Source organism: Variovorax beijingensis (genome assembly GCF_007828835.1).
GTDB lineage: Bacteria > Pseudomonadota > Gammaproteobacteria > Burkholderiales > Burkholderiaceae_C > Variovorax > Variovorax beijingensis_A.
In genome coordinates, this window is record NZ_VIVL01000009.1 from 221,250 (window position 1) to 277,493 (window position 56,244).

The following is a 56,244-nucleotide window of genomic DNA, read 5'->3' on the forward strand; positions in this document are numbered from 1 at the left end:
GGCCCTGCGGCTGCGCACGAATCAAGCTGCGCGATAAAGCCCGCGGATGCCAGGGGCCAGCTGAACCTGGCCTGACTCGATGCCTCGCCATAATTGCTGCTCTTTAAAGGAGTAAGCGTGGACATCGTTTTGCTGGTGAAGGCCGCCATCATGGGCATCGTCGAGGGGCTGACCGAGTTTCTGCCCATCTCGTCGACGGGACATCTGATTCTTGCAGGCTCGCTGCTCGGCTTCGACGACGACAAGGCGAAGGTGTTCGACATTGCCATCCAGACCGGTGCGATCTTCGCGGTGATCCTGGTGTACTGGCAGAAGATCCATTCCACCGTGGTGGCGCTGCCGAGGCAGCCCAAGGCAAGGCGCCTCGCGCTCAACGTGGTCATCGGATTTCTCCCCGCCGTGGTGCTTGGGCTGGTGTTCGGCAAGATGATCAAGGCGCACCTCTTCACCCCGGTGGTCGTGGCCAGCACCTTCATCATCGGCGGCTTCATCATCCTGTGGGCCGAGAAGCGGCCGCCAGGCTCGGTGCGCATCGAGCATGTCGACGACATGACGATGTGGGACGCGCTCAAGGTCGGCCTGGTGCAGTGCTTCGCGATGATTCCGGGCACCAGCCGCAGCGGCTCGACCATCATCGGCGGCATGCTGCTCGGCCTGTCGCGCCAGGCGGCCACCGACTTTTCGTTCTTCCTGGCCATCCCGACGCTGATCGGCGCCGGTGCCTACAGCCTCTACAAGGAACGCGCGCTGCTGTCGGTGGCCGACATTCCGCTGTTCGCCGTGGGGCTGGTGTTTTCCTTCATCAGCGCCTGGCTCTGCGTGCGCTGGCTGCTGAAGTACATCAGCACGCACGACTTCATTCCCTTTGCCTGGTACCGCATCGCCTTCGGCATCGTGGTGCTGGCCACGGCCTGGACCGGCACGGTGGTCTGGGCGGAATAGGAACAGGCGCAGCGGCTGTCCCGGCGCTCAGGCGCCGTTCCCGTGCCCCAGGATGGCGCTTGCGGCGCGGGCCTCCTGGCGCACCGCGGCAGCGATCGGGCCGTCGATGGCGGGGTCGAAGCCGCCTGTCGCCCCCAAGGCCGTCAGCACGGCGCACACGCGGCCCGCATAGTCGTAGACCGGCGCCGCCACGGCGCTGATGCCGCGCAGGTAGGTGTCTCTCACGCTCGCGCAGCGCGCCTTCTGCACGTCGCGCCGCAGCTGGCCGATGGGGTCCTTCGCGTCCAGCGTGGCCCGCATGTCTTCCGGTGACTCCGCCAGTTCCTGCTCGGCCAGCGCCAGCACCCGCGACTCGTCGAGCAGGCCCAGGAACGCGCGGCCGGTGGCCGACCAGAGCATCGACATCACCGAGCCCGCGCGCACGTTCACCGTGACCGGCAGGCCCGGTTCCTCGAAGCGTACGATGGTCGGCCCCTTGTTGCCCATGACCGCGACGAAGCAGGTCACTTCGAGCGATTCGCGCAGCCGGACCAGGCTGGGCTCGGCCGCGCGGATCGGGTCGGCCTGGCGCATGGCGGCCAGGCCGATCTGGATGGCTTCCGTGCCCAGGTAGTAGTGCTGCGAGACGGCGTCCTGCAGCACCAGCCCTTCCTCCATCAGGCTGGCAAGGTAGCGGTGCACCTTGGCCGGGCTTTCGCCGACGTGGGCCGACAGGGCGGTGAGGCTGCTGCGGCCGCCCAGGTGGGCCAGCCCCTTGAGCACCGCCATGCCGGTTTCGGCCGATTGCACGCGCTGGCGGCGTTCGCGGGTCGCGGGGGAGAGCGCGGGGAGTTCCGGGGCTTGGGTCATGTGGGCTTCATGTTAGGTGCTGGAACCGGGCGCCGAGCGGCCGCCCGGGTTCAGGGTTGTCCCTTGAACCATGATTACGCAATGCGTATGATACTTACGCAATACGAAATCATGTCGGAGACATCCATGAAAAACCGCCTTGCTCGGTGCCTTGCCGTTCTTTCCCTTGCTGCCGCGGCAAGCGCCAGCGCCCAGACCTTTCCCGCCAAGCCGATCCGCTGGCTCGTTCCGTACGCGGCGGGCGGCGGCTCCGACTTCCTGGCGCGCACGGTCGCGCAGACGCTCTCCGCCCAGGTGGGGCAGCCGGTGCTGGTGGACAACAAGCCCGGCGGCAATACCGCGCTGGCCGCGGCCGAGACGGCGCGCGCGCCGGCCGACGGCTACACGGTGCTGTCGGCCGACAACGGCACGCTGGTGTTCAACCCCGCGCTCTACAAGGCGCTGTCTTACAGCCCGACCAAGGACCTGGCACCCGTCACGCTGATGGGCAAGTTTCCGATGATCCTGGTGGTCGGCGCCAATTCCGGCATTGCCACGGCCAAGGATTTCATCGCCAGGGCCAAGGCCAAGCCTGGCGACCTGAGCTACGCCTCGGCCGGCGCGGGCAGCCCGCATCACCTGGCGATGGAACTGCTCAAGGTGGAGGCCGGCCTCTTCATGGTCCACGTGCCGTACCGCGGCGCGGCGCCTGCGCTGGCCGATGTGGTGGGCGGGCAGCTGCCGGCCATGATGGTCGACCTGGCGGCCGGCGCGGGCTTCATCAAGGGCGGCAAGGTCCGCGCTCTGGCGGTGGCCAACCCGACGCGGCTGCCGCAGCTGCCCGACGTGCCCACTTTCGCCGAGCTCGGCTACAGGAACGTCGAGGCCGCCGCGCTGGTCGGCGTGGTGGTGCCCTCGGCCACGCCGCCGGAGGTGGTGAACACGCTCAACCGCCAGCTGGTGGCCGCGATCAACGAACCCTCGGTGCGCACGCGCATGACCGACTTCGGCGTGGAGCCCGTGGGCAGCACGCCCGCGCAGTACGCCGCGCTGCTCAAGAGCGAGACCGTGCGCTGGCACAAGCTCATCCGGGACCTGAAGATCACCCTCGACTGAGCCCGCCGCCATGTCCGCCGACACCGCCTTGCCTCCACGCACCTCCGGCTGTCCCGTCGCGCACGGGCCGCTGTCTTCCGAGCGCACGCCCACCGGCTGTCCCGTCAGCGCGCGCGCGGCCGAGTTCGACCCCTTCGAGGACGGCTACCAGCAGGACCCGCCCGAATACGTGCGCTGGGCGCGCGAGAAGGAGCCGATCTTCTTCAGCCCCAGGCTCGGCTACTGGGTGATCACGCGCTACGACGACATCAAGGCGGTGTTCCGCGACAACATCACTTTCAGCCCCTCGAACGCGCTGGAGAAGATCACGCCCACGAGCGACGAGGCCAATGCCGTGCTCGCCTCCTACGGCTTTGCTTTGAACCGCACGCTGGTGAACGAGGACGAGCCCGCCCACATGCCGCGCCGCCGCGTGCTGATGGACCCGTTCACGCCCGAGGCGCTCAGGCACCACGAGCCGATGGTGCGCGAGCTGGCGCGCAGCTATGTCGACCGCTTCATCGACGACGGCCGCGCCGATCTCGTCGACCAGATGCTGTGGGAAATTCCGCTGACCGTGGCGCTGCACTTCCTTGGCGTGCCCGAGGAAGACATGGACACGCTGCGCAAGTATTCGATTGCGCACACCGTCAACACCTGGGGCCGGCCGAAGCCCGAAGAGCAGGTGGCCGTGGCGCATGCGGTGGGCAACTTCTGGCAGTACGCCGGCAAGGTGCTCGAGAAGATGCGCCAGGACCCCGACGCGCCCGGCTGGATGCAGTACGGCATCCGCAAGCAGAAGCTGCACCCCGAGGTGGTGACCGATTCGTACCTGCACTCGATGATGATGGCCGGCATCGTGGCCGCGCACGAGACCACCGCCAACGCCACCGCCAACGCGGTCAAGCTGCTGCTGCAACATCCGCAGGTGTGGCGGGAACTCTGCGAAGACCCGGGTCTCATTCCCAACGCGGTGGAAGAGTGCCTGCGCCACAACGGCTCGGTGGCCGCCTGGCGGCGCCTCGTCACCAGGGACACGCAGGTGGGCGGCGTCGATTTGCCGGCCGGCTCGCGGCTCCTGATCGTCACCTCGTCGGCCAACCATGACGAGGCGCATTTCGCGGATGCCGACCTGTTCGACATTCGCCGCGACAACGCCAGCGACCACCTGACCTTCGGCTATGGCTCGCACCAGTGCATGGGCAAGAACCTCGCGCGCATGGAGATGCAGATCTTCCTCGAGGAGTTCACGCGGCGGCTGCCGCACATGCGCCTTGCCGAGCAGCGCTTCAGCTACGTGCCGAACACCTCGTTCCGCGGGCCCGAGCACCTGTGGGTCGAATGGGACCCTGCGGCCAATCCGGAGCGCACGAACCCCGCGCTGCGCGAGGTGCAGGTGCCGGTGCGCATCGGCGAGCCCTCGCGGCACGCGATCGCGCGGCCGGTGGTGGTGGAGCGCGTGACGCCGGTGGCCGAGGGTATCGTGAAGCTGCGGCTCGTGTCCCCCGATGGCAAGCCACTGCCGCGCTGGACCGCGGGTTCGCACATCGACGTGGAATGCGGCTCGCCCGAGCTGTCGCGCCAGTATTCGCTGTGCGGCGATCCCGACGAAGCCGGCGTGCTGGAGATCGCGGTGCTGCACGAGCCCGGGGGGCGCGGCGGCTCGGCCTGGGTGCACACGCAGGTGCAGGCCGGCGACCGGCTGCGCATCCGCGGGCCGCGCAACCACTTCCGGCTTGACGAGTCGCTCCGGAAGGCGATCTTCATTGCGGGCGGCATCGGCATCACGCCCGTGAGCGCCATGGCGCGCCGCGCGAAGGCGCTGGGCATGGACTACGAACTGCACTACAGCGGCCGCAGCCGCAGGCGCATGGCCTTTCTGGACGAGCTCGCGGCGCTGCACGGCGAGCGGCTGCATGTCCATGCGAGCGACGAAGGACGGCGCTGCGATCTGCGCGCGCTGCTCGTCGAGCCGGTGGCCGGTGCGCAGGTCTATGCCTGCGGCCCGCTGCGCATGCTCGAGGCGCTCGAAGACTGCTGCGCCGCCTGGCCCGAGGGTGCCTTGCGCGTGGAGCATTTCGAGTCGACGCTCGCCACGCTCGATCCGTCGAAGGAGCATGCGTTCGAAGTCGAGCTGAAGGATTCCGGCCTGGTGGTCACCGTGCCGCCCGACCAGACCCTGCTGTCGGCGTTGCGCGCCGCCAACGTCGATGTGCAGAGCGATTGCGAAGAGGGCCTGTGCGGCTCGTGCGAGGTGCGGGTGCTGTCCGGCAAGGTCGATCACCGCGACGTGGTGCTGACCCGCCCGGAACGCGAGGCCCACAACAAGATGATGGCCTGCTGCTCGCGCGCCTGCGAAGGCCGGCTGGTGCTCGAACTCTAGGGTTGGTCAGCGCGCCTAGGCGTGCCCGCCGGCCATGTGCGCCGTCTCGGCGCGCGAGCCGAGTGCCAGCTTTCTGTAGATGCCCTTGATGCGGCATTCCACCGCCAGCCGGGGCATCGCCAGCGCTTCGGCGACGTCGCGGTGGCCGAGCCCCTGCACCACGAGTTCAAGCGTCTTGCGCTCCTGCGGCGTCAGCGCCGCCTCAGGCATCGACCCCGGATCGGCCGCGTGCCCCGCATGCCAGGCAAGCACGCGCCGCGCAATGGCCGGATCGATGGTGGCGCCGCCCTGCTCGATGCTGCGCAGGCCGATGCTCAGTTCGAGGTCGTCGCGCTCCTTCAGGAGATAGGCCACCGCGCCGGCGCGAAGCGCGGAAAAAATGGCTTCTTCGCTGCGGGAGGCGGAAATGGCCACGGCCGGCACCTGCGGATGGTGAGCCTGCAGCCACTCGACGAGCTCGACCGTTTCGTCGCCGGGCAGGCCGATGTCCACCAGCACCACGCCGAAGCTCGGCTTTTCCAGCAGATGCATGGCCATCTCGGCATCGTCGGCCCAGATGATCTGCGGCTCGTCGCATCCGAGCGTAGGCAGGATGTAGCGCAGACGTTCTTGCATCGCCGTGTCGTCTTCGACCACGAGCACCGAGCTCAGCGAGACGGTTTCGACGGCTTCCGAGGAGAACATTTGGGCGGCATTCCGGGGCTGTGGCCGAAAAACTGGGACGTTTCGACTTATTTTCCATGAATGTTGCCTTAGTTCACATTTGTGGCGCCTCGTTTGTCCATGCGGTGGTCAGGGCTTTGCGACAGCGAGTGCTGAGGCCGACGCCGCCGGTGCGCGGTTCGAAGGCAAGGCTGCGGTCGAGGCTTCTTCATCTACCAGTTCTCCGGGATGGTCTTGCCGAAAACAAAAAGACACACTTTCCACGTTTTGTTCTAACTGTTCACGGGGAAAAGTCTATGGCCAACCAGACGACGGCAAAACAGCAGCAGTTCGCACGCAGGCTCGGACGGCTGCTGCCGATGACCCTGCTTCTTGCGGGAAGCGCACACGCTGCCGGTTATGCAGCCGGCGATGCGGGCAACCCAGGCCCTATTCGGCCAGGCTGGTCATCGAGCAGCGGCGGCAGCGCGGCCGTGGCCACCGCAGACGGCGCCACCGCAATCGGTGCGGGTGGAGATGGCAGCAACGGAACTGCCGGCGGCATCGGCGGAACCGGCGGCGCGGGAGCCAGCGCAACCGCCAATGGCTCGACGGCCATTGGAGGCGGTGGAACCGCTGGGCAGGGCTTTGCAGGAGGCACCGGCGGAGCTGGCGGCAGCGGCGCCCGGGCTTCGGCAAGCGGGGCTATCGCGCTGGGGGCGGGAGGCGCGGGCCCGGAAGGCTGCTGCGGCTACCCCGGCCATGCAGGTGGCAGCGGCGCGCAGGCCACGGGCAACGCGGCGGTCGCCATCGGAAGCGCCTCGGGCACCCAGCAGGGCGCCGTGGCGTCCGGCAGCGGCAGCACGGCGATCGGTGGCGCCAACGATGGCGTCTCGGGCGCGGCGGCGCTTGCAACGGGCAGCGTGGCCATCGGCTCTGGCAGCCAGGTCGCAGGCGGCGCGACCGGAAGCGTGGCCATCGGCGCGAACTCCTCTGCCACGGCGCCCAACACGGTCTCTTTCGGATCGACCGGCCAGACGCGCGGCCTGGTCAACGTCAGCGCCGGATCAGTGACCGCCACGAGCACCGATGTCGTCAACGGCAGCCAGCTGTACACCGTGCAGCAAGCCGCCAATGCGGCTTCCAACGCAGCGGACACCGCGCAGGCCACCGCCAGTGCCGCAACGGGCACGGCGGTTCTTGCCCAGACTGCGGCGGCGGCGGCCCAGGGCACGGCGAGCACCGCGCTTGCCAATGCGGCCACGGCACAGGCCACGGCCAATGGCGTCCAGAGTACGGCGAACACTGCCCTTGCCAATGCAGCCACTGCGCAAACCACGGCCAACGGCGCCCAAACCGCGGCAGCGGCTGCCCAGGGCACGGCCAACACCGCCTTGGGCGTGGCGAACAATTCGGTCCAGTACGGTCCGGGTGGCACGACTGTCAGCCTGAATGCCAACGGCGGCGCGGGAACCACGCTTGGCAACGTCCGGGCCGGCACGGCCGCGACGGATGCCGCTAACGTCGGTCAGGTCCAGCAGGCGGAGCAGGGTGCCGTCGCGGCCTCCAACAGCTTCACGGTGCAGCAGGTGACGGCCTTGCAGAGCGTGATGAACCAGGCCCTTGCCAACGGCCTGTGCAGCTTCAGCGGGGGCAGCGTGACCTGCGGCACGGGCAGCAAGGCCACCGGTGCGGGTGCCACGGCGCTGGGCGCCAATGCCACGGCCAATGGCGACAGCACCACCGCGGTGGGCAGCGGCGCCGAGGCCCGCCATGCCGGCTCGGTGGCCATCGGCGCCGGCGCCAGGGCCCTGGCCGATCCCACCACCGCCGTGGGCAACAACGCGGTGGCCACCGGCAACAACGGGGTGGCGCTGGGTGCCAACACGCTGGCCGCGGGCAGCAATGCGGTCGCGCTGGGCCAGGGCTCGGTGGCGGATCGCGACAACACCGTGTCGGTGGGTAACGCGGCCACCGGACAGCTGCGCGGCATTGCGAACGTCGCGCCTGGGTTGCTGGGCACCGATGCGGTCAACGTGAACCAACTGCAGCAGGCGGTGAGCAACGCGACCAGCCAGGCGAACGCCTTTGCCGCAAAGGGCGTGGCATCGGCATTGGCCATGCCGTCGATGCCGACCCTGCCGGCGGGCAAGAAATGGATGGGGGCGGCCGTGGGCGGCTACGCCGGCGCATCAGCCATCGGCTTTGCTTTCGGCTATCAGGTCAGCGACAACCTGAACCTGGGGCTGGGGGTCTCCACCGCCACCAGCAGCGGCAGCAGCAACCGCATTGCCGCCCGCGTGCAGGCCGGCTATTCCTGGTGAGGTGCGCTGCGAAGACCAGGCGCGCCTGTGTTGCCGCTGCCGATCAGCCCATCAGGTTGCGCAGCGCTGCCTCGACCGCCGCCGCTGTGGCCAGCGGCTTTTCCATGGGAAACAGGTGCGTGCCGTCGAGCATGGCGATGCGTCCCCTGGTGACCTTCTGGGTCATCGCCATGCCCACCTGCTTCATCTCCGCGGACTGGCGCCCGCCGATGAAGGCCGCCTTGCACTTGAGCGGATGGCGGCGCAGCAGCGCGCCCAGGTTGTGGGGCAGGGTGTTGTAGATGGCCGTTTCCACGTCGCGGTCGAAACTCAGTTCGCGCATGTCTTCGCTCGCGAAGGTGCCGTGGTCGATGTAGTCGTGCAGCACCTGCTCGTCCCACCTGGCAAAGGCCTTCTTGCTGCGGAAGTGCTCGAACACCGCTTCGCGGTGCGCCCAGCTGTTCCTGCGCTTGCGGCTGATGGCGCCGGGCGAAATGCTCTTCATGAGCGGTGTGCGCTTGACGACATTGAGCGTGTTCGCGCGCCAGCCGCTGAGAACCGGCGAGTCGAGCAGCACCACGCCGCAAGCGAGCGCCGGATGCAGCGCCGCGCACATCAGGCTCAGGATTCCGCCCAGCGAATGGCCGACCAGGAACACCGGGCCGCCGGCGCGGTCGGCGCGCTGCTGTGCGAAGTCGGCCAGCTGCTGCACCAGGTGCGGCCAGTTGTCGGTGACGGGGTACTTCGGGTCGTGCCCGAATTTCTCGATGGCATCGACCTCGAAGCCGCGGCTGCGCAGGCTGTCGAGGACGACGCGGTAGGTGCTCGCAGGAAAGCTGTTGCCGTGCGAGAACACGACGGGAGGCATCGGCATGGCCGCGGTCGGCTTCAGATCAGTTTTTCGTCGGGCGTCGAGATCTTGCGCAGCGGGCTGTGCCGCGTGGCCGGCATCTTCAGCGGATGCTCGGTGGCGGAGTCGTCCCACACCGGATCCTCGATGCTGTCGAACACCTCGCGCAGCTTCTGGCCCCAGCTGTTGTGCATCATGCGGTAGTAGGGGTTGTCGGCGTCGATGCAGATCACGCGGTCGGTCTCGAGCTTGTTGGCCTCGTACACCACCAAGTCGAGCGGCAGGCCCACCGACAGGTTCGACTTCATGGTCGAGTCCATCGACACCAGGGCGCACTTGGCGGCTTCGTCGAGCGGGGTCTCGGGCGTGAGCACGCGGTCGAGCACCGGCTTGCCGTACTTGGATTCGCCCACCTGGAAGTAGGGCGTCTCGGTGGTGGCCTCGATGAAGTTGCCGGCCGCATAGACCAGGAACAGGCGCATGCCTTCGCCCTTGACCTGGCCGCCGAAGATGAAGGACACGTTGAAGTCCAGCCCCGCATGCTTGAGCGCCTCGGCGTCGCGGTCATACACGTGGCGCACCGCCGAGCCGAGCACGCGCGCGGCGTCGAACATGCTCTTGGCGTTCCAGATGGTGATGGGGTCGCCCTGCGAGCCGTCTTCGCGCGTTTCGCGCAGCTCCTCGATCTGCAGGATTTCGCGCACCGACTGCGAGATGCTCAGGTTGCCCGAGGACAGCAGCACCATGACGCGGTCGCCCGGCTGCTCGTAGACGATCATCTTGCGGAAGGTGCTGATGTGATCCACGCCCGCATTGGTGCGCGAGTCGGAAAGAAACACCAGGCCGGCGTTGAGTTTGATGCCTACGCAATAAGTCATTTTTTCATCTCGCACGAAGGATGCCCGCTACGCAGCGCTGCGTTCGCGCGTGTTCAGTTTTTGTAAGGCATAGAGCGCGTCGAGCGCCTCCCGTGGCGTCATCGCATCGGGGTCGAGCGCGGCCAGGGCGGATTCTACGGCGCTGGCCATGGGCGTTTCGGCCGACGGGGGCGGGGCGAACAGGTCGACCTGCGCCCGCGTCTGGGCATGCTGCGACTCCAGCGCCTCGAGCGCCTGCCGCGCATGGTTGACCACCGCGGCCGGCATGCCCGCGAGCCGCGCCACCTGGATGCCGTAGCTCTTGCTGGCCGGACCGGGCTGCATTTCGTGCAAAAACACGATGTCGCGCCCCGCCTCGGTGGCGCTCACGTGCATGTTCACGGCGCAGTGGTGCGTGGCCGGGAATTCGGTCAGCTCGAAGTAATGGGTGGCAAACAGCGTGAAGGCCTTGCTGCGGTCGTGCAGCTGGGCCGCGATGCCCGCGGCCAGCGCCAGCCCGTCGAAGGTGCTGGTGCCGCGGCCGATCTCGTCCATCAGCACCAGCGATTGGGCGGTGGCGCTGTGCAAGATTTGCGCGGCCTCGGTCATCTCGAGCATGAAGGTCGACTGCGCGTTGGCCAGGTCGTCCGCGGCGCCGATGCGGGTGTGGATGGCGTCGATCGGCCCGAGCCGGCAGGCCGCCGCCGGCACGTGCGAGCCGATGGACGCCAGCAGCACGATGATCGCCACCTGCCGCATGTAGGTCGACTTGCCGCCCATGTTGGGGCCGGTGATCACCTGCATGCGCTGCTGCGGCCCGAGCTGGGTGTCGTTGGCGATGAAGCCGCCCGACGATTTTTCGGCCAGCCGCGCCTCCACTACGGGATGGCGGCCCTGCTGGATCTCGATGCAGGGGTGCGAGACGAAGCTCGGCGCGCGCCAGTGCAGCGTGTGCGAGCGCTCGGCCAGCGCGCACAGCGCGTCGAGCGTGGCAATGGCGCCGGCCAGCTGCGTGAGCGCCGGCACCGAGGGCTGCAGCGCATCGAGCAATTGCTCGTAGAGCCACTTCTCGCGGGCGAGGGCCCGGTCCTGCGCGCTCAGTGCCTTGTCCTCGAAGGCCTTGAGTTCGGGCGTGATGAAGCGCTCGGCGTTCTTCAGCGTCTGGCGGCGACGGTAGTTGTCGGGCACCTTCGAGAGCGCGCTTTGCGTGACCTCGATGTAGAAGCCGTGCACGCGGTTGAACTGCACGCGCAGGTTGGCAATGCCGGTGCGCTCGCGTTCGCTGACTTCGAGCTTCAGCAAAAAATCGTCGCAGTTCTCGCTGATGGCGCGCAGCTCGTCGAGCTCGGCGTCGTGGCCGGTGGCGATCACGCCGCCGTCGCGCACCAGCGCCGACGGGTCGGGCTTGATCGCGCTCGCCAGCAGGTCGGCACAGCCCGGCGGCGGCGCGAGCCGTTCGATGATGCGGCCCAGCAGCTCGCCAGAGGCCGGAAGCGCCGGTGCCAGCTGCTCGGCCTTCGCGAGCGCGAGGCGCAGCGCGAGCAACTCGCGCGGACGCACCTGCCGGAGCGCGATGCGCGCCGCGATGCGTTCCACGTCGCTGGTGTTCTTGAGCTGCTCGCGCAGGGTGCGCCAGGGCGCGGCCGTGCCGCCCAGCACGGTGGACTGGAGCGCGGCAATGGCTTCGAGCCGGGCCTGCGCCTCGCTGCGGTCGCGCCGCGGCGACAGCAGCCAGCGCTTGAGCAGCCGGCTGCCCATGCCCGTCATGCAGGTGTCGAGCAGCGAGAACAGCGTGGGTGCGTCTTCGCCTCGCAGCGTTTGAACCAGCTCCAGGTTGCGCCGCGTGGTGGGCGGCAGTTCGATCAGGTCGCCATCGCGTTCCACCGACAGGCGTTGAACGTGCGAGAGCGCGCGGCCCTGCGTGTGCTCGGCATAGCCCAGCAGCGCAGCCGCGGCGGCATGCGCATTGGCGAGCGATTCGGCATTCCAGGCCGCGAGGCTGTTGCTGCCCATCTGCTCGCTGAGCTTGCGTTCGCCCAGGCCGCCGTCGAACTGCCATGCGGGCCGGATCGAGAGCGTGAAGGGCGTGGACGCACGCGCGGCCTTCAGGCGCTGCTCGAAGGCCGGCGTCACCTCGGCGCTGTAGAGCAGTTCGCTCGGCGCGATGCGCGCGATCCAGGCTTCGAGCGCATCGGCCGGGCATTCGGCCAGCCGCAACTCGGCGCCGGTCACGCTGAGCCAGGCCAGGCCGCAGAAGTTGCGTGTGCCCGCATGCACCGCGAGCAGCAGCGATTCGCTCTTGTCGTTCAGCAGTTCCGAATCGGTCAGCGTGCCGGGCGTGACCACCCGCACCACCTTGCGCTCGACCGGCCCCTTGCTGGCGCCGACTTCGCCCACCTGCTCGCAGATGGCCACCGATTCGCCCAGCTTGATGAGCCGCGCAAGATAGGTGTCGACCGCATGGAAGGGCACGCCGCACATCACCACCGGCTGGCCGGCCGACTGGCCGCGCTGGGTGAGCGTGATATCGAGCAGGCGGGCGGCCTTTTCGGCGTCGGCCCAGAACAGTTCGTAGAAATCGCCCATCCGGTAGAACAGCAGTGTGTCCGGATGGTTCGCCTTGAGGCCCAGGTACTGCGCCATCATGGGCGTGTGCCCGGAGAAGTCGCTGGTGGAGGGGGAGGGTTGCGCGGTCGTCGTTTTCACTCGGACGATTATCGGGGACGGCGAACGGTCCGGCCGGGCCGGCAGCCCACCTTTAAAATCCGCCGGCGCGAACCCCGCGTGAAGAAACAAGGCGCCCATGGTCCACCCGGATGAATTCAAAGGCCCTGAAGCGGACGCGCTGCCCGACACCGCCACCGTGCCGGCAGAACTCGCTGCGCTGTACCTCTGCATGACGCCAGCACAGCTCGCCGACCTGCGCAAATCGAAACGGCCCGACGGGCGGGCAGGCCATGGCGCGTCCATCATCAGGCCGGTGGAAGGCGGCGCTGCAGCCGGGCCGAAAGACGCGGTGCTCTATCAGCTCGGCACCTTGCGCGGCTTTGCGAAGGCGCACACCGCCCCAACGGCCTTCGACACCGCGTCGGACTCCGGGTTGCCGGGCTGGCTGTCCGCCAGGCTGCCTTTCTTTGCCGAGCGCGAACCGCGCATCAAGCGCGGGCGGCGCGTGCTCATCGGCGGCGCCTGGGACCGGGCGGACCCGCTGCGCGAGAAACGCTTCGCCGAGCTGGCGAAGGGCCGCATCCGATTCACATCATTGACATGCGCCGAAGCCGCCGCGAGCCTGTGGGCCGACGTGGCAAGCCATCGCGCATTCGCCGAAAAGGGCCTCGCGCTGCTCAGGAGCGAGACGCAGGCCATCGAGGCCGCGCTGGCCGACACCGGCCTGCTGCCGGCCGCGGCTTCGAATCCGGAGACGGTGGCCTGACCCGCCTCCTTCAAGACCGACCATGGACGAGTACCGATGCTGATCAACTGCGTGGCCTACGAGAACGGCGCCAAGCTCGCCGACATTCCGGTCGAGGACATCAGCGAGTACATCTCCCGGCCCGGCTGCTTCGTCTGGGTGGCGCTGAGCGACGCCACGCCGGAGGAACTGGCCCAGATGCAGGATGAATTCAACCTGCATCCGCTGGCGGTGGAAGATGCCCACCACGGCCACCAGCGGCCCAAGGTCGAGGAATACGGCGATTCGCTCTTCGTCGTGATGCACCTGGTCGAGCCTTCTGCCGAGGGCGAGCACTGCGTGAACGTGGGCGAGGTCGACGTGTTCGTGGGGAAGAACTACGTGCTCTCGGTGCGCAACCGCAGCCAGCAGGGCTTCCTGGGCGTGCGTGAGCGCTGCGAGCGCGAGCCCGAGCTGCTGCGCAACGGCGCGGGCTTTGTGCTGTATGCGCTGATGGATGCGGTGGTCGACCGCTACTTTCCCGTCATCGACGCGCTCGAGGTGGAACTCGAATCCATCGAGCAGCAGATCTTCGCGCAGGGCGGCGCGGCGCGCGACAAGATCAAGCAGCTGTACGACCTGAAGCGCCGCAGCATGATCCTCAAGCGCGCCGTGGCGCCGCTGGTCGAGGCGGCGGGCAAGCTGTACGGCGGGCGGGTGCCGCAGATCTGCGTGACCTCGCAGGAATACTTTCGCGACGTGGCCGACCACCTGGGCCGCATCAACGGCTCGATCGACGCGATGCGCGACACCATCGGCACGGCCATTTCGGTGAACCTCTCGATGGTCACCATCGAGGAGAGCGAAGTCACGAAGCGGCTGGCGGCCTGGGCCAGCATCTTTGCGGTGTGCACCGCGTTCGCGGGCATCTGGGGCATGAACTTCGAGCACATGCCGGAGCTGAAATTCCGCTACGGCTATGCGGTGGCGCTGGCGCTGATTGCGGCCACCTGCAGCTATCTCTACTACCGGTTCAGGCGCGCCGGCTGGCTCTGAGGGGCCGGGTCACTCGTCGTGCGTATCGTGCGTGGCCGCCGCGCCGCGCCGCCAGTAGCCGGAGGCGCGCGTCCACTTGGGGTTGGCGCCGCGTTCGCCCACGAGATGCGCGCGCAGCGCCTTCGCAATCGCCGATTCGCAGCCCACCCAGGCGTGGAAGTCGCCGGCCGGCAGTTCCATGGCCTTGAGCGTATCGAGCAGCACCGGGCTCAGGCCCGGTTCCGCGCCGTTGCGGTGCACCCACTTCAATGTGAGCTCCGCCTGCGTTTCGAACGGAACCTGGTCGGCCTCGCTGTCGACCTCGGCCAGCACCACCACGCGTGCACCGGCCGGCAGCTCGGCCAGGCGCCGCGCAATGGCGGGCAGGGCGGTGTCGTCGCCGATCAGCAGGTGCCAGTCGAACGCTGTCGGCACGATGAACGAGCCGCGCGGGCCGCCCACGCCGAGCACGTCGCCGGGCCTGGCCCGCTCGGCCCATTGCGTGGCGGGGCCGGCCTCGTGCAGCGCGAAGTCGAGTTCCAGCGTGTTGGCGCGGGCGTCGTGGCGGCGCGGCGTGTAGTCGCGCATGGCGGGCCGGCCGCCCGCGGGCCACACCGGGCCGTCCGGCCCCATGGTCGGGAGCGCGAGCTGGCCGGCCGCGTCGGGGAAAAAGATCTTTGCGTGGTCGTCGAAGCCCGGGCTCGCGAAGCCTTCGAGGTCGTCGCCCGCGAGCGTGATGCGGATCAGGTGCGGCGTCAGGCGCTGCACGGTCTGGACCGCGAGCCGGCGAAAGCGAAGCTCGTGGCGCACGCGGCGCGGCGTGCGGTCGGGCGTGATGGAGGCAGAAGTGGTTGTGAAGTCGGTCATTTCAAAGAAAGAAGTTCAGATGCGCTCTAGCTGTTGAGCGGCGCTGTCGAGCACCGCGGCGAAATCGTGGGCTTGTTGTTCGGTGAGGGGGGCGCCAGAGAGGCGCATGCGCATCGCGAGCTTCAGGTTCTCGATGGCGCGCGTGACCTGTGGCGGGCGGCCGCCGCGCGGGCCGGCGCCGTCGACGCCGCCGTTCATGCGGGCCATCATGGCGTCGGCCGTGTCGCGGTTGGCGGCCAGGAATTCCCGGCCGCTCGCGGTGATGCTGTAGCGCTTGCGCCCGCCGGTGTCGGCCGTTTCCACGCTCAGGTAGCCCATCTCCTCGAGCAGCGTGAGGGTGGGGTAGACCACGCCGGGGCTCGGCGCGTAGCTGCCGCCCAGGCGGTCCTCGATGGCCTTGATGAGTTCGTAGCCGTGGGCAGGCTTGTCGGCGATGAGTTGCAGCAGCACGAAGCGCAGCCCGCCATGGCCGAACACCCGGCTGCCGCCGCGTCCGCCGCGGCCTCCGCCGCCTCCGTGCATGCGCTCGTCGCCGCCGTGGCGTCCGCGGCCGCCCGAGAGACCGTCTTCGTGTTCGCCGCGCGGAGAGTGGCAGTGGTGATGGTGGTGGTGGCCGAAATGGAAGTGCCGCATATCGATGTCCTCTTGAGGTATATCTAAATTATTTTCGATATATCTAAAAAAGTCAAACAGCTCTGCCTTTCGCATCAATGCGGCGCATCCATGGGCGGGTAAGGCAGTGGGGCCGAGGCCCCGGCAAACGGGCGGGCGGCGCCCGTCCGGTGATCAGGCGATCATCGATTCCAGGTCGGACGCCAGTTCGCGCGGTGCCGGCATGTCCTGCATCACGTCCTCGGAGAGGCCGATCGCGTCGGCAGGCTGGGCTGGCCATACGTGTTGCGCGTCGCCGATGCGGAGCCCTTCGCGCTCCAGGGCGACGCGCCAGACCGCCAGGTGCAGCACGCTGGCGAGCGGATCGACGTGTTCGGCCTCCATCGGGTTGGCGAAGGAGGAGAGGGCGCTGACGAACTCGGGTGCGAATTCCCAGCGGGCCGCCAGCCGCGCGCCGACCTGGCCGTAATGGAAGCCGAACTTCTGCCGCTCCACTTCGAGCCGTCCCATGCGGTCGAAGGGATGCACGGCGTTGAGTTCGGCCATCGGCTGCTTCATGGCGCCGGCCATGATCAGGTGGCCGATGGCGTGCATGCTGCCGACCGTGAAGGCCAGGCTCTGGTCCACGCGGCGCGTCTTACCCGCGAGGTAGCGGGCCACGGCGGCCACGCGCAGGCTGTGCGACCAGAAGGCCGGCAGGTGCACGCCCTCGACCTTGCGGAAGGTGCCCGTGAGGCCGGAGCTCACCACCAGGGAGCGGATCGAGGAGAAGCCCAGCAGCTGGATCGCGTCCTGGATCGAGAGGATCTTGCGGCGCAGCCCGAAGTACGGCGAATTCGCCATGCGCAGCACGCGGGCTGTCAGCACCTGGTCGAGCTCGATCTTGCGTGCCACCACGGAAACCGCGGCGTCCTCGTTGCGCAGGAGCTCGATGAGATCGAACACCACCTTGGGCACCGTGGGAAGCAAGTGGCTGTCGGTAAACAGTTCGTCCAGGGTCATGGCGATCTCGGGCTGTAGTTTTTTGCTGCCCGGGATTGTCCTGCAACCTTAGTGTTACATGTTGATGTCTTCGGAATCAGGCCCCCTCTCGCGGCCCGGTTGCAGACTTCCAGCAACACCGATGCGGTCGCGGCGCGCCAGGCACGGCTTTGCCTGGCTGCCGAGACAAATCGCGTGACGTTCTTGCACCGGCCCTATATATTGCGCCAACGATACAACCTGTTGCGTTCTCTGCCGTGCCGCGCTGCTGCACACGGAACCAACCGGCCTGCGTCGAGGACAGGATCAAATCCGATGTCATCGTCCGTCTGGATCAGGATTCGCTTGCCGCTGGTGATTTTCGCGGCTGGCACGGCGCTGTCGATCGTCCTGGGCGCTTCCGCCCGCCAGGAGATCGGGCGCAGTGCCCAAGCGCGCTTCGACGCAACCGCCCTCGACCTGGCGCGCAAGGTCGAAGCCCGCTTCGACGACTACATTGCCGTCCTGATCGGCCTGCGTGCGCGATTCAACACTTCCGAGACCGTGACCCGAAGCGATTTCAGGGACTATGTCGCGGGGCTGAACCTGGCGAGAGCCTACCCCGGTTTCCAGGCCGTCACCTATGCGCCCCGCGTTGCGGCCAACGACAAGCAGGCCTTCGAGGAACAGGTCCGCGGTGATGCCAGCCTCGACGCTGGCGTGGCCTCCCGCTTCGCCATCAAGCCGCCCGGTGAGCGGGACACCTACTACCCGCTGGTCTACATCGAACCGCAGGCCGGCAACGAGAGGCTGCTCGGCAATGACCTGGGCGCGATGCCCGACAGGGGAGATGCGCTCGAGCAGGGGCGCGACACCGGCGGCCTCGTCACGTCCGGCCGCAAGGTCCGCATCGCGGGCCGCGAGTCCGACATCGGATTGGCGATGCGGCTGCCGGTCTACCGGCCACGGCAGCCGCTCGATACGCTCGAGCAGCGGCGCAACGCCTATATCGGTTCGGTCGGCTCGGGCTTCAGCGTCGCAGGGATGCTGAGCGACGTGGTGGGGGCCGATGCCAGCAGGACGTTCCGGCTGCGCTTGATCGATGCCGGGCCGGGCCGTGGGGCGATCGGGACACGCGTCGAGACCAGGTTTGTCGCGGCGACCTCATTCAGCGAGCGGCAACTGCTGTTCGACAGCGCGGCCTTGGCCAAGCCCGCTGCGGCACCGGCGCGCAGTCTCGAACGCATGCTCGGCTTCGAGCTGGGCGGCCACTCCTGGCTTGTGGAAGTCGCTCAAGACGAAAACCAGGTCTTCGGTCCGCTCGACAAGGCCATTCCATGGTTCATCGTCTTCGGCGGCCTGGCCACCAGCATGCTGCTTGCCGGCATCGTCTTTTCGCTGACCACCGCACGCAGCCGAGCCCAGATCCTGGCGAACGAGATGACCCGCCACCTGCGCACCAGCGAACGGCAGCTGGAGGAAGCGCAGCACCTGGCAAGCCTGGGCAGCTGGATCCTCGATCCCGAAACCGGAACCCTGCAATGCTCCGACGAAGCTTTGCGCATCCTGGGCTTCGAGACGGGCCCTTTGCAGCCCGACCTGCCCACGCTGCTCCTGCGTGTTCCGGCCGCAGAACGCCCCGCGGTCGAACAGCAGCTCGCGCTGGCCTCCGGGTCCACGGAACGCAGCGAATTCGAGCATCGCCTGTGCCTGCCCGATGGCACCGAACGCTGGCTCCACGTCATCGCACAGTCGGCCGAAGAAGACGGAAAGACGATGGTGCGCGGTACCGTGCGCGACGCCACCCGGCCGCGCAAGGATGCATTGCGCCAGGGGCTCGAATACAGGATCGCTCGTCTGCTTGCCGGCGATGGCAGGGCCGAGACGGTGATCTCGCAGGCGCTGGAAGCCGTATGCACCGACCTGCGCTGGGACTGCGGCGCGTTGTGGAGCGTTGGCGAGGACGGCGTGGTTCGCTGTGCCGCCGCCTGGCATGCCGAGCACATTCCCCCGGCGGTGCGGCAATTCGCTTCCGACAGCCGGTCGTTCGAATACCAGGCCGACGAAGGCTCGCTGGGCCGCGCCTGGAAAACCGGCGGCATCGTGCAGATCAACCTGTTGGCGGCTCCGGGCCATTTCGCGCGCGATGCGATGGCCCGCGAGGCCGGGCTGGCCGTCGGCGTCGTCGTGCCGATGGCCGTTACCGATTCGATCACGGCGCTGGAGCTCCTTGGTTCCAACCCGTACGCCGTCGACGCCGAGACGCAGGAGTCGCTGCGTGTGATCGCCTTGCAGATCGCCCAGTACAAGCAGCGCAAGCTGGCTGAGAGAAGCCTTCGTTTCATGGCCAGCCACGACGGACTGACCGGCCTGTTCAACCGCGCCGCGCTGCAACACGAGCTTGCTCGCGCCATCAAGCGCAGCAACCGCCATCAGAAGCAGTTCGCGGTGATATTCGTCGACCTGGATCGCTTCAAGCACATCAACGACACGCTGGGCCACGGCGTGGGCGACGAGATGATCAAGATCTGCGGCGAGCGCCTCACGGCGCTGCTGCGCGAGACCGATATCGTGGCGCGCTTCGGTGGCGATGAGTTCGTGCTGCTGCTGGAGAACCTGTCCAGCGCGAACGATGCCGCGGGGCTCGCCGAAAAAGTGCTGGCCTGCTGCGCCGAGCCTTTCTTCCTCGCCGGACGCGAACTGCACGTCAGCGCCAGCGTCGGCGTGAGCATCTACCCGGACAACGGCGGCGACGCAGAAGCACTCCTGAAGAACGCCGACACCGCGATGTATCGGGCCAAGGAAAGAGGCCGCAACACCTTCCGGTTCTACGCCGCGAAGATGAATGCACAGAATACCGAACAGCTGATGCTCGAAAGCGCACTGCGCCATGCCTTGGAACGTGGCGAGCTCGAAATGCACTACCAGCCGAAGATGAATCTGCAGACCCAGCACATCGTCGGCGTCGAGGCGCTGATGCGCTGGCACCACCCTGTCCTGGGCATGATTCCGCCGGTGCAGTTCATTCCGATCGCCGAAGAGCTCGGCTTGATCGTGTCCTTGGGCAAATGGGCGCTGGAGAGGGCTTGCGCCGATGCGCGATCGTGGCAGAAATCCGGTTTGCCAAAGGTGCTGATGAGCGTCAATTTGTCGCCGCGCCAATTCGGAAGCCGCACGCTCATCGCTGACATACAGGCCGTCCTGGAAGCCTCGGGCCTGGAGCCGTCGCTGCTGGAGCTGGAAATCACCGAAGGCGCGGTGATGGCGAATCCCGAGCGTGCGGCGAAATTGCTCCGGACGATCCGGGACATGGGCGTCGGCCTCGCCATCGACGATTTCGGAACGGGCTATTCCTCGCTCTCCTACTTGAAGCACTTCCCGCTGTCGACGGTCAAGATCGACCGCTCCTTCATCAACGACCTTTCGCAGGACGCCGACGCGCGGGCGCTCATCGACGGCATCATCACGCTGGCCCACGGGTTGCGGATGAAGGTGGTCGCCGAAGGCATCGAGACCACGGCCCAGCTCGATTACCTGCGCAGCCACGGTTGCGACGAGGCACAGGGCTATTGGCTGTGCAAGCCCGTTCCTGCCGACGAGGCACGCAACTTCATGGCGCGTCACCTGCGCAACCAGTTTGCTCCATCGGAGGCCGCCTGACGGCCGAACTTTTGAAGCAATCGTCGCCGGGCACGTTCGCTCGGACCTTCCCCAACCTTCACAGGAGCATTCATGATCCATTCCACCCAGCGCAAGACACTGGAGCAGACGATCGCCGCCATCGAGGCGATCGACCTCACGCCGATCAAGTTCAAGGCTTGCCGCAAAGAGGATGGCTACGGCTGGTCGGCAGGCTACGCGGACCAGATGGAGGTGGCCTACAAGCGCTACTTGATACTGCACGCCAAGCACCCCGACCTGACGCTCGCTCCCGAGCAGGACGTCGACCGCTTCTGGCACATGCACATCCTCGACACGAGAAAGTACGCAGCGGATTGCGAAACCGCTTTCGGCTACTTCCTGCACCATTTTCCGTACCTCGGCCTGCGCGGCGAGGAAGACGCCAAGGCGCTGCAAGCGGCCTTTCTGGAGATGCAGCGCCTGACCGCCGAGGAATTCGGCGAGCCGGCGGCCGCAGCCCGGCACGAGCCGGGCAAGGACGCGGCGGCATGGTGCTCGCTCGAGGCGGGCAAACCCGCAGCGGCATGGTGTTCGCTTGAGGCAGGCAAACCCGCAGCGGCATGGTGTTCGCTCGAGGCGGACAAACCCGCGGCCGCGTGGTGCTCGCTCGAAGCGGACAAACCCGCAGCCGCGTGGTGCTCGCTGGAGGCGGGCGCTGCCTCCGCGGCAGACCCCTTGGCGATGGCCGGCGCCTCCGAGCTGGCCGCTTCCGCTCGCAGGTTCGAGCTTGGCGTGAACAGGTGAAGGATTGGCGAAGGGACGAGGCGGCGGAGCCGCTCGTTCCTTCGCCTGGGTTCAGCGCTGCGGCATGTCCTTGACCGAGTAGCCCAGGCTCACCGTCGCATCCTCCGGAATCGCGGGCATCGTGGCATTCCAGGCCAGCCAGTCTTCCCGCATGGCCGCGAGCCGCCCAGGCTCCTTCTTGCCCAGGTTCGCCCGCTCGCGCTCGTCGGCCGGAATGTTGAACAGGTATTCGTTGCCGTCCACCTTCAGGTACTTCCAGTCGCCATCGCGCATGGCCTGCTGGCCGCGATGGTTCATGCGCCAGTGCAGCGGGCGGCGGAAACTGTGCTTCGCGTCCTTCAGCACCGGCATCAGCGACACGCCATCGAGCGGGTAGTCCGCATCGGCCTTGACGCCGGCCGCGTCGAGCATGGTGGCGGACCAGTCCATGGTCATGCACAGTTGCCGGCTCTCGCCGCCCTTGGCAATCACCGCGGGCCAGTGCGCGATCCATGGCACGCGGATGCCGCCTTCGGTCAGGTCCATCTTGCCGCCGACCAGCGGCCAGTTGTCCGAAAAGCGCTCGCCGCCGTTGTCGCTGGTGAACACCACCAGCGTGTTGTCGGCCATGCCGTGCTTCTCGAGCGCGGCCATGATCCAGCCGATGCCTTCGTCCATGTGGTGGATCATGCGGCGGTACACATGGATGTTGCCGCCGGCCAGGTCGAACAGGTTGTCTTTCACGAGCGGCGCCTTCCCGGCGTCGTCGCGCGTTTCCCAGGGCCAGTGCGGCGCGGTGTAGTGCAGGCTCAGGAAGAAGGGCGCGTCCTGCTTCGACATGCGCTCCACGTAGTCGACGGCGCGCCTGGAGAGGATGTCGGTGAGGTAGCCCTCTTCCTTTCTGTCTTCCTCGCCGAACCACAGGTCGTGGCGGCCGGTGGAGTCGCAGTGCGTGAAGTAGTCGACGCCGCCCGACATCGGCCCGAAGAACTCGTCGTAGCCCGAGCGCAGCGGCCCGAAGGTGGGCGGGTAGCCCAGGTGCCACTTGCCGATGAGCGCGGTCTGGTAGCCGCCGGCCTTCAGCAGCGAAGGCAGCGTGGGGTGCTCGGTCGGCAGGCCGAGCGTGGTGCTGCCGCGGCTCTTGCTGTTGATGGGCTCCTCGGCCGCGCCGCGCAGGCGGTACTGGTAGCGCGCGGTGATCATCGCGAAGCGCGTGGGCGAGCACACGGGCGAGTTCGAATAGCCCTGCGTGAGCTTCAGCCCATTGGCCGCCAGGCCGTCGAGCACGGGCGACACGGGGCCGAATGCGGCATCGCGGCCGCCGTAGCAGCCGAGGTCGGCATAGCCGAGGTCGTCGGCCACGATGAAGATGATGTTGGGTCTGGTCATGAACAGTTCGCTGCTTTGAGAGATCAGAAAGTCTTTTCGTGAAACACCGCGGAACCGGCTTTGCCGGGCCGCTGGTGTTGCCCCCTGCAAGGGGGTTGGCGAAGCGACACGAAGTGCGCGAAGACTGGGGGTGTTCTAAGGTTGGTAGCCGGATTTCTGGACGACGGGGGCCCATTGCGCCTTGTAGGCCTTGAGCATCGCGGCGGTCTGTGCCTGTGTGCTCACCACCGGCGTCATGCCGGCATCCTTGAACTTGCGCTGCGTGTCGGCATCCTGCATGACTTCGTGGATGGTGCTGGCCAGGCGCTCGACCTTGGCCTTGGGCATGCTCGCGGGCGCGAAGAAGGTGTTCCAGCCGGTGGCGGCAAGGTCGAGCCCGGCCTCCTTGAAGGTCGGGATCTTCGGCGCGAAGGGCGAACGCTTTTCGCCCGAGAGCGCGAGGATGCGCAGCTTGCCGGTGTCGTGCAGCGGCAGCACCACGTCCTCGGTGTCGACCGAGATGGGCACCTGGCCGCCGATCAGGTCGTTCAGCAGCGGAGCCGAGCCGCGGTAGCCGATCACCTGCGTCTGCACCTTGGCCTTCTCGCCCACCATCAGGCCGAAGAAGTGCGGCAGGCTGCCGGTGGCCGGCACGCCCACGTTGGCCTGGCTGGGATTGGCGCGCATCCACGCCAGCAGGTGGTTGAGCTCGCGCACCGGCAGCGTGGGCGACACCGACAGCGCGAAGTTGTAGGTGTTGACGTGCGACACGGGCACGAAGTCGCGCTCGGCGTCGTAGTTGTTGTCCTTGAAGACGAGCGGCGCCACCACCATCACGGCCGGGTTGGCGAGCATCAGCACGTTCTGGCCGGCGGGTGTGAGCTTGACCTGCTGCGCGGCAAGGCGGCCGCCCGCGCCGGGCTTGTTGTCGACGATGACCGGCACGCCCAGTTTGGCGCCAAGCTTGTCGCCGACGATGCGCGCCACGCGGTCGGTGGCGCCGCCGGGCGCGTAGCCGACGACGATGCGCAGCGGGCTGTCGAGCGCCTGGGCGCCCGCGCTGGCGGGCAGGGCGGCGATGGACGCCATGAAGCCGGCCGCGGCAAGCAGCGCGGCAAGGCGGCGGGTGATGGGGATGGTCTTCGGCATGTGGGGGTTCCTCCTCGGTTCGGTCGTTCGTTCGGTTGTTCAGTCGGTGGCCTGGAAGTTCACGGCCTTCATGATGCCCGCCCAGCGCGCGGTGTCCTCGCGCATGGTCTTGAGCAGCGCCTCGCTGCCGTCGCCGACCGGGTACATGCCGTTCTGCAGCAGCAGCTGGCGCACCTCGCGCGCATTGACGGCCCGGGTGAATTCGGCGCGCAGCGTGTCGATGACGGGCTGCGGCGTCTTGAGCGGCGCATAGTAGGCAAACCACGCGGTGGCCACCACGTCCTTGTAGCCGGCCTCGACGAAGCAGGGCAGGTTGGGCATGAGCGGCGAGCGCTTCTCGCCGCTGGTGGCCAGCACCTTCGCGCGGCCCGTGGACAGCATCTGCTGCGCACCGCCGACGGTGTCGAAGTAGACAGGCACGGTGCCGCCCATCAGGTCCTGCCGCGCGGGCGTGGAGCCGCGGTAGGGCACGTGCACCATCTTCAGTCCGGCCGCGCGGTTGAGCATCTCGCCGAGAAAGTGCGAAGGCGTGCCTGCGCCATAGGAGCCGAAGCTCAGCTTGTCGCCCTGCGCCTTGGCCCAGGCGATGAACTCGGCCAGCGTGTTGGCAGGCACGTCCTTGTGCACGGTGAGGGCCAGCTCGAAGCGCGCCGCGTTGATGATCGGCACGAAATCCTTGATGGGGTCGTACGAGAGGCTGCGGTACGCGCTCGGGAACATGGTCATCATGCTGGCCGTGCCCAGCAGCAGGGTGTGGCCGTCCGGCGCGGCGGTCTTGACGGTTTCCGCCGCAATCCGGCCCGCCGCACCCGCGCGGTTGTCGATGATGAGCGGACCCAGCGTCTCGCGCACCTGCTGCGCGATGGCGCGCGTCAGCACGTCCTGCGTGCCGCCGGCGGGCACGCCGATCAGCACCTTGACCGGCTGGCCGGGCCTGAAGGCCTGCGCCCGCGCATCGAGGGCGAGCGGCGCCAGGGCGAGTCCGCCCAGCGCGGCGAGTGCGCGGCGGCGGTCGAAGCTGGAAGAAAGAAGAGGCGTGATGGGCATGGGGCGGTGTCTCCGGGATCTTCTGGGATTGGTTTTGTGGATCCCGAAGGACTTTAGAGACGCTACATTCGATTGATCTAATCAACCATCCCCCGGACTAACCCCCAATGACCGCGCCGCGCCGTTCGCTGGACGACCTGCTGCTGTACCGGCTTTCGCGGCTGGTCGGGGTGGCGGGCGGCATGGTGATCCGGCTGTGCGAGGGCCGCTTCGGCATCACGCGGCGCGAATGGCGGCTGATCGCGGTGCTCGCGAGCCGCGGTGAACTGGGCTCCTCCCAACTGGCCGAGCATGCCCAGCTCGACCGCGCCCGCACCTCGAAGGCGGTCGGCTCGCTGGTCGAAAAACAGCTGGTCTCGCGCGTGGCCCGCGCGGGCGACCGGCGGCAGGTGCTGCTGGGCCTGACCGAGAGCGGGCAGGCGCTGTACGGCGAGCTTTTTCCGCTGGTCACGAAGATCAACGCCGAGCTGATGGGGGCCCTGGGCGAGGAGGACGCCACGCGCCTCGACGAATCCCTGCGCCGCCTGCAGGCACAGGCCGAGCGCATGGTGCAAAAGGCCGTGCTGCCCAAGGCCGATCGCGGGCGCCGCGGCGCGGGCGGCATCAGTCCACCTTCATCCCGGTCGCCTTGACGATGCGGCCGTAGCGCGCCTGGCTGCCCGCCAGGCGCTCGGCCGCGGCGGCGCCGGTCTCGCCGAGCGCCACCATGTCGAGCGAGGCCAGGCGCGCCTTGACCTCCGGCAGCGCCAGCGCCTTCTGCAGCGACTGGCGCAGCACCTGCATCACGGGCTCGGGCGTGGCGGCCGGCACCATCGCGAGGTAGAGCACCTCGAATTCCAGGTCCTTCAGGCCGAGTTCGCCCACCGTGGGCACCTCGGGCAGCAGCGGCGAGCGCTGGCGGCCGGTTACGGCCAGCGCGCGCAGCTTGCCGGCCTGCACCTGCGGCAGCAGGCCCGGCGTGGCGAGGATGCCGGCCTGCACCTCGCCGCCCAGCAGCGCCATCACGGCCGGCGCGTTGCCCTTGTAGGGCACGTGGGTGATCTTGGCGCCGGTCGCGGTCGAGAAGATGCCGGCCGCAAGATGCCCCGGGCTGCCGTTGCCGGCCGAGCTGAAGGTGGCGGGCTCAGCCTTGGCCTGCGCGATGAATTCCGGCAGCGTCTTCGCCTTCACGGCGGGCCCGACGCCGAAGCTCAGGCCCGACGAGCTGAAGATCATCAGCGGCTTCAGGGCGTTTGCCGCGAAGGGCATCGACGCATACAGGTGCGGATTGATGGTGAAGGTGCTGTCGATGCTCAGCAGCACCGTGTAGCCGTCGGCCGGGCTCTTGGCCACGAGGTCGGCGCCGATGTTGCCGCCGGCGCCGGGCCGGTTGTCGACCACGAAGGGCTGCTTGAACTCTTTCTGCAGCACGTCGCCCAGCGCGCGGCCGAGAATGTCGAGCGGACCGCCGGCCGGGAAGTTGGTGATGAATTTCACCGGCTTGGCGGGGTAGGCCGCGTCGGCATGCGCGGCCGGGCTGCCGAGCGCAAGGCAAAGCGCCGCGCAGGCAGCCGCTGTGGCCAGGGCCAGGCAGCGCGATGCGCCCGGGGCGTTCTTCTTCGAGAAACCGGTGGTCATGTGTTTGCTTGTCTCCGTACAGCCGGCACTCTAGGAGGCAGAGGCGGCCCGCACAACTGAAAGCTCTTCTGCCAGCTATTCCAGCTGGTTATATTTGGATGGCCGCCTCACAGGGAAGCCTCCCATGTCAGCCATGAACAACTTTGCGCGCCTCAAGCTGCGCCACCTGCAATGCCTCGTGATGGTGGCGCAGGAGCGCAACCTCGTGCGCGCGGGCAAGGCCCTGTCGCTCACCCAGCCCGCGGTGTCCAAGACCATTGCCGAGCTCGAGGAGATCGTCGGGCGCCAGCTGCTGCTGCGCCGCCGCCGCGGCGTCGAGCTCACGCCGGCGGCCGAGGTGCTGGTGCGCCATGCCGTCTCCGCGCTGCGCGGGTTGCGCGAAGGCATGGGCCTGGCCATGGACCAGCCCGAAGCCGACCAGCTGCGCGTGGCCGTGGGCGCGCTGCCCAACATGGCGGCCAACCTGTTGCCCGAGGCCGTCGCGCAGCTGTATGCATCGCATCCGGCGCTGCGCGTGCGCGTGGTGAGCGGCACCAACGCGCAGCTGATGACGCAGCTGCGCCAGGGCGAGATCGATCTCGTGCTCGGCCGGCTCGCGCAGGCTTCGGCGATGGCCGACCTGGCGTTCGAACAGCTCTACAGCGAACCGCTGCTGCTGGTGGTGCGCCCGGGCCATCCGCTCGCGGCGCGGCGCAAGCCCAGGCTCGACGCCCTGGCCGCCCATCCGCTGGTGCTGCCCGTCTCGGGCACCCTGATCCGGCACACGGCCGATGCCTTCCTGATCGCGCAGGGCATGGCGCTGCCCAGCCGGCTGGTGGAGGCCACGGACACCAGCTTCGTGGTCGGGCTGCTGCAGCGCTGCGATGCGGTGTGGTTCGCGCCGCAGGGCGCCGTCGAGGGCTTGATTGCACAGGGCGCGTTGAAGCGCGTGGCCATCGACACCTCGGGCACCGAGGGGCCGGTGGGCTTTACCGTGCGGCGCGGCGGCGAAGCGGGCGAGGGCGCACGGCTGCTGGTCGAAGCGATCCGCGGCATCGTCGCGGCTGCGGCGGGCGGCAACCGGGGCAGTGCCGGCGTCAGGAAACCCGCATGAACACCGCCCCGAGCGAACGCCAGCAGATGGTCGATGCGCTGCGCGGCTTTGCGCTGCTGGGCATCCTGGTGGTCAACATCGCGAGCTTCGCGTCAACCTATTACGGCCTGGGCATTCCCGATCCGATGGCCGTCTCGCCGGCCGACCGCGGCGCTTCGTTCGTGCGGGCCCTTGTGTTCGAGAGCAAGTTCTATCTGCTGTTCTCGTTCCTGTTCGGCTACAGCTTCACGCTGCAGATGCGCGCGGCCGAGCGCGACGGCAAGCCCTTCGTGCCGCGCATGGTGCGGCGGCATGTCGGGCTGTGGGCCCTCGGCGTGGCGCATGCCGTGCTGCTCTACTACGGCGACATCCTCACCGCGTATGCCGTGCTGGGCGCCGTGCTGCTCGTGCTGCGGCGGCGCAGCGATGTGTTCCTGGCGTGCACGGCCATCGTGCTGGTGCTGCTCACTTCATTGCTGTGGGCCGCGGTCGGCCAGATGTACACGCACGCGGACATGCAGATGGCGGCGCAGGCGGCCTACGGCGAAGCCGCCGCGGCGCTGGCCGCCTACCGCGCCACGCCCGCCACGGTGGTGGTGCAGCATCTGCGCGACCTCTCGCAGACCTGGTGGATCACGGCGCTGGTGCAGGCGCCGGAGGCGCTGGCCATGTTCCTGGCGGGCTTCATCGCCGGCAAGCGCGGGCTCCTCGCACATGCCGAAGCGCATCGCACACTGTGGTGGCGCGTGTTCTGGTGGGGCCTTGCCATCGGCCTGCCGGGTGCGCTGGCCTACGCCTGGCCGACCTTGCGGCTGAGCGATCCGGTGCGCGACATCCAGGCCCTCGCGCTCACGCTGCTGACGGCGCCGTTCCTGTCGGCCGCGTATGCGGCCGGCATGCTGCTCGTGTTCCAGAGCGCTCGCGGCCGGTGGCTGGCGCGGCTGCTGGCGCCGGCGGGGCGCATGGCGCTGTCGAACTACCTGCTGCAATCGGCGGCTTGCGCGTGGATCTTTCTGGCCTACGGGCTGCGCTGGATCGGAACGGTCGGGCCGTTGGCGACATTCGCGGTCGCGTTCGCGATCTTCGCGGGCAACCTGGCGCTGAGCCACTGGTGGATGCAGCGCTTCGCCTACGGCCCGGCGGAGTGGCTGCTGCGGGCCTTCACGAACCTCCAGCGCCCGCCGCTGCGGCGGCGCCGGCATGTGGATCAGCGCGACAGCTGCGCCGAGAGCTGAAACACGGCAAAGCCCAGCAACAGCACGCCCGACAGCCGGTTGATGGACTGGAGCACCCGCGCACCGAGCTTGTGCCGCACCATCGACACCACGGTAGAGAGGCCCAGCCACCACATGGCCGACCCGAGGAAAACGCCCGTCACCATCGTCACGGCAGCGCTGCTGCTGCCGCTCGCATGCCCGGTGCCGATCGACGCGAACACCGCGACGAAGGACAGGATCGTCATCGGGTTCGCGAGGGTGAGCATGAACACCGACAGCACGGCTTTGAGCGGCGTGGCGGCGTCCTGAGCGGTGCGGGCCTGGGTGGCGGCCGGTGCGCGCAGCAGCTGCACACCCATCCACGCCAGGAAGGCCGCGCCGCCGATCGCCAGCGGCACGCGCGCCGCCACCATCGACGAGATGACCGCCGACACGCCAAACGCGCCGATCGCGCCGTAGCACGCATCCGCCAGCGCGGCCCCGAGGCCGCTGAGAAAACCGATGGCACGGCCGTGCGCGAGCGTGCGCTGGATGCAGAGCAGCCCGATGGGGCCCACGGGTGCGGCGATCGACAGCCCGATGACCAGGGCCTTGAGGAAAAGAGAAAAGTCCATGCCTGCAATTGTTCGGCGCAGGCTGGATAGCGAGAATGGCGAAATTCAGGCGTGCAGCCTGCCCAGCCTGAAATCGGAAGTGAAATTCCCAACTGCACCTTAGATTCATGGAAATCGACTCCAAGAACTGGCAAATCCTCGACGCGCTCCAGCAGGACGCGCGCACCTCGCTGACGGCGCTGGCGCGGCAGGTGGGCTTGTCCGTGCCCTCGACCTCGGAGCGCGTGAAGCGGCTCGAGGAGGCCGGCGTGATCGAGGGCTACCGCGCGGTGGTTCCGCCGCGCAAGGCGGGCTATACGGTGACGGCGCTGATCGGCATCACGACCGCGCAGCCCGACAAGGCCCGGCTGCTGAAGCTGCTCGATGGCCGGCGCGAGGTGCTCGAGTGCTTTCACGTCACCGGGCAGGACTCCTATGTGCTGAAGGTGGTCGCCCGGGACATCGAACATCTCGAGGCCTTCGTGAGCAGCATCAACCACCTGGGGGAGACGCGCACATCGATCGTCATGTCGGTGCCGATTCCGGCGCGCGCGGTGGCGGTGCCGGCGGGCGCCGTGCCCGGATGACGTGCGGCGGTGCGCCGCTTCAGGCCGCCGCCGCGCCCGGGAGCGGATCGGCCTCGATGCGCATCTTCGGCAGGAACTGCGGGTACTCGCGCTGCATGAAGTCGAGGAGGCCTTCGCGCACGGTGCAGCGCAGGTCGAAGGCCAGGCCCGAGGTGGCGGCGGTGCACAGCACCCGAACCTGCATGCTGCGCTCGGTCGCATCGGTGACGCGCATGTTGAAGAAGCGGCCGTCCCATTCGGGCGCCGCCTTCACGATGCGCTCGGCCGCTTCGCGCAGCGGCGCCAGCGGCATGCCGTAGTCCACGTAGATGAAGACCGAGCCGAGCAGCTGCGCCGAATGGCGCGTCCAGTTCTGGAACGGCTTCTCGATGAAGTAGCTGAGCGGCAGGATCAGGCGCCGGTCGTCCCAGATCTTGAGCACCACGAAGGTGCCCGTGATCTCCTCGACGCGGCCCCATTCGCCTTCGACCACCAGCACGTCGTCGATGCGGATCGGCTGGGCCAGCGCAATCTGCAGCCCGGCAATCAGGTTGCTGAACACCGGCTTGGCGGCCAGGCCGGCCACGATGCCGATCACGCCGGCGGAGGCCAGCAGGCTGGCGCCGACCTGGCGCGCGCCCGGAAAGGTCATGAGCATCATCGCGCCGCCGGCCACCAGAACCACCGACATGGCCGTGCGCGCAAGCACGCGCGTCTGCGTGAGCACGCGGCGCGCCTGCAGGTTGTCGGCGATGTCGGACGGATGCTGCGCGAGCACGCCGTCGGCAAAGCCGCTGATGGCCCTCACCGCGAGCCAGGTGGTCGCGGCAATCAGCAGCAGGCCGTTGAAATGCCGCACGCTGCCGAGAAAGCGCAGGTCCTCGGGTGCCGCCTGGAAGATGAGCAGCAGCGCCAACAGCGGCAGTACCAGCCGCGCCGGTGCGTTGCAGTTGATCACCATCGCGTGCACCGCGGGCGCGGGGCGGGTGATCCGTTTCAGCACGAGACCGCCGATGCGGTGGACCAGAAGAGCGAGCGGGACGGCGACGAGAACGGCAATCCAGGTGCCGAACCAGGGGTGGGCAAGTATCTCTTGGGTCATCAGGCGGGGGTCGTTGCTGCGTCTGTTGTCTCGTCCAGGTGTTGAAGAATGCGCGCCGCGTCGTCGCGCAGCTGCGTCGAAAGTGCCGTGGCCAGATCGAGCCGGCGCAGCAGCCAGGGGCTGATGTCGTTGTCGAACGGGTCGGGCAGGGGAATCGGGCCGCCCACGGTGGTGGAGCCGGTGCTTTCGGGCAGCGAGGGGCCGGTGGTCGGCGCGCTGCCGATGGCGGCCTCGATGCGCTGCGCGGTGCGCGCGAGCGGGCCTTCGATCTCGGCGGCCGTGAGCCGGTCGCGCCGCAGTACGAGCATCGACTTGACGGCGCTGAGCTGCGCAAGCAACTGGTAGCTGTGCGCCTGCAGGTGTTCGAGCGGCTCCAGTGGCGGCTGCACCGCGCGCGGCTCCGACAGCGAGCGCTGCGTCGCCTGCACCAGGGCCGAGAGGCTGTCGTAGGCCTCGCGGCGCGCGAGCCGCCATTCGAGCTCGGGGCTGCTGTCGATGGCCTGCAGCTGGCCCAGGCCGAGCGCCAGCCGCGCATGGCGCGCCTGCGCGGTGAGCGTGCGCGCCACCAGCGCCGGAATCTGCCCGCGCTCCCACGAGGGCAGCACATAGCAGAAGCCCCAGGCCAGCGCGGCGCCGATCAGCGTGTCGGCAATGCGCTCGAACAGCGCGAAGATGGGCGCGGCGCCGGTGTTGAGCATGTGCGCCTGCACCAGGCCCAGCACCGTGGCCGCCACCGCCGTGATCAGGTAGCGCCGCACCGCAAAGCTGTGGGCGATGGCCTGCGCCACCGTGAGGATGACCAGCAGCGCGAGCGGCGACGGATGCGCCGAGAGCAGGCCCACCGCGAGCACGCTGCCCAGCAGCGTACCGGCGACGCGGCTGTTGCGCCGCTCCAGCGTCTGCGAAAGGCTGCCGCGCAGCACCACCACGATGGTCAGCAGGATCCAGTAGTCGTGCGAACCCCAGGGCAGCGACACCGCAATGGCGTAGCCGGCCGCAATGGCCAGTGCCGCGCGAATGGCGTGGCGCAGCGGCGGCGCGTCCCAGCGCCACAGCGTGAGAAAGGGCCGCAGCGACCAGTCGGTCGGGCTCACGAACATCTGCCAGTTGGCGCGCACCACCGCAAGGTTGGGCTCGGCATCGCCGCGCGCCATGGCCGACAGGCGCAGCACCTCGTCGTTGATGTGGCCGATGCGGCTGGCCAGGCCGCGCGCGAGCATGGCGGCGTTCGGGCCCGGCAGGCCGTGGCTCGGCGCATGGTCCTCGCCCGGCAGATGGATCGACGCGAGCCGCGGCCGCCGGTCGGCCACCACTTCGGGCTCGCGGCCCATCAGCAGCGCGTCGCCGAGTGCCGTGGTGTCGTCGGCCAGTTCCTCGAGCACCCGGCGCATCTCGATGAGGGCCTGGGCATGCGCGGGATGGCTCTTGAGCGCGTCCAGGTCGAGCTCGCTCGCGAGCAGCTGGTCGCGCATCTCGAGCACGATCACCAGCATGGCGGCGAGCCGCTGACGGCGCGGCGTGCGCGGCGATTCGAGCACGATGTCGCGCGTGGCCTGCAGCTGGTCGGCCAGCGCGGCCTGTTCGCGCAGCAGCCGGCCCAGCAGGGGCGCGGGGGTTTCGCGGATGTCGCTGGTGTCGTCGCGCGGCGTGAACTGGCTGGCCTCGGTGCGCATCAGCGCGGCCAGCGAATACAGCACGTCCGAGACCGACTGCACGCGGAAGCGCGAATTCAGCGCATGGTTGGCGAGCGTGGCCCAGATCACGTAGAGCCCGGCGCCCAGCCCGAAGTGCCAGGTGCGCTCGAGCGCCTCGGCCATGCCGCTGGGTGCGGGCGTGGCCATCGAGAAGATCATCGAGAACATCACCGCGATGGCGATGGGAATGCCCCGCTTGCCCCATGCCATGGCCAGGAAGGCGACGAAGGTGGCGGGCACCAGCACCAGGCCCAGGCGGATCGGCGCGGCGTGCAGCAGCTGCACGAAGAAGAACAGCGGCAGCCCGATCAGCGGGGCCGGCAGCATCTGGAAGAACTTGCCGCGGCGCGGGCCGGGCAGGTCGGGCGGGGCCGTGACGATCACGCCCACCGCGGCAGTGGAGGCCGCGATGGCGCCGAGCCACAGGTGCACGCCAGCCGAGATGACGAGCAGGCCGAGCGCGACCGTGAGGCCGCTGGCGACGTACTGGCTCAGCGCAATGCGCAGCGCCGCACGGAACCGGAGGGCGGCACCTGGCCCCTGCATCACTTGGCGGAAGCGTCGCCTTCGGAGGAGCCGCCTGCAGGCGCGTCGCGGCGCACGCGCGTGAGCTTGCGCTGCACGGGCGCGGCCGGTGCGGCGGCGGGAGCGGGCGCCTCGCCGTCGAGCGGCGCGGCCGTCAGGTCGGTGACGGTGCTGCGGGCGTAGAGGTCGACCGATTCGTCGGCACCGGGCCGCGCGGCGGCCGACACGGCGCGCACGCGGTCGCTGGCGCGCATCTTGTCGTCGATGCCCGCGAACTTGGAGTACTTGGCGAGCAGCGGCACCAGCTGGCCGTAGATGCGCGGTGCGCCGGCCAGGCATTCGCGCTGTTCCAGGAAGTCGGGCTCGCCCGTGAAGTTGCCGATCAGGCCGCCGGCCTCGGTGACCAGCAGCGAACCCGCGGCCACGTCCCAGGGGTTCAGGCCGGTCTCGAAGAAGCCGTCGGTGAAGCCGGCCGCCACGTAGGCCAGGTCGAGCGCCGCGGCGCCGGGGCGGCGCAGGCCCGCCATGCGGGGCATCATGTCGGCCATGATGGCCAGGTACTGCTTGAAGTTGTCGCCGCTGCGGAACGGAAAGCCCGTGGACACCAGGCATTCGCTGAGCCGGGTGCGCTTGGACACGCGGATGCGGCGCTCGTTCATGTAGGCGCCACGGCCCTTGGTGGCGGTGAACAGGTCGTTGCGGCTCGGGTCGTAGATGACCGCCTGCTCGATCTTGCCGCGCACCGCGAGCGCGATGGACACGCAGTAGACCGGGAAGCCGTGGATGAAGTTGGTGGTGCCGTCGAGCGGATCGATGATCCAGACGTACTCGGAATCCTGGGCGCCATGCTGGGTGCCCGATTCCTCGGCCAGGATGCCGTGCCCCGGATACGCGCCAAGCAGCGTTTCGATGATGACCTGCTCGCTGGCGTGGTCGACTTCGGTGACGAAGTCGTTGACTTGCTTTTGCGAGATGCGCACGGCCTCGACGTCGAGGGCGGCGCGGTTGATGATGGCGCCGGCGGCGCGTGCGGCCTTGACGGCCACATTGAGCATGGGATGCAGGTTGGGGGACGACATTCTGGATTGTGAGAAGAACGGTGGGGTAGGTCCCCTAGAGGCGACCCTGCGGTCCGGCGATGCGGGCGGCGAGAATCAGGCATTTTACCGGCTCCGCCCGTTAGTGTCTCCCAACCCGCCATGCGCACCCGCTTCATCCTGATCCAGACCAGCCACGCCGGCAATGTGGGCGCCGCCGCCCGCGCCATGAAAACCATGGGTTTCGACGACCTGGTGCTGGTCGCGCCCCGATGGGCCAACGTGCTGCGGCGCGAGGAAACCATCCAGCGCGCGAGCGGCGCCCTCGACGTCCTGACCAACGCCCGCATCGTCGAGACGCTCGACGATGCGCTCGACGGCGTCACCCACCTGTGCGCCACCGCCATGATCCCGCGCGACTTCGGACCGCCCACCCGTACGCCCCGGGAGCACCTGGAGCCGCTCGCGAAGCAGGGGGAGCAGCACGTGGCCTTCCTGTTCGGCTCCGAGCGCTTCGGCATGCGCAACGAGGATGTCTACCGCTGCAACGTGGCGCTGAGCATTCCGACCGATCCGAAGTTCGGCTCGCTCAACCTCGGGGCCGCGATCCAGGTGGTGGCCTACGAATGGCGGCTTGCCCTGGGCGGCTACGAGGTGCGCGATGCCACGGCGCCCATCGAGGCGGCCGATGCCAAGGCCGTGGCCGGCATGCTCGACCACTGGGAGCGTTCGCTGGTGGAGATCGGCTTTCTGGACCCGGCGGCGCCCAAGAAGCTGATGCCGCGGCTGCAGCAGCTTTTCAACCGCGCCCAGCCCACGCCGGAAGAAATCCACATCCTGCGCGGCATCGCCAAGGCGATGGCCGATGCGGCCCGGACGCCCCGCAACGGCTAAAACCCCCATCGTTCGTACGCGAAGAACCCGGGCTTTAGACTGCCGTCCCCATATCGATATAACGACAAAAGGCAGCGATGTTCTCTCGACTGCGCGCCGACATCCGGTGCATCCTCGAACGCGACCCGGCCGCGCGCAGCGCCTGGGAAGTGATCACGGTCTATCCCGGCTTCCATGCCGTGGTGCTGCACCGCTGGGCGCATGCCTGTTGGACGCACGGTTTCAAGTGGCCGGCCCGCTTCATCGCGCACGTGGCGCGCGGGCTCACGGGCATCGAGATCCATCCGGCCGCCAAGATCGGCGAACGGGTGTTCTTCGACCATGCGATGGGCGTGGTGGTGGGCGAGACCGCCGAGATCGGCGACGGCTGCACCATCTACCAGGGCGTGACGCTGGGCGGCACCTCGCTCTACAAGGGCACCAAGCGGCATCCGACGCTGGGGCGCAACGTGGTGGTGAGCGCGGGGGCCAAGGTGCTGGGCGGTTTCGTCGTCGGCGACGGCGCGAAGATCGGCAGCAACGCGGTGGTCATCAAGCCGGTGCCCGCAGGGGCGACTGCGGTGGGCATTCCCGCACGCATCATCCCGTCGAAGGCCGGCGAGAGCGCCGATGTGGCCGCGCCGCAGAAGTTCTCCGCCTACGGCATCACGCAGGACGACGACCCGCTGAGCCTGGCGATGCGCGGGCTGATCGACAGTGCCGCGAGCCAGGAACACCAGATCGCGCTGCTGTGGCAGGCCATCGAGAAGCTGTCGTCGCAGCCGGGCACCAAGGACTGCGTGCCCTGCGACGCGGCGCGCGACGAGAGCTTCGAGGCGGAGAAGCTGACGCAGCTGGTCGGGAAGTGACCGGGCTGGAGGGCCCTCCTGTTCCTCAAGCCGAACGCTTCGCCGCCGCGTTGTGCAGCGGCCCATGCACATGCCCCGCGTGCTGCCCGAACGGCTCGGTGGCCGGTGCGGCGGTGTCCAGCTCCTGCAGGATGCCGCAGTTGCGCGCCGATTCGGAGCCGCAGCATTGCTGGCGCAGTGCCTTCAGCTGCTTCTCCAGCGTCTTGAGCTCGCGGATGCGCGCGGCCACGTGGCCGATGTGGTCGTCCAGCAGCTGGTTGACCTCGCCGCAGTCTTCCTGCGGTGCATCGCGGAACCTCAGCAGGCTGCGGATCTCGTCGAGCGTCATGTCCAGCGAACGGCAGCGGCGGATGAAGCCCAGCCGCTGCGCATGCTCGTCGTCGTAGATGCGGTAGTTGCCCTCGGTGCGCGCGGGCTCGGGCAGCAGCTGCTCGCGCTCGTAGTACCGGATGGTTTCGACCGGCGTGTTCGCGGCCTTGGCCAGTTCTCCGATTTTCATGATGCGGCAAGAATGAAGTGGAGGAATCGTCGTTTGACTCTACACCTGCTTCAGGGTTTCCAATCGGCTTCATGACGAACCAGAATGCCCTGAAACCGATGGCGCCGCATGCCCACTCCCATGCGCAGGCCGCTCCCGAAACGGCCTGCTGCGGCAACCCGGCCTGCGGCTCGCCGGCCGTCGCCATGCCTGCTGCCGACATCCCGAAGGGCGCCTTGCTCTTCCGCATTCCCACGATGGACTGCGCGGTCGAAGAGTCCGAGATCCGCCGCGCGCTCGAACCGGTCGCGGGTGTGCGGGGGCTGCGCTTTCGGCTCGGCGACCGCACGATGGCCATCACGGCCGACGACGGTGCCATGGCCGGTGCACTCGACGCCATCCGCAAGGCCGGCTTCAAGCCCGAACCGCTGAACGATGCGGCAGGCAGCCCGGCTGCCGGCGCACAGGCAGCCACTGCTCCTGCAGGCATCGTGGGCATGGGCAGCGGCCTCGTGCGCCTCATTGCCGCGCTGGCGCTGGCCATCGCGGCCGAGGCGGTTTCCTTCCTCGCACTGGAGGGCGCCGGGTTCATGGCGGCGGAGATGGGGCTCGCGCTCGCAGCCATCGCGCTGGCCGGCCTCGACACCTACAAGAAGGGCTTTGCCGCGCTGCTGCGCGGGCGCCTGAACATCAACGCGCTGATGGCCGCGGCGGTCACGGGCGCTTTCCTGATCGGGCACTGGCCCGAGGCCGCGATGGTCATGGCGCTCTATGCCATTGCCGAACTGATCGAGGCGCGCGCCGTCGACCGCGCCCGCAACGCCATCCAGGGCCTGCTGGCGCTGGCGCCCGAGCTGGCCGAGGTCAGGCAGCCCGACGGCAGCTGGAAGACTGCCAAGGCCGATGCGGTGGCGCTCGATGCCGTGGTGCGCATCCGGCCCGGCGAACGCGTGCCGCTGGACGGCGTGGTGACCGAGGGCGCGAGCGCCATCGACCAGGCGCCGGTCACGGGCGAGAGCATCCCGGTCGACAAGATGGTGGGAGATCCGGTGTTCGCGGGCACCATCAACCAGACGGCCGCACTCGAATTCCGCGTGACCGCGGTGGCGGCCAACACCACGCTCGCCCGCATCATCCATGCGGTCGAAGAGGCACAGGGCACGCGCGCGCCCACGCAACGCTTCGTCGACCGGTTTGCGGCCGTCTACACGCCCGCGGTCTTCGTGCTGGCCGTTGCCGTTGCGCTGCTCACGCCCTGGCTCATGGGCTGGAGCTGGACCGAGGCCATTTACAAGGCGCTGGTGCTGCTGGTCATCGCGTGCCCGTGCGCACTCGTCATCTCGACACCCGTCACGGTGGTGAGCGCGCTGGCTTCGGCCGCGCGGCGCGGCATCCTGATCAAGGGCGGCACCTACCTCGAAGAGGCGCGCAGGCTCAAGGCCGTGGCGCTCGACAAGACGGGCACCATCACCGAAGGCAAGCCCAAGCTGGTCGCATCGCGCCTGCTCGACCGCGCATCGGATGAAGCTGCGGTCTTTGCGATTGCCGCGAGCATCGCGGGCCGCTCCGACCATCCGGTGTCGAAGGCCATTGCCGAAGGCCTGGATCGCGAGCACCAGCCGGTCGGCGACTTCAGGGCCCTGCCCGGACGCGGCGTGCAGGCCGAGCACGAAGGCCGCAGCTATGTGCTTGGCAACCACCGCCTGATCGAAGAGAAGGGGCTGTGCAGTCCCGCGCTCGAGGCCGAGCTGAAGCAGCACGAGGAAGCGGGGCGCACCGTCACGCTGCTGGCCTCCGGCCAGGCCGTGCTGGCGCTGTTCGCGGTGGCCGACACCATCAAGCCCTCCTCGCAGGCGGCCATGGCCGAGCTGCGCGCGCTGGGCGTCACGCCCGTGATGCTGACCGGCGACAACGCCGCCACGGCCAGGGCGATCGGCATGCACGCGGGCATCGACGACGTGCGCGGCAACCTGCTGCCAGAGGAGAAGCTCGAGGCCATCAAGGCGCTGCAGCAGCGCCACGGCATGGCCGGCATGGCGGGCGACGGCATCAACGATGCACCCGCGCTCGCGCAGGCCGACATCGGCTTTGCGATGGGCGGCGCCGGCACCGACACCGCCATGGAGGCGGCCGACGTGGTCATCATGAACGACGACCTGCGGCGCCTGCCCGAAACCATCCGCCTCTCGCGCCGCACGCATGCGGTGCTGTGGCAGAACATCACGCTGGCGCTCGGCATCAAGGCCGTGTTCTTCGTGCTCGCGGTGTTCGGCAGCGCCACCATGTGGATGGCCGTGTTCGCCGACATGGGCGCGAGCCTGCTGGTGGTGGCCAACGGATTGCGGCTGATGCGCTCTCCGAAGACCGACTGAGCGGCACGCGCGGGGCAAACTAAGATCGGGCGATACCCGTCACCGCCATTTCGTCCATGTCCGTCACCTCGCTGCTGCTGCAGCTCGTCGTCATCCTCACCACTGCGCGCATCTGCGGCTGGGTGCTTCGCCATGTGGGCCAGCCCAGCGTCGTGGGCGAAATGGCCGCGGGGCTCATGCTCGGGCCGGCGGTCATGGGCGCGCTCTTTCCGTCGCTGCACGCGCAGCTGTTCTCCAAGGACCTGCTGCAAGGCCTTTCGTCGCTGTCGACGGTGGGGCTGGTGCTGTTCATGTTCGTCGTCGGCCTGGAATTGCGCGCCTCGCGGAACATGCGCTCGCAGCTCAAGGCGGCGGGCGCCGTGGGCGTGCTCAGCGTGATCGTGCCGATGGCGCTGGGCCTTGCGGTCTCGCCGGCGCTGTATCCCACGCTTGCGCCGGCCGGCGTCGCTTTCTGGCCCTTCGCGCTGTTCATGGCGGCGGCGCTCTCCATCACGGCCTTTCCGGTCATGGCGCGCATCCTCAAGGACCGCGGCATGACGCGCACCTCCTTCGGCCAGCTTTCGCTCAGCGCCGCCGCGGTGGTCGACGTGTTCGCCTGGATCCTGCTGGCCTTCGTGGTGGCCCTGGTTGGCGCGGGCGAGGGCTACGCCGGCCTCATCAAGATCACGGCCGGCGTGGCCGTCATGCTTGCCTTGCTGTTTTTCGGCCTGAAGCCGGCCTTTGCCTGGCTGCTGCGCGTGAAGGCGCCCGATGGCGAGCCTTCGACCACGGTGATGGCCTCGCTCATGATCGGCCTGCTGGTCACCGCGCTGCTGACCGAATGGCTGCATCTGCATGCGGTGTTCGGTGCCTTTTTGTTCGGCGCCTGCCTGCCGCGCGACGACCGCCTGCTGCGCTCGCTGAGCGAACGCATCGAGCCGATTTCCATCGTCGTGCTGATGCCGCTGTTCTTCGCCCTCGCCGGGCTGGGCACCACGGCGAATGCCTTCTCCGGCGCGAGCCTGGGTGCGATGCTGCTGATCGTGGCTGTTGCCACCGTCGGCAAGATCGCCGGCGGCGCGGCCGGCGCGCGCATCGCCGGCTACGGCTGGCGCGACAGCCTGGCCACCGGCTCGCTGATGAATGCGCGCGGCCTGATGGAACTCATCGTGATGAAGATCGGACTCGACGTGGGCCTGATCGGCCCCGAGCTCTTCACCATGCTGCTGGTGATGGCGCTCGCCACCACCGCGATGACGGGGCCGCTGATCAACCTGGTGATGGGGCGAGCCAAGGCTCCCGCCAAGGCCGAAGAGGCCGAGGCGCGCGCCAAGCCGTGATGCGCCGTCAGCGCGCGAGCGGCACCGCGAAGCCGATGCGGGTCTCGCCGTTCGCGCTGGAGGCGAACACGCGGCCGCCATGCATGCGTGCAATGGCCTCCACGATCGAGAGCCCCAGGCCGTGGTGGCGCGCCGACCTGTCGCGTGCGGGGTCGGCGCGGTAGAAGCGCTCGAACAGGCGCGGCAGCGTCTCGGCCGCGATCGGGGCGCCGCGGTTCACGACGGTGAGCGTGGCTTCGTCCGGGCCCGTGCCGATTTCGATGCCGATGCGCGACGCCGGCGCCGCGAAGCGGATCGCATTGCCCAGCAGGTTGGAAAGCGCTCGCCGCACCAGGGACGCGTCGACGTCCGCCACGGCCTCCCCCGTGACAACGGCCGCGAGCCCGGCCTCCTCGAGCATGGCGTCGTGGAAGTCGATCACGTCGCGCGCCTGCGCGGCCAGGCTCGTGCCGGCCTTGACGCGCAGCGGCGCGCCGCGCTCGGCCTGCGAGAGAAAGAGCATGTCGGTCACGATGCCCGAGAGCCTGCCGACTTCCTCGAGATTGGAGGCGAGAACGGCCTGCAGTTCGTCGTTCGGCCGTGGGCGTGACAGCGCAAGCTCGGTGGAGCCGACCAGGTTGGCGAGCGGCGTGCGCAGCTCGTGCGCGACGTCGGCATTGAACGATTCGAGCTGCACATAGGCCTTCTGCACGCGCAGCAGCAGGGCATTGAACTGCGTGATCCACGGGTGCAGTTCCCGCGCGAACGCCGATGCGTCGATGGGCCGGTTGATGTGGTCGGGCGTCAATGCGGCGGTGCGTTCGGCCAGCGCCTCGAGCGGCCGCAGCCCGCGCCGCACCAGATGCGCGCCGGTCAGCGACACCAGCAGCGTGCCCAGCACGGCGGCCGCAAGCAGCGTCCATGCAAGCCGGCGCAGCAGCACCACGTCCCTTGCCACGTCGATGCCGATGCGGATCGAAAGCGGCGTGCCACCGCCCGCCTGGCCCCACGTGTACACGAAGTCGCGCTGGATCCAGCGCCCGCCCGCGGGCGGTGCCGAGCGAAAGAAAACACTGCCGTCGGACTGCCGCGCGATCGACAGGCCGACGTCGTCCTGCAGCGAGAAGAAATCCTCCAGCTTGTGGCGCAGGAACGAGAGATCACCGTCCTTCTCGCCTTCCTCGAGCAGGTGCCGCACCAGCTGCGCCTTGTGGTCGAGCTCGGCGTCCTGCTTCTCGCCGAAGCTCCACGCCGTCACCAGGTAGACCGCGAGGCAGGCCACGCTGAGGCAGAAGAAGGCCTGCGCGGCAAACCAGGAGGTGAGCCGGTTGCGGATCGAATGCGGCCGTGCCGGGCTCACGACCAGGAACGATCCTCGAGCACGTAGCCCATGCCGCGCACCGTGTGCAGCAGCTTGACGTCGAACGGATCGTCGATCTTGCTGCGCAGCCTGCGGATGGCCACCTCGACCACGTTGGTGTCGCTGTCGAAGTTCATCTCCCACACCTGCTCGGCCAGCGTGCTGCGCGAAAGTATCTGCCCGCGGCGGCGCAGCAGCACCACCAGCAGCGTGAACTCCTTGGCCGTGAGGTCCAGCCGCGTGCGGTTGCGAAAGCACTTGCGGCTGGCCAGGTCGAGCTCCAGATCGGCCAGCCGCAGCACGGTGGACTCCTGCGGCTTGCCGCGGCGCAGCAGGGCCTGGATGCGCGCCAGCAGTTCGGAAAAGGAAAAGGGCTTGACGAGGTAGTCGTCGGCGCCTTGCTGCAGGCCGTTGACCCGGTCTTCGACCTTGTCGCGCGCGGTGAGTACCAGCACGGGCACGTTGCTGGTGCGCCGGATCGCCTGCAGCACCGCGAAGCCATCGATGCCGGGAAGCATCACGTCGAGCAGGACCAGCGCGTAGTCGCCCTCGGTGGCAAGGTAGCGGCCTTCGATGCCGTCGCGCGCGATGTCGACCACGTAGCCGTTCTCTTCCAGGCCCTTCTTCAGGTAGTCGCCCAGCTTGGGCTCGTCTTCAATGACCAGAATTCGCATCGACGGATGTTAACGATGGGACAGGGCCCGTGGAGGTTACGAATTCGTAATCCAGGCGACGGACAAAGCCCGGCGCGTTCGTCTTACATTGCGCGCAACCTGCAAACCGCGGGGGCATTGCAGACCGGCATGCCACGTGCCGCCGATATACTTTTTGCTCCATGCGCCGCTGGCTCCCGATCTTCCTGCTGCTTCTGCTGCCGTTCCAGTTCAGCTGGGCGGCATCTGCCGCCTATTGCCAGCACGAGCGCGATGCCCAGCCGCGCCACTGGGGCCATCACGAGCACGAGCCGGACCGCAGCGCGGGCAGCTCCCGCACCGACGACGCGCAGAACAGCCCCGGCAACCAGCCCAACACCGCGCTCGGCGATTGCGCCGCCTGCCACCTGGGCCAGGCCCAACACCTGCCCTCGGCTTCCGATCGCGCGCATGCGCTGCTGCCGACGGCGCAGGCGCTGCGCGCCGTGACCGCCGAACATTTCATCTCGCACATCACCGAAGTGCCCGTGCCTCCCGCATGGCCTCTCGCCCTTTGATTCGGCGAGAGAACAACCCATCCCCCTGATACCCGACATCAGCTGAGCTCTCGCCGAATTCGTCCGTCCGTTGTTTTGCAACCCAGGAGAATTCGATGCGCACGCTCTTCGTGCCGCTGGCCGTGATGGCCTTGGCGGTGCCCCCGGCATTTTCACAACCCATTGCCGGTTCCCACCTTTCGCCGATCCGGCACACGGCCGCGGGAACGGCGGAGCCCGCCGGCCCGCTCGACCTGCGCAGCGCGCTGGCGCTCGCACAGCAGTTCAACCCCGGGCTTTCGTCCGCCTCGCGCGAGCGGGAAGCCACCGATGCGGCCCTGGTGCAGGCCGGTGCATGGCCCAACCCGGTGCTCGAGGCGCAGGTGGAAGACCTGCGCCGCGGCAACCGCACCACCACGCTGCAGCTGAGCCAGCCCATCGAGCTGGGCGGCAAGCGCGCGGCCCGCGTGACGGCGGCCGAGCGTGCGCGCGACCAGGCCGCCTCGGCGCTGCTCGCGCGGCGTTCCGAGCTGCGCGCATCGGCGATCACGCTGTTCTTCGAAGTGCTGGCTGCGCAGGAGCGCCTGCGCCTGGCGCAGGACTCGGTGGGGCTTGCGGAGGCGGCCACCCGCGCCGCCGCCAACCGCGTGGCGGCCGGCAAGGTCTCGCCGCTGGAAGAAAGCCGCGCGCGCGTGGCCGAGGCCGGCATCCGCGTCGAGCTGCTGCAGGCCGAAGGCGCGCTGCGTTCGGCACGCCAGCAGCTGGCTGCGCTCTGGGGCAACCCGAACCCGCGCTTCACGCAGGCGGACGGCGCGCTCGACCGGCTGCCGGCTGCGGCGGGGAATGTGGAGAGCCGGCTTTCCGCGGCGCCGGTGCTGCGCCAGGCGCGGCTCGAGGTCGAGCGGCGCCAGGCGCTGTCAGACCTGGAACAGGCCCGGCGCGTACCCGATGTCACCGTGTCGCTGGGTGCGAAGCGCGTGCCCGCCGATGAGGGCATGGGCAGCAGCGACCGCAACCAGGTCGTGGTGGGCCTGTCGGTGCCGCTGCCGATCTTCGACACCAACCGCGGCAATGTGGCCGAGGCACTGAGCCGCGAAGAGAAGGCGCGCGACGAACTCGCCGCGGCCGAACTGCAGTTGGGCGCCGACGTCGCGCAGGCCACTGAACGCTTGCGCTCGGCGCGTGCCACCGCCCAGACCTTGCAGCGCGATGCGCTGCCCGGCGCTGAAGCCGCCTACAAGGCCGCCGCCAGAGGCTTCGAGCTCGGCAAGTTCAGCTTTCTCGAGGCGCTCGATGCGCAGCGAACGCTGTTCCAGGTTCGCAACCAGCACCTGCTTGCCGTGGCCGACGCGCATCGCGCGGCCGCCGAGCTCGACCGGCTGCTGGGCACCGGCGGCGAAGAAGAAACCCCGCATGCGGCACCCGCCGCGCGCTGACAAGGAATGCACGAATCATGAACACCGAAGAAGAACGCAAGACCTTCGCCGAGCGCGTCGGCAAGAAGCAGTGGACGGCCATCGTGGCCGTGCTGGTCGTGGGCCTGGCAGCCGGCGCAATGATCCTGCGCACCGCGCCGTCCACGCCCGAAGCCGCCGGGCATTCGGAAGCCGAGGGGCATGCCGATGGCGAGCACCATGAGGAAGGCGGCGCCGAGGGCAAGGACGAACACGGCCACGGTCACGGCGAAGCCAGGGGCCACGCCGGCGAGGAGCACAAGGAAGAAGAGAAAAAGATCGCCTTCACCGACGCGCAGATCCAGGCCGCCGGCATGGCCATCGAAAGCGCCGCCCCGGCGCGCATCCGGTCGTCGCTGCAGCTGCCAGGGGAGATCAAGTTCAACGAAGACCGCACGGCCCACGTGGTGCCGCGCGTGGCGGGCGTGGTCGAGAGCGTACCGGCCAAGCTCGGGCAGGAGGTCAAGCGCGGGCAGGTGCTCGCCGTGCTGTCGAGCCCGACGCTTTCGGAGCAGCGCAGCGAGCTTCAGTCGGCGCAGCGCCGGCTCGAGCTGGCCCGCACCACCTACCAGCGCGAGAAGAAACTCTGGGAAGAGAAGATCTCGGCCCAGCAGGACTACCTGCAGGCCCAGCAGGCCATGCAGGAGGCGCAGATCGCGGTGGCCAATGCGAACCAGAAGCTGCTGGCGCTGGGCGCTGCGCCCGCTTCTTCGGCCCTGGGCCGCTACGAGCTGCGTGCGCCCTTCGACGGCATGGTGGTCGAAAAGCACATCTCGCTCGGCGAATCGGTGAAGGAAGACGCCAGCGTCTTCACCATTTCCGATCTCTCGACCGTGTGGGCCGAGATCAGCGTGGCCGCGAACAACCTCAACCTGGTGCGCATCGGCGAGCCGGTGACCATCCGCTCCAGCGCATTCGAGCAGGCGGCCAGCGGCACGGTGTCTTACGTGGGCTCGCTGATCGGCGCGCAGACGCGCACCGCCACGGCGCGCGTCACGGTGACGAATCCGCAGCGGGTCTGGCGGCCCGGGCTGTTCGTGAATGTGGAACTCGTTTCGTCGGAGGCAGAGGCCCCGGTGACGGTTTTGGCCGACGCGGTGCAGACGGTGGAGGAAAAGCCCACCGTCTTCCTCAAGGTGCCGGGCGGCTTCCTGCCGCGGCACGTGCAGACCGGCCGCAGCGACGGCCGGCGCATCGAGGTCTTGAGCGGCCTCGCGCCCGGCGCGGCCCATGCCGCGAGCGGCAGCTTCGTCGTGAAGTCGCAGCAGGGCAAGAGCTCTGCCACGCACACCCACTGAGGACGCCGCATGTTCGAACGAGTCATCCGGTTTTCCATCGAGCAGCGCTGGCTGGTGCTGCTGGCCGTGCTGGGCATGGCGGCCCTCGGCATCTTCAGCTACCAGAAGTTGCCGATCGACGCGGTGCCCGACATCACCAACGTGCAGGTGCAGATCAACACCGCCGCGCCCGGCTATTCGCCGCTGGAGGCCGAGCAGCGCGTGACCTACCCCATAGAGACGGTGATGGCCGGCCTGCCGGGGCTGCAGCAGACCCGGTCGCTGTCGCGCTACGGCCTCTCGCAGGTGACGGTGATCTTCGAGGACGGCACCGACATCTACTTTGCGCGGCAGCTCGTGAACGAGCGCATCCAGTCGGCGAGGGAGAACATGCCCAGCGGCATCTCGCCGGTGATCGGGCCGATCTCGACCGGGCTGGGCGAAATCTATCTCTGGACCGTGGAGGCCGAAGAGGGCGCGAAGAAGGCCGACGGCAAGCCCTACACGCCCACCGACCTGCGCGAGATCCAGGACTGGATCATCAAGCCGCAGCTGCGCAACGTGAAAGGCGTGACCGAGATCAATTCCATCGGCGGCCACGCCAAGGAGTTCCGGATCGCGCCCGACCCTGCCAAGCTGCTGGCGCACGGCCTGACGATGAGCGACATCGTGCTCGCGCTGGAGCGCAACAATGCCAACGTGGGCGCGGGCTACATCGAGAAGCGCGGCGAGCAGTACCTGATCCGCGCGCCGGGCCAGGTGAAGTCGGTGGAGGACATCGGCAACGTGATCCTGGGCAACGCCGGAGGCATTCCGCTGCGGGTGCAGGACGTGGCCGAGGTCGGCATCGGCCAGGAACTGCGGACCGGCGCCGCCACCGACAACGGCCGCGAGGTGGTGCTGGGCACGGTGTTCATGCTGATCGGGGAGAACAGCCGCACCGTCTCGCAGGCGGTCGACAAAAAGATGCAGCAGATCAACCGCACGCTGCCCGCGGGCGTGAAGGCCGTCACCGTGTACGACCGCACGGTGCTGGTCGACAAGGCCATCGCCACGGTGAAGAAGAACCTGTTCGAGGGCGCGGTGCTGGTGATTGCCGTGCTGTTCCTGTTCCTCGGCAACCTGCGCGCGGCGCTGATCACCGCGCTGGTGATTCCGCTGTCGATGCTCTTCACCTTCACCGGCATGGTGAACCAGAAGGTCAGCGCCAACCTCATGAGCCTGGGCGCGCTGGACTTCGGCATCATCATCGACGGCGCGGTGGTGATCGTGGAGAACTGCGTGCGGCGCCTCGCCCATGCGCAGGCCAGGCATGGGCGGGCGCTGACGCGCAGCGACCGCTTCCACGAGGTGTTCGCGGCCTCGCAGGAGGCGCGGCGCCCGCTGCTGTTCGGCCAGCTGATCATCATGGTCGTGTACCTGCCGATCTTTGCGCTCGCGGGCGTCGAGGGCAAGTTGTTCCACCCGATGGCTTTCACCGTGGTGATCGCGCTGCTGGGCGCGATGATCCTGTCGATCACCTTCATTCCCGCGGCCGTGGCGCTCTTCATCGGCCACAAGGTGAGCGAAAAGGAGAACCGGCTGATGCAGTGGGCCCGGCGCGGCTACGAACCGCTGCTGGCGCGCGCGATGGCGGCCAGGCCGCTGGTCATCACCATCGCGGTGGTGGCGGTGCTGCTCTCGGGCCTGCTGGCCACGCGCCTGGGCACGGAGTTCGTGCCGAGCCTCGGCGAGGGCGACTTCGCGATCCAGGCGCTGCGCATCCCGGGCACCAGCCTCACGCAGTCGGTCGAGATGCAGAAGCAGATCGAACGCACGCTGAAGGCGAAGTTCCCGGAGATCGAGCGCGTGTTCGCGCGCACCGGCACGGCCGAGATCGCGTCGGACCCGATGCCGCCGAACATTTCCGACGGCTACATCATGCTGAAGCCGGAGAGCGAGTGGCCCGAGCCACGCCGCACGCGCGCCGAACTGCTGGCTGCCGTGCAGCAAGAGGTCGAGAAGCTGCCGGGCAACAACTACGAGTTCTCGCAGCCGATCCAGCTGCGCTTCAACGAGCTGATCTCGGGCGTGCGCAGCGACGTGGCCGTGAAGATCTTCGGCGACGACATGGAGGTGCTGGATAAGACGGCGGCCGAGGTGTCGCAAACCCTGGGCAGGATCCCCGGCGCCGCCGAAGTGAAGGTCGAGCAGACCAGCGGCCTGCCGATGCTCACGGTGAACATCGACCGCGGCAAGACCGCGCGCTACGGCCTCAACGTGGGCGATGTGCAGGACGCGGTCTCCATCGCGGTGGGCGGGCGCGAGGCGGGCACGCTGTTCGATGGCGACCGGCGCTTCGGCATCATCGTGCGGCTGCCCGAGGACCTGCGCACCGACCTGGAGGCGATCAAGCGCCTGCCGGTGGCGCTGCCCGTGGGCGCGGGCGCGCAGGCGCCGCAGCGCGCCAGCTTCATCCCGCTCGGCGAAGTCGCCACGCTGGAGCTTGCGCCGGGCCCGAACCAGGTGAGTCGCGAGGACGGCAAGCGCCGCATCGTGGTGAGCGCCAACGTGCGCGGCCGCGACCTCGGTTCCTTCGTGGCCGAGGCCGAGGAAGCGATGCGCAAGGTGAGCATTCCGCCGGGCTACTGGACCGCATGGGGCGGCCAGTACGAGAACCTGGCGTCGGCCACCGACCGGCTGCAGGTGGTGGTGCCGGTGTCGCTGCTGCTGGTGTTCACGCTGCTGTTCGCGATGTTCGGCAACCTGAAGGACGGGCTGCTGGTGTTCACCGGCATTCCGTTCGCGCTCACGGGCGGCATCGTCGCGCTGTGGCTGCGCGGCATCCCGCTGTCGATCTCGGCGGCGGTGGGCTTCATCGCGCTGTCGGGCGTGGCGGTGCTCAACGGGCTGGTGATGATCTCGTTCATCCGCAAACTGCGCGAAGGCGGGCTGCCGCTCAATGCGGCGATCCGCGAAGGCGCGCTCACGCGGCTGCGGCCGGTGCTGATGACTGCGCTGGTCGCGTCGCTGGGCTTCGTGCCGATGGCCATCGCCACCGGCACCGGCGCCGAGGTGCAGCGCCCGCTGGCCACGGTGGTGATCGGCGGCATCCTGTCATCGACCGTGCTGACGCTGCTGGTGCTGCCGCTGCTCTATCGCATCGCGCACCGGCGCGATGATGATGATCAGGCCGGCCCGCTCAGCGCCTGATGGCCGACTTGGGCCGGAAGGCCTTGCAGACCGTGTCGTCCGTCTCCAGGTACGGTCCGCCGATCAGGTCGATGCAGTAGGGCACCGCCGCGAAGATGCCGGGCACGACCTGCACGCCTTCGGTGTCCTTGAGTCCTTCGAGCGTTTCCGCGATCGACTTCGGCTGCCCCGGCAGGTTGATGATCAGGCTCTTGTCGCGGATCACCGCCACCTGGCGCGAAAGGATCGCGGTGGGCACGAAGCGCAGGCTGATCTGGCGCATCTGCTCGCCGAAGCCCGGCATTTCCTTGTGGGCCACGGCCAGCGTGGCCTCGGGCGTCACGTCGCGCAGGGCCGGGCCGGTGCCGCCGGTGGTCAGCACCAGCGAGCAGCCGGCGTTGACCAGCTCGATCAGCGTGGCGCTGATGAGGGCCGCTTCGTCGGGGATCAGCCGGGCCTCGAAATCGATCGGGTTTTTCAGCGCCCGGGCTAGCCATTCCTTCAGCGAGGGCAGGCCCTTGTCCTCGTAGGTGCCGCTGGAGGCGCGGTCGCTGATGGAGACGATGCCGATGCGGACGGGGGCGGGTGTGGTCATGGTGTTGCTCCTTCCCCTTCCGGGGGAAGGTTGGGATGGGGGCGCGCAGAGCGCCCGATGGTGGCGCCGCTTGCCCCCACCCCGGCCCTCCCCCGGGAGGGGAGGGAGAAAGACGGGGCACTCATGCGTCCTCTTCCCGGTCTTGCGCGGCCGCCGCCGCAGCGTGGTCTGCACCGCCGTGCACCGCGAGCTGCGCGCGCACCAGCTGGAAGATCTCGCGGTAGGCCTTGCCCTGGCGCGGCGCCTCGCCGGGCGGGCCGGCCTTCATGTCCTTGCGGGCCTGGCGCACCAGGGCGCGCAGCTGCTGGGAATCGGTGGCGGGGTGGGTCTCGATCCAGCCGCCCAGCGCATCGTCGTCGGCAATCAGCCGGTCGCGCCAGCGTTCGGCCTCGTGCAGCGCGGCGGTTTCGGCCGCTGGCACGCTGTTCTGCTCGGCGAGGGCGGCGCGCACGGCTTCGAGCACCTCGGGTTCGAGCTTGCGCATCAGCTTGCCGATGAACTGCATCTGGCGGCGCTTGCCCTCGAAATTGGTGATGCGCTTGGCTTCGGCGACGGCGTCGACCAGTTTTTCGTCCAGCGGCAGCGCGTCGAACAGGCCGGCGCGCAGGCCCAGCAGCTCGGTGCCGAGCTTTTGCAGTTCATCGCTTTCGCGCTTGAGATCGGTGCGGCTGGCTTCGTCGGTGCCCTTGAGCTCGCGCTTGAGCTCGAGGTCGAGCTCGCTGCCTTCGGCGACGAACTGGCCACGGACGAAATAGCCTTTTTTGGGTTTGCGGGACATGGGGTGGATTCTGGGCCGCACCGTGCGGCGTTGCAACGCGTGCAATGCGCAACGGGAAGCCGGGGCAAAACGGGATTTGGGGGGCGCAAGTATCATAGCCACCACATGACGACATCTTCCTCGCGCGCCGATTCCGGCTTCGCCTACAGCCGCTCCTTCTTCGAAAACCTGGTCGACACGGCCCTGGCCCACGCCAAGAAGCTCGGTGCCACCGATGCCGGCGCCGAGGCCTCCGAGGGCTGCGGCCTCAGCGTCTCGGTCCGCAAGGGCGAGCTCGAGAACGTGGAGCGCAACCGCGACAAGTCGCTGGGCATCACGGTCTACGTGGGCCACCGCCGCGGCAACGCCAGCACCTCCGACTTCTCCGAGGCCGCCATCGCCCAGACCGTGCAGGCGGCCTACGACATCGCCCGCTTCACCGCCGAAGACCCGGTCAGCGGCCTTCCCGACGAGGAAGACATCGCCAGGGAACACCCCGAACTCGACCTGTTCCATCCCTGGAGCGTGACCAGCGAAGAAGCGGCCAGGCTCGCGCTCGAATGCGAAGAGGCGGCGCTCTCGACCGACAAGCGCATCACCAACAGCGAAGGCGCGGGCGTCTCGGCCCAGCAGAGCCATTTCTTCAGTGCCCACACCCACGGTTTCCGCGGCGGCTACGCCAGCTCGCGGCATTCGATGTCGGTCGCGCCCATCGCCGGCAAGGGCGACGACATGCAGCGCGACTCCTGGTACAGCTCCATGCGCTCGGCCGACGAACTGGCCAGCCCGCAGGCGGTGGGCCGCTATGCCGCCGAACGGGCGCTGAGCCGGCTCAAGTCGCGCAAGATCAAGACCACCGAATGCCCGGTGCTGTTCGAGTCGCCGCTGGCCGTCGGGCTGCTGGGCGGGCTGGTGCAGGCCGTGAGCGGCGGGGCGCTGTACCGCAAGAGCACTTTCCTGCTCGATTCGCTCGGCAAGCCGGTGCTGCCCAAGCACGTCGACGTGGCCGAAGACCCGCACATCCTGCGCGGCAAGGGCAGCTCGCCCTTCGACGACGAGGGCGTGGCGACCCGTGCGCGCAAGGTGGTGGATGCCGGCCGGCTCGAAGGCTACTTTCTCTCGACCTATTCCGCGCGCAAGCTGGGCATGAAGACCACCGGCAACGCCGGCGGCTCGCACAACCTGATCCTGAGCTCGCGCCTCACCCAGCCCGGCGACGACCTCGACGCGATGCTCGCCAAGCTCGGCACCGGCCTCTTCGTGATCGAGCTGATGGGGCAGGGCGTGAACTACGTGACCGGCGACTACTCGCGCGGCGCGAGCGGCTTCTGGGTCGAGAAGGGAAAGATCGCCTTCCCGGTGCACGAGATCACCATTGCCGGCAACCTGAAGGACATGCTGATGGGCATCGAGGCCATCGGCGCCGATGCCTACACCTTCGGCGCCAAGACCACGGGCTCGGTGCTGGTCAACCGCATGAAAGTGGCCGGCAGCTGAGAAGGTGTGAATGAACCTGCTGCGCACCCCGATCTCGCATCTGCGGTCCTCACCGTACGCGAGTACGGCTCCGGTCCTCGACGCAAGCTCGGGGCGCTCGCGACGGTTCCTTCACACCTTCTGAGCGCCACGCTCGTCCTTCAGACGATGCGCACCGACAGGTTCGGCAGGCCGTCGATGTGGATCTCGATCACGTCGCCGCGCACCACCGGGCCCACGTTCTCGGGCGTGCCCGAATAGATGATGTCGCCGGGCATCAGCTCGAAGGCCTGCGACAGGCGGCTGATCTGCTCCGCCACCGACCAGATCATGTGCTTGAGCGTGGCATTCTGCTTGGTCTGGCCGTTCACCTTGAGCCAGATCGCGCCGTCGCTGTAGTGGCCGACCTTGGACACCGGATGGATCGGCCCGATGGGCGCCGAATGGTCGAAGCTCTTGCCGATCTCCCAGGGCTTCTTCTGGTCGCCCATCTCGCGCTGCAGGTCGCGCCGGGTCATGTCCAGCCCGAGCGAATAGCCGTAGACCAGGTCCAGCGCATCCGCCGCCGCGATGTTGCGGCCGCCCTTGCCGAGCGCGACCACCAGCTCCACCTCGTAGTGGTAGTTCTTCGTCAACGTGGGGTACGGATGGTCGGCCACGGTGCCGGGCATGACGACCTGGATCGCGTCCGCCGGTTTCTGGAAGAAGAAGGGCGGTTCGCGGCTGGGGTCGGAGCCCATCTCGCGCGCATGGGCCGCATAGTTGCGGCCGATGCAGTAGATGCGGCGCACCGGAAACGCCTGCTCGCTGCCGGCGATCGGCACCGTGGCCTGCGCCACCGTGAACGGCGTGGGCGCCGAGCGCGATGCGCCGCCGGCCGGCAGCGCGCAGCCTGCCATGGCGCTGGCGGCCACGGCGGCGGAGCCGGCCAGCAGGCCGCGTCGTGAATTGGACATGGTCTTTGTCTCCTGGATCTTTGATGAAAGGCGATGAAGGCCGGCCGCAGCCGGCCGGGCCATTCTGGAGCGCGCTGCGGCGGTGCGTGCGTACGCATCTACGCAAAAACAGGACGCAGGCAACACCGGGCCGCCTGCAGGGCCAGCCTGGGCTGGGGCTTACTATCGCGCCATGTCGGCCCTTCCATCCAGCAGCCTGCGCCTCTACGGCATGCAGGAGCGCGCGAACCACCTCGACTTCGACATCCGCTTCGAAGGCGCGCGCGACGTGCTGGCGCGGCCGCACCGGCACGAGTATTTCCAGATCCAGGTCAGCATCCACGGCGGCTCGCAGCAGGTGATCGGCGGCGCGGTGCGCCCGTTCACCGCGGGGCACCTGAGCTTCGTGCTGCCGTATCGCGTGCACGTGGTGCCGCATCCGCCCGGTGCGCGCTATGCCATCGTGAACTTCGACCAGGGCTTTCTCTGGCCCGAGCTGGCGGTCGAGGCGCTCGACCTGGAGGAGGTGCCGGCCGCGCGCCAGCCAGAGCTCGCGCCCTTCCTGTTCCAGGAGTGCCTGGACTTCCATTTCGGCGATGCCGATTTCGCGCGCATCCTCGAATGGCTCGATGAACTCGCCGCGCTGAACCGGGAGCGGCGCTTCGGTACCGTGGGCGCGATCCGCGGCATCCTGCTGCAGCTGATGGCGCTGGTTTGCCACCGGCACGAGGGGCCGCTGCTCGCGCAGGCGGCGCTGCAGGGTGGCCGCAGCGCGGGCCACGCTGCGCTGCAGCGCGTGATGCGCTACGTGCGCGAGCACCTGGCCGAGGAGATGTCGCTCAACGATGCCGCGGCGGCGGCCATGCTCTCGCCCAACTACCTTGCGCACCTGCTCAAGAAGCAGACCCAGCGCACCTTCACCGAGCTGGTGACCGAGCGCCGCCTCGAACGCGCGAAGGAACTGCTGGTGACGTCGAACGCCCGCATCGGCGACATCGCGCGGCAGTGCGGCTTCGGCGACGCGGTCTACTTCGCCCGCCGCTTCAGGCTGCAGAACGGCGTCACGCCGCGGGAGTTCCGCAGCCAGGCGGATGCCGGGCTGGCCCAGGCGGCGCAGGCGCTTTCCAGCCGCTAGGGCCGCGCGCTGCGAAGCGCCTCGGTCATCGCATCCACGACGGCCGCGTTGGCCGCATCCTGCAGCCGCACCACGCCCACGGGCGGCAGATTCCACTGCAGGCGCTGGGGCATCACGCGGGCGCCGCTCGCATCGGCCACCTCCTGCGCAATGTCGTCGGGCAGGATGGTGATCGCATCGGGCATGTGCCGCAGCACCGACACCAGCGTCTTGTGCGCGTAGGCCTCCAGCAGCGGCACTGGCACCGGCTGTCCGGCCGAGGCGAAGATCGAATGGATCATCTGGCGGATCGGCGTGTCCGCCGGCGGGAAGATCCAGTGCAGGGACACGAAGGCCTCCCAGTCCAGTCCGCGCCGCAGCAGCCGCTGGGCGGCCGCGCGCGACACCACGAGGCGCGGCTCCTGCTTGTAGAGGAACTGCTGTGCCAGCCCGGCTTCGGCGCTGGCCGGCGTGAAGCGGCAGATCGCGCAGTCCAGCGTGCGCGCCTGCACGGCCTGGACGAGCGCATGGGTCGTGGCCTCTTCGACCATGAAGCCCAGGCGCGGCCGCACCGCCAGCAGGTGCTGCCAGACGGCGTCCTGCGTGACGCCCGAAAGAAAGGGAATGACGCCGATGCGCAGCCGCCCCTGCAGCCCCGTGCCGAGCGCTGCCAGGTCCTCGCCCAGCGATTGCGCATCGGCCAGCGCAACCCGTGCCCGCGCCAGCACCAGCAGGCCCGCGGCCGTGGGCTCCAAGCCGCGCCCGCCGCGGGTGAACAGCGGCGTCATGAAGATGTTCTCGATCTCGCCGAGCGCGCGCGTGACGGTGGGCTGGCTCAGGCCGAGATGCTGCGCCGCGCGGCTGACCGAGCGCTGGCGCTCGAGCTCCGCGAGAAGGGCGAAGTGGCGCAGCTTGAGCCGCGGCGTGAGGTGTTGCAGTGTCGGCGCCGGCATGCCGCCATCCTATGCGAGAGGTATAGCAATAGATGCATGCATTCATCAGAAAATATGCAGTGGCCGCTATTCGTTGTTTCTACACTCGGCCGGATGTTCACGACCCGTCCTGAAATCGCCGGCACCTTCGGCGTTGCCTCCTCGACCCACTGGCTGGCCTCGCAGACCGCGATGGGCGTGCTCGAACGCGGTGGCAACGCCTTCGACGCCGCCGTGGCCGCGGGCTTCGTGCTGCAGGTGGTGGAGCCGCATCTCAACGGCCCCGGCGGCGAGGCGCCGATCCTGCTGTGGAGCGAACGCGAGCGGCGCATGCACGCCATCCGCGGACAGGGCTGCGCGCCGGCCGAGGCCAGCGCTGCGGCATTCCGCGCGCTCGGCTTCGAGCAGGTGCCGGGCATCGGCCTCCTGGCGGCCACGGTGCCGGGGGCGTTCCCCGCCTGGCTTACCATGCTGCGCGAGCACGGCACCTGGTCGCTCGCCGGGGTGCTGGCACCGGCGATCGGCTATGCGCGCGATGGCTTTCCGCTGGTGTCGCGCGCCGCCGAGGCCATTCTTGCGGTGCGCGGCCTGTTCCTCGAACACTGGCATTCGTCGGCCAAGGTGTGGCTGCCTGGAGGCAAGCTGCCGCAGCCCGGTTCGCTGTTCCGGCTGCCGGCGCTGGCGGCCACCTACAGCCGCATCGTCGAGACCGCCGAGCGCGAAGGCAGCGGCCGCACCGGCGTGATCGATGCGGCAATCCGCATCTGGCAGCAGGGCTTCGTGGCGCGCGAGATCGACAGCTACTGCCGCGGCACCGCCGTGCGCGACAGCAGCGGAGAGGCGCATGCCGGCCTGCTGCGCTACGAGGACATGGCCGCGTGGCGCGTTGCCACCGAGGCGCCGCTCACGGCGCAGTTCGGCCGCTACACGGTCGCGAAGTGCGGCTTCTGGAGCCAGGGGCCGGCGTTCCTGCAGCAGATCGGCATGCTGCGCCACGCGGGGCTCGAGCATCACCTGCCCGGCACGGCAGGCTTCGTGCACCGCATCACCGAGGCCGCCAAGCTGGCCCTGGCCGACCGGCTGGCGTGGTATGGCGCGGCGTCCGGCGCGCGCGCCGATGCGCAGCAGGCGCTGCTGTCGGACGCCTATCTGCGCGAACGCTGGGCCATGGTCGATCCAGAGCGCGCGTCCGACACGCTGCGGCCAGGCGAGCCGCTCGGCCTTGCGCCGCGCCTGCCCGACCTGGACGTGAGTGCGCGGACCCTGCGCACGGCCGACACACGCTTCGGCGTCGGCGAGCCCACCTTCGCCGCGCTGCCGCCGGTCGCCGAATGGGCGGAGCGCGAGATCTTCGTGGGCGACACCTGCCACATCGACGTGATCGACCGGCACGGCAACATGGTCGCGGCCACGCCTTCGGGCGGATGGCTGTCCTCGAGCCCCGCGATTCCGGCGCTGGGCTTTGCGCTCAACACGCGGCTGCAGATGAGCTGGCTCGACGAAGGGCTGCCCAGCTCGCTCGAGCCGCGCGTCGCACCCTGCACCACGCTGTCGCCGTCGATGGCGCTGCGCGACGGCGAGCCCTACATGGCGTTCGGCACCCCCGGCGGCGACCAGCAGGACCAGTGGTCGGTCGGTTTCTTCCTGCGCCATGCGGTGCACGGCCTCAACCTGCAGCAAGCCATCGATGCGCCGGCCTGGCACGTCAAGCACGCCCCCGGCTCCTTCTGGCCGCGCCAGACCACGCTCAACACGCTGACGCTGGAATCGCGCTTCGACCCCGAGACGCTCGAACAGCTGCGCGCAATGGGCCACCAGGTGCAGGTCGGCGATGCCTGGTCCGAAAGCCGCATGTCCGCCTGCAGCCGCGAACATGACGCGCAGGGCCGGCTGGTGCTGCGCGCCGGCGCCAATCCGCGCGGCATGCAGGGCTATGCC

The 56,244-nt window shown here is 68.7% G+C and carries 47 protein-coding genes (2 of these 47 running past the window's edge); 24 read left to right on the top strand and 23 right to left on the bottom strand.

Annotated elements, in window-relative coordinates:
• Together FB547_RS24200 and FB547_RS24205 are read left to right on the top strand one after the other, a co-directional pair.
• Window positions 1-37, top strand: the 3' portion of a protein-coding gene (locus tag FB547_RS24200; protein ID WP_145746197.1) for an aspartate/glutamate racemase family protein. Its footprint begins 617 nt before the window's first position; 37 of the gene's 654 nt are visible here — the last part of the coding sequence; its start codon lies off the left edge, out of view; its stop codon occupies window positions 35-37.
• A gap of 80 nt (window positions 38-117) precedes the next feature.
• A complete protein-coding gene (locus FB547_RS24205) occupies window positions 118-942 on the top strand; it encodes an undecaprenyl-diphosphate phosphatase (RefSeq protein WP_145746198.1) in 825 nt (274 codons plus the stop codon).
• A gap of 27 nt (window positions 943-969) precedes the next feature.
• On the opposite strand, the gene FB547_RS24210 is transcribed toward FB547_RS24205, so the two are convergent.
• A complete protein-coding gene (locus tag FB547_RS24210) occupies window positions 970-1,791 on the bottom strand; it encodes an IclR family transcriptional regulator (RefSeq protein WP_145746199.1) in 822 nt (273 codons plus the stop codon).
• A gap of 126 nt (window positions 1,792-1,917) precedes the next feature.
• Here FB547_RS24210 and FB547_RS24215 point away from each other — a divergent pair, with 126 nt between their 5' ends.
• Together FB547_RS24215 and FB547_RS24220 are read left to right on the top strand one after the other, a co-directional pair.
• Complete coding sequence (locus FB547_RS24215; RefSeq protein ID WP_145746200.1) at window positions 1,918-2,886, top strand: Bug family tripartite tricarboxylate transporter substrate binding protein; 969 nt, start codon at window positions 1,918-1,920, stop codon at window positions 2,884-2,886.
• 10 nt (window positions 2,887-2,896) lie between these two features.
• Complete coding sequence (locus FB547_RS24220; RefSeq protein WP_145746201.1) at window positions 2,897-5,248, top strand: cytochrome P450/oxidoreductase; 2,352 nt, start codon at window positions 2,897-2,899, stop codon at window positions 5,246-5,248.
• Between the two features lie 15 nt (window positions 5,249-5,263).
• On the opposite strand, the gene FB547_RS24225 is transcribed toward FB547_RS24220, so the two are convergent.
• Complete coding sequence (locus FB547_RS24225; RefSeq protein WP_145746202.1) at window positions 5,264-5,932, bottom strand: response regulator transcription factor; 669 nt, start codon at window positions 5,930-5,932, stop codon at window positions 5,264-5,266.
• Between the two features lie 338 nt (window positions 5,933-6,270).
• Here FB547_RS24225 and FB547_RS24230 point away from each other — a divergent pair, with 338 nt between their 5' ends.
• Window positions 6,271-8,214 carry a YadA family autotransporter adhesin gene (locus FB547_RS24230; RefSeq protein WP_410000816.1) on the top strand — a complete coding sequence of 648 codons (1,944 nt, stop codon included), beginning with the start codon at window positions 6,271-6,273 and terminating at the stop codon, window positions 8,212-8,214.
• A 43-nt stretch (window positions 8,215-8,257) separates the two neighbouring features.
• On the opposite strand, the gene FB547_RS24235 is transcribed toward FB547_RS24230, so the two are convergent.
• Genes FB547_RS24235 through mutS form a run of 3 tightly spaced genes read right to left on the bottom strand, consistent with a single transcriptional unit; the run spans window position 8,258 to window position 12,546 of the window.
• On the bottom strand, window positions 8,258-9,067 hold the full coding sequence (locus FB547_RS24235; RefSeq protein ID WP_186454237.1) for an alpha/beta fold hydrolase: 810 nt from the start codon (window positions 9,065-9,067) through the stop codon (window positions 8,258-8,260).
• A gap of 14 nt (window positions 9,068-9,081) precedes the next feature.
• Window positions 9,082-9,921 (bottom strand): proteasome-type protease, encoded by an 840-nt coding sequence (locus FB547_RS24240; protein WP_012748685.1) that lies wholly within the window; start codon window positions 9,919-9,921, stop codon window positions 9,082-9,084.
• 27 nt (window positions 9,922-9,948) lie between these two features.
• The gene (mutS, locus tag FB547_RS24245) at window positions 9,949-12,546 is read right to left on the bottom strand and encodes a DNA mismatch repair protein MutS (protein WP_261380374.1); all 2,598 of its coding nucleotides are present in this window, start codon (window positions 12,544-12,546) and stop codon (window positions 9,949-9,951) included.
• Between the two features lie 157 nt (window positions 12,547-12,703).
• Here mutS and FB547_RS24250 point away from each other — a divergent pair, with 157 nt between their 5' ends.
• Together FB547_RS24250 and corA are read left to right on the top strand one after the other, a co-directional pair.
• Window positions 12,704-13,333, top strand: a complete 630-nt coding sequence (locus tag FB547_RS24250) for a hypothetical protein (protein WP_145746205.1) — start codon at window positions 12,704-12,706, stop codon at window positions 13,331-13,333.
• Window positions 13,334-13,369: 36 nt separating this feature from the next.
• Window positions 13,370-14,347, top strand: a complete 978-nt coding sequence (corA, locus tag FB547_RS24255; RefSeq protein ID WP_145746206.1) for a magnesium/cobalt transporter CorA — start codon at window positions 13,370-13,372, stop codon at window positions 14,345-14,347.
• 9 nt (window positions 14,348-14,356) lie between these two features.
• On the opposite strand, the gene FB547_RS24260 is transcribed toward corA, so the two are convergent.
• The 3 genes from FB547_RS24260 to FB547_RS24270 all read right to left on the bottom strand — a co-directional run bounded on the left by FB547_RS24260 (window position 14,357) and on the right by FB547_RS24270 (window position 16,807).
• On the bottom strand, window positions 14,357-15,193 hold the full coding sequence (locus tag FB547_RS24260) for a siderophore-interacting protein (RefSeq protein ID WP_145746207.1): 837 nt from the start codon (window positions 15,191-15,193) through the stop codon (window positions 14,357-14,359).
• Between the two features lie 15 nt (window positions 15,194-15,208).
• Complete coding sequence (locus tag FB547_RS24265) at window positions 15,209-15,826, bottom strand: PadR family transcriptional regulator (protein ID WP_145746208.1); 618 nt, start codon at window positions 15,824-15,826, stop codon at window positions 15,209-15,211.
• Between the two features lie 153 nt (window positions 15,827-15,979).
• Window positions 15,980-16,807 (bottom strand): HDOD domain-containing protein, encoded by an 828-nt coding sequence (locus tag FB547_RS24270; RefSeq protein ID WP_145746209.1) that lies wholly within the window; start codon window positions 16,805-16,807, stop codon window positions 15,980-15,982.
• Window positions 16,808-17,101: 294 nt separating this feature from the next.
• Here FB547_RS24270 and FB547_RS24275 point away from each other — a divergent pair, with 294 nt between their 5' ends.
• On the top strand, window positions 17,102-20,425 hold the full coding sequence (locus FB547_RS24275; RefSeq protein ID WP_145746210.1) for an EAL domain-containing protein: 3,324 nt from the start codon (window positions 17,102-17,104) through the stop codon (window positions 20,423-20,425).
• 72 nt (window positions 20,426-20,497) lie between these two features.
• Window positions 20,498-21,190 (top strand): glycine-rich domain-containing protein, encoded by a 693-nt coding sequence (locus FB547_RS24280; protein WP_145746211.1) that lies wholly within the window; start codon window positions 20,498-20,500, stop codon window positions 21,188-21,190.
• Between the two features lie 51 nt (window positions 21,191-21,241).
• Here FB547_RS24280 and FB547_RS24285 read toward each other — a convergent pair whose 3' ends face one another.
• The 3 genes from FB547_RS24285 to FB547_RS24300 all read right to left on the bottom strand — a co-directional run bounded on the left by FB547_RS24285 (window position 21,242) and on the right by FB547_RS24300 (window position 24,733).
• On the bottom strand, window positions 21,242-22,558 hold the full coding sequence (locus FB547_RS24285; RefSeq protein ID WP_145746212.1) for a sulfatase: 1,317 nt from the start codon (window positions 22,556-22,558) through the stop codon (window positions 21,242-21,244).
• A 135-nt stretch (window positions 22,559-22,693) separates the two neighbouring features.
• Window positions 22,694-23,686 (bottom strand): Bug family tripartite tricarboxylate transporter substrate binding protein, encoded by a 993-nt coding sequence (locus tag FB547_RS24295; protein ID WP_145746213.1) that lies wholly within the window; start codon window positions 23,684-23,686, stop codon window positions 22,694-22,696.
• Between the two features lie 39 nt (window positions 23,687-23,725).
• Complete coding sequence (locus FB547_RS24300) at window positions 23,726-24,733, bottom strand: Bug family tripartite tricarboxylate transporter substrate binding protein (protein ID WP_145746214.1); 1,008 nt, start codon at window positions 24,731-24,733, stop codon at window positions 23,726-23,728.
• A gap of 107 nt (window positions 24,734-24,840) precedes the next feature.
• Here FB547_RS24300 and FB547_RS24305 point away from each other — a divergent pair, with 107 nt between their 5' ends.
• The gene (locus FB547_RS24305; protein WP_145746215.1) at window positions 24,841-25,365 is read left to right on the top strand and encodes a MarR family winged helix-turn-helix transcriptional regulator; all 525 of its coding nucleotides are present in this window, start codon (window positions 24,841-24,843) and stop codon (window positions 25,363-25,365) included.
• Here FB547_RS24305 and FB547_RS24310 read toward each other — a convergent pair.
• The gene (locus tag FB547_RS24310; RefSeq protein WP_145746216.1) at window positions 25,337-26,350 is read right to left on the bottom strand and encodes a tripartite tricarboxylate transporter substrate binding protein; all 1,014 of its coding nucleotides are present in this window, start codon (window positions 26,348-26,350) and stop codon (window positions 25,337-25,339) included. The genes FB547_RS24305 and FB547_RS24310 overlap by 29 nt on opposite strands.
• A 124-nt stretch (window positions 26,351-26,474) precedes the next feature.
• Between FB547_RS24310 and FB547_RS24315 the strand changes: the two genes are divergently transcribed.
• Together FB547_RS24315 and FB547_RS24320 are read left to right on the top strand one after the other, a co-directional pair.
• Complete coding sequence (locus FB547_RS24315) at window positions 26,475-27,443, top strand: LysR substrate-binding domain-containing protein (RefSeq protein WP_145746217.1); 969 nt, start codon at window positions 26,475-26,477, stop codon at window positions 27,441-27,443.
• Window positions 27,440-28,657, top strand: a complete 1,218-nt coding sequence (locus FB547_RS24320) for a DUF418 domain-containing protein (protein ID WP_145746218.1) — start codon at window positions 27,440-27,442, stop codon at window positions 28,655-28,657. The genes FB547_RS24315 and FB547_RS24320 overlap by 4 nt, the downstream gene beginning before the upstream one ends.
• Here FB547_RS24320 and FB547_RS24325 read toward each other — a convergent pair.
• On the bottom strand, window positions 28,630-29,253 hold the full coding sequence (locus tag FB547_RS24325; protein WP_145746219.1) for a LysE/ArgO family amino acid transporter: 624 nt from the start codon (window positions 29,251-29,253) through the stop codon (window positions 28,630-28,632). The two genes, FB547_RS24320 and FB547_RS24325, sit on opposite strands and share 28 nt — an antisense overlap.
• A gap of 107 nt (window positions 29,254-29,360) precedes the next feature.
• Here FB547_RS24325 and FB547_RS24330 point away from each other — a divergent pair, with 107 nt between their 5' ends.
• Window positions 29,361-29,819 (top strand): Lrp/AsnC family transcriptional regulator, encoded by a 459-nt coding sequence (locus FB547_RS24330; RefSeq protein ID WP_012748664.1) that lies wholly within the window; start codon window positions 29,361-29,363, stop codon window positions 29,817-29,819.
• Between the two features lie 19 nt (window positions 29,820-29,838).
• Here the strand turns inward: FB547_RS24330 and FB547_RS24335 are convergent, their stop codons facing one another.
• Genes FB547_RS24335 through FB547_RS24345 form a run of 3 tightly spaced genes read right to left on the bottom strand, consistent with a single transcriptional unit; the run spans window position 29,839 to window position 34,198 of the window.
• Entirely contained in the window at window positions 29,839-30,900 is a 1,062-nt protein-coding gene (locus FB547_RS24335) for a mechanosensitive ion channel family protein (RefSeq protein ID WP_145746220.1), read from the bottom strand.
• On the bottom strand, window positions 30,900-33,140 hold the full coding sequence (locus FB547_RS24340; protein WP_145746221.1) for an FUSC family protein: 2,241 nt from the start codon (window positions 33,138-33,140) through the stop codon (window positions 30,900-30,902). The genes FB547_RS24335 and FB547_RS24340 overlap by 1 nt, the downstream gene beginning before the upstream one ends.
• Window positions 33,140-34,198: an inositol monophosphatase family protein gene (locus FB547_RS24345; protein WP_145746222.1), complete on the bottom strand. Its 1,059-nt coding sequence runs from the start codon at window positions 34,196-34,198 to the stop codon at window positions 33,140-33,142. The genes FB547_RS24340 and FB547_RS24345 overlap by 1 nt, the downstream gene beginning before the upstream one ends.
• Before the next feature lie 120 nt (window positions 34,199-34,318).
• Here FB547_RS24345 and FB547_RS24350 point away from each other — a divergent pair, with 120 nt between their 5' ends.
• Both FB547_RS24350 and cysE read left to right on the top strand, forming a co-directional pair.
• Window positions 34,319-35,050, top strand: a complete 732-nt coding sequence (locus FB547_RS24350; protein ID WP_145746223.1) for an RNA methyltransferase — start codon at window positions 34,319-34,321, stop codon at window positions 35,048-35,050.
• Between the two features lie 77 nt (window positions 35,051-35,127).
• Window positions 35,128-35,898, top strand: coding sequence for a serine O-acetyltransferase (gene cysE / locus FB547_RS24355; RefSeq protein ID WP_145746224.1), 771 nt, complete (start codon window positions 35,128-35,130; stop codon window positions 35,896-35,898).
• Between the two features lie 25 nt (window positions 35,899-35,923).
• Here the strand turns inward: cysE and cadR are convergent, their stop codons facing one another.
• The gene (cadR, locus tag FB547_RS24360; protein WP_145746225.1) at window positions 35,924-36,397 is read right to left on the bottom strand and encodes a Cd(II)/Pb(II)-responsive transcriptional regulator; all 474 of its coding nucleotides are present in this window, start codon (window positions 36,395-36,397) and stop codon (window positions 35,924-35,926) included.
• 71 nt (window positions 36,398-36,468) lie between these two features.
• Here cadR and FB547_RS24365 point away from each other — a divergent pair, with 71 nt between their 5' ends.
• Window positions 36,469-38,748, top strand: coding sequence for a heavy metal translocating P-type ATPase (locus tag FB547_RS24365; protein WP_145746226.1), 2,280 nt, complete (start codon window positions 36,469-36,471; stop codon window positions 38,746-38,748).
• A gap of 56 nt (window positions 38,749-38,804) precedes the next feature.
• Window positions 38,805-40,067, top strand: a complete 1,263-nt coding sequence (locus tag FB547_RS24370; RefSeq protein WP_145746227.1) for a cation:proton antiporter — start codon at window positions 38,805-38,807, stop codon at window positions 40,065-40,067.
• Window positions 40,068-40,074: 7 nt separating this feature from the next.
• Here the strand turns inward: FB547_RS24370 and FB547_RS24375 are convergent, their stop codons facing one another.
• Both FB547_RS24375 and FB547_RS24380 read right to left on the bottom strand, forming a co-directional pair.
• A complete protein-coding gene (locus tag FB547_RS24375; protein WP_145746228.1) occupies window positions 40,075-41,406 on the bottom strand; it encodes a heavy metal sensor histidine kinase in 1,332 nt (443 codons plus the stop codon).
• The gene (locus tag FB547_RS24380) at window positions 41,403-42,080 is read right to left on the bottom strand and encodes a heavy metal response regulator transcription factor (protein ID WP_145746229.1); all 678 of its coding nucleotides are present in this window, start codon (window positions 42,078-42,080) and stop codon (window positions 41,403-41,405) included. Before FB547_RS24380 ends, FB547_RS24375 begins: the two co-directional genes overlap by 4 nt.
• Before the next feature lie 161 nt (window positions 42,081-42,241).
• On the opposite strand from FB547_RS24380, the gene czcI reads away from it, so the two are divergent.
• The 4 genes from czcI to FB547_RS24400 all read left to right on the top strand — a co-directional run bounded on the left by czcI (window position 42,242) and on the right by FB547_RS24400 (window position 48,518).
• The gene (gene czcI, locus FB547_RS24385) at window positions 42,242-42,616 is read left to right on the top strand and encodes a cation efflux protein, CzcI family (protein ID WP_145746230.1); all 375 of its coding nucleotides are present in this window, start codon (window positions 42,242-42,244) and stop codon (window positions 42,614-42,616) included.
• A 95-nt stretch (window positions 42,617-42,711) separates the two neighbouring features.
• Entirely contained in the window at window positions 42,712-44,031 is a 1,320-nt protein-coding gene (locus FB547_RS24390) for a TolC family protein (RefSeq protein ID WP_145746231.1), read from the top strand.
• A 17-nt stretch (window positions 44,032-44,048) separates the two neighbouring features.
• Entirely contained in the window at window positions 44,049-45,347 is a 1,299-nt protein-coding gene (locus FB547_RS24395; protein WP_145746232.1) for an efflux RND transporter periplasmic adaptor subunit, read from the top strand.
• A gap of 9 nt (window positions 45,348-45,356) precedes the next feature.
• Window positions 45,357-48,518: a CusA/CzcA family heavy metal efflux RND transporter gene (locus tag FB547_RS24400; RefSeq protein ID WP_145746233.1), complete on the top strand. Its 3,162-nt coding sequence runs from the start codon at window positions 45,357-45,359 to the stop codon at window positions 48,516-48,518.
• Here the strand turns inward: FB547_RS24400 and mog are convergent.
• Both mog and yjgA read right to left on the bottom strand, forming a co-directional pair.
• Window positions 48,508-49,092 carry a molybdopterin adenylyltransferase gene (gene mog / locus FB547_RS24405; RefSeq protein ID WP_145746234.1) on the bottom strand — a complete coding sequence of 195 codons (585 nt, stop codon included), beginning with the start codon at window positions 49,090-49,092 and terminating at the stop codon, window positions 48,508-48,510. The genes FB547_RS24400 and mog overlap by 11 nt on opposite strands.
• Before the next feature lie 121 nt (window positions 49,093-49,213).
• Complete coding sequence (yjgA, locus tag FB547_RS24410; protein ID WP_145746235.1) at window positions 49,214-49,870, bottom strand: ribosome biogenesis factor YjgA; 657 nt, start codon at window positions 49,868-49,870, stop codon at window positions 49,214-49,216.
• A 105-nt stretch (window positions 49,871-49,975) separates the two neighbouring features.
• Between yjgA and pmbA the strand changes: the two genes are divergently transcribed.
• Window positions 49,976-51,346 carry a metalloprotease PmbA gene (pmbA, locus tag FB547_RS24415; RefSeq protein ID WP_145746236.1) on the top strand — a complete coding sequence of 457 codons (1,371 nt, stop codon included), beginning with the start codon at window positions 49,976-49,978 and terminating at the stop codon, window positions 51,344-51,346.
• Window positions 51,347-51,486: 140 nt separating this feature from the next.
• Here pmbA and FB547_RS24420 read toward each other — a convergent pair whose 3' ends face one another.
• On the bottom strand, window positions 51,487-52,281 hold the full coding sequence (locus tag FB547_RS24420; RefSeq protein ID WP_145746237.1) for a fumarylacetoacetate hydrolase family protein: 795 nt from the start codon (window positions 52,279-52,281) through the stop codon (window positions 51,487-51,489).
• 211 nt (window positions 52,282-52,492) lie between these two features.
• Here FB547_RS24420 and FB547_RS24425 point away from each other — a divergent pair, with 211 nt between their 5' ends.
• A complete protein-coding gene (locus FB547_RS24425) occupies window positions 52,493-53,395 on the top strand; it encodes a helix-turn-helix transcriptional regulator (protein WP_145746267.1) in 903 nt (300 codons plus the stop codon).
• On the opposite strand, the gene FB547_RS24430 is transcribed toward FB547_RS24425, so the two are convergent.
• The gene (locus tag FB547_RS24430; RefSeq protein WP_145746238.1) at window positions 53,392-54,327 is read right to left on the bottom strand and encodes a LysR family transcriptional regulator; all 936 of its coding nucleotides are present in this window, start codon (window positions 54,325-54,327) and stop codon (window positions 53,392-53,394) included. The genes FB547_RS24425 and FB547_RS24430 overlap by 4 nt on opposite strands.
• Before the next feature lie 93 nt (window positions 54,328-54,420).
• On the opposite strand from FB547_RS24430, the gene FB547_RS24435 reads away from it, so the two are divergent.
• Window positions 54,421-56,244 carry the 5' portion of a gamma-glutamyltransferase family protein gene (locus FB547_RS24435; protein WP_145746239.1) on the top strand. It continues 12 nt past the right edge of the window, so 1,824 of the gene's 1,836 nt are visible here — the first part of the coding sequence; its start codon is at window positions 54,421-54,423; the stop codon falls past the right edge of the window.

Coding starts and splice junctions, on each gene's coding strand:
- FB547_RS24210 (WP_145746199.1), bottom strand. CDS start 1,791: ATGACCCAAGCCCCGGAACTCCCCGCGCTCTCCCCCGCGACCCGCGAA.
- FB547_RS24215 (WP_145746200.1), top strand. CDS start 1,918: ATGAAAAACCGCCTTGCTCGGTGCCTTGCCGTTCTTTCCCTTGCTGCC.
- FB547_RS24220 (WP_145746201.1), top strand. CDS start 2,897: ATGTCCGCCGACACCGCCTTGCCTCCACGCACCTCCGGCTGTCCCGTC.
- FB547_RS24225 (WP_145746202.1), bottom strand. CDS start 5,932: ATGTTCTCCTCGGAAGCCGTCGAAACCGTCTCGCTGAGCTCGGTGCTC.
- FB547_RS24230 (WP_410000816.1), top strand. CDS start 6,271: ATGACCCTGCTTCTTGCGGGAAGCGCACACGCTGCCGGTTATGCAGCC.
- FB547_RS24235 (WP_186454237.1), bottom strand. CDS start 9,067: ATGCCGATGCCTCCCGTCGTGTTCTCGCACGGCAACAGCTTTCCTGCG.
- FB547_RS24240 (WP_012748685.1), bottom strand. CDS start 9,921: ATGACTTATTGCGTAGGCATCAAACTCAACGCCGGCCTGGTGTTTCTT.
- mutS (WP_261380374.1), bottom strand. CDS start 12,546: ATGATGGCGCAGTACCTGGGCCTCAAGGCGAACCATCCGGACACACTG.
- FB547_RS24250 (WP_145746205.1), top strand. CDS start 12,704: ATGGTCCACCCGGATGAATTCAAAGGCCCTGAAGCGGACGCGCTGCCC.
- corA (WP_145746206.1), top strand. CDS start 13,370: ATGCTGATCAACTGCGTGGCCTACGAGAACGGCGCCAAGCTCGCCGAC.
- FB547_RS24260 (WP_145746207.1), bottom strand. CDS start 15,193: ATGACCGACTTCACAACCACTTCTGCCTCCATCACGCCCGACCGCACG.
- FB547_RS24265 (WP_145746208.1), bottom strand. CDS start 15,826: ATGCGGCACTTCCATTTCGGCCACCACCACCATCACCACTGCCACTCT.
- FB547_RS24270 (WP_145746209.1), bottom strand. CDS start 16,807: ATGACCCTGGACGAACTGTTTACCGACAGCCACTTGCTTCCCACGGTG.
- FB547_RS24275 (WP_145746210.1), top strand. CDS start 17,102: ATGTCATCGTCCGTCTGGATCAGGATTCGCTTGCCGCTGGTGATTTTC.
- FB547_RS24280 (WP_145746211.1), top strand. CDS start 20,498: ATGATCCATTCCACCCAGCGCAAGACACTGGAGCAGACGATCGCCGCC.
- FB547_RS24285 (WP_145746212.1), bottom strand. CDS start 22,558: ATGACCAGACCCAACATCATCTTCATCGTGGCCGACGACCTCGGCTAT.
- FB547_RS24295 (WP_145746213.1), bottom strand. CDS start 23,686: ATGCCGAAGACCATCCCCATCACCCGCCGCCTTGCCGCGCTGCTTGCC.
- FB547_RS24300 (WP_145746214.1), bottom strand. CDS start 24,733: ATGCCCATCACGCCTCTTCTTTCTTCCAGCTTCGACCGCCGCCGCGCA.
- FB547_RS24305 (WP_145746215.1), top strand. CDS start 24,841: ATGACCGCGCCGCGCCGTTCGCTGGACGACCTGCTGCTGTACCGGCTT.
- FB547_RS24310 (WP_145746216.1), bottom strand. CDS start 26,350: ATGACCACCGGTTTCTCGAAGAAGAACGCCCCGGGCGCATCGCGCTGC.
- FB547_RS24315 (WP_145746217.1), top strand. CDS start 26,475: ATGTCAGCCATGAACAACTTTGCGCGCCTCAAGCTGCGCCACCTGCAA.
- FB547_RS24320 (WP_145746218.1), top strand. CDS start 27,440: ATGAACACCGCCCCGAGCGAACGCCAGCAGATGGTCGATGCGCTGCGC.
- FB547_RS24325 (WP_145746219.1), bottom strand. CDS start 29,253: ATGGACTTTTCTCTTTTCCTCAAGGCCCTGGTCATCGGGCTGTCGATC.
- FB547_RS24330 (WP_012748664.1), top strand. CDS start 29,361: ATGGAAATCGACTCCAAGAACTGGCAAATCCTCGACGCGCTCCAGCAG.
- FB547_RS24335 (WP_145746220.1), bottom strand. CDS start 30,900: ATGACCCAAGAGATACTTGCCCACCCCTGGTTCGGCACCTGGATTGCC.
- FB547_RS24340 (WP_145746221.1), bottom strand. CDS start 33,140: ATGCAGGGGCCAGGTGCCGCCCTCCGGTTCCGTGCGGCGCTGCGCATT.
- FB547_RS24345 (WP_145746222.1), bottom strand. CDS start 34,198: ATGTCGTCCCCCAACCTGCATCCCATGCTCAATGTGGCCGTCAAGGCC.
- FB547_RS24350 (WP_145746223.1), top strand. CDS start 34,319: ATGCGCACCCGCTTCATCCTGATCCAGACCAGCCACGCCGGCAATGTG.
- cysE (WP_145746224.1), top strand. CDS start 35,128: ATGTTCTCTCGACTGCGCGCCGACATCCGGTGCATCCTCGAACGCGAC.
- cadR (WP_145746225.1), bottom strand. CDS start 36,397: ATGAAAATCGGAGAACTGGCCAAGGCCGCGAACACGCCGGTCGAAACC.
- FB547_RS24365 (WP_145746226.1), top strand. CDS start 36,469: ATGACGAACCAGAATGCCCTGAAACCGATGGCGCCGCATGCCCACTCC.
- FB547_RS24370 (WP_145746227.1), top strand. CDS start 38,805: ATGTCCGTCACCTCGCTGCTGCTGCAGCTCGTCGTCATCCTCACCACT.
- FB547_RS24380 (WP_145746229.1), bottom strand. CDS start 42,080: ATGCGAATTCTGGTCATTGAAGACGAGCCCAAGCTGGGCGACTACCTG.
- czcI (WP_145746230.1), top strand. CDS start 42,242: ATGCGCCGCTGGCTCCCGATCTTCCTGCTGCTTCTGCTGCCGTTCCAG.
- FB547_RS24390 (WP_145746231.1), top strand. CDS start 42,712: ATGCGCACGCTCTTCGTGCCGCTGGCCGTGATGGCCTTGGCGGTGCCC.
- FB547_RS24395 (WP_145746232.1), top strand. CDS start 44,049: ATGAACACCGAAGAAGAACGCAAGACCTTCGCCGAGCGCGTCGGCAAG.
- FB547_RS24400 (WP_145746233.1), top strand. CDS start 45,357: ATGTTCGAACGAGTCATCCGGTTTTCCATCGAGCAGCGCTGGCTGGTG.
- mog (WP_145746234.1), bottom strand. CDS start 49,092: ATGACCACACCCGCCCCCGTCCGCATCGGCATCGTCTCCATCAGCGAC.
- yjgA (WP_145746235.1), bottom strand. CDS start 49,870: ATGTCCCGCAAACCCAAAAAAGGCTATTTCGTCCGTGGCCAGTTCGTC.
- pmbA (WP_145746236.1), top strand. CDS start 49,976: ATGACGACATCTTCCTCGCGCGCCGATTCCGGCTTCGCCTACAGCCGC.
- FB547_RS24420 (WP_145746237.1), bottom strand. CDS start 52,281: ATGTCCAATTCACGACGCGGCCTGCTGGCCGGCTCCGCCGCCGTGGCC.
- FB547_RS24425 (WP_145746267.1), top strand. CDS start 52,493: ATGCAGGAGCGCGCGAACCACCTCGACTTCGACATCCGCTTCGAAGGC.
- FB547_RS24430 (WP_145746238.1), bottom strand. CDS start 54,327: ATGCCGGCGCCGACACTGCAACACCTCACGCCGCGGCTCAAGCTGCGC.